The organism is Rhodovibrio salinarum DSM 9154 (genome assembly GCF_000515255.1).
In the GTDB taxonomy this organism is placed as follows: Bacteria; Pseudomonadota; Alphaproteobacteria; order Kiloniellales; family Rhodovibrionaceae; genus Rhodovibrio; species Rhodovibrio salinarum.
In genome coordinates, this window is the sequence record NZ_KI911559.1 from 4,077,435 (window position 1) to 4,135,105 (window position 57,671).

At 66.4% G+C, this 57,671-nt stretch carries 44 protein-coding genes (2 of these 44 cut by a window edge); 15 read left to right on the forward strand and 29 right to left on the reverse strand.

The features are described 5' to 3' along the window. Positions 1–607, forward strand: partial view of a polysaccharide deacetylase family protein gene (locus tag RHOSA_RS23715; RefSeq protein WP_156092846.1) — the 3' portion only. Its footprint begins 449 nt before the window's first position; 607 of the gene's 1,056 nt are visible here — the last part of the coding sequence; its start codon lies off the left edge, out of view; the stop codon is at positions 605–607. A gap of 37 nt (positions 608–644) precedes the next feature. Here the strand turns inward: RHOSA_RS23715 and RHOSA_RS0118975 are convergent, their stop codons facing one another. Beyond that, positions 645–1,040: a hypothetical protein gene (locus RHOSA_RS0118975; protein ID WP_027289898.1), complete on the reverse strand. Its 396-nt coding sequence runs from the start codon at positions 1,038–1,040 to the stop codon at positions 645–647. Between the two features lie 167 nt (positions 1,041–1,207). Between RHOSA_RS0118975 and RHOSA_RS23720 the strand changes: the two genes are divergently transcribed. Then, positions 1,208–1,966, forward strand: a complete 759-nt coding sequence (locus tag RHOSA_RS23720) for a YdcF family protein (protein ID WP_051432347.1) — start codon at positions 1,208–1,210, stop codon at positions 1,964–1,966. 119 nt (positions 1,967–2,085) lie between these two features. Here RHOSA_RS23720 and RHOSA_RS0118985 read toward each other — a convergent pair whose 3' ends face one another. The 4 genes from RHOSA_RS0118985 to RHOSA_RS23730 form a co-directional block, all read right to left on the reverse strand. Further along, positions 2,086–3,351: a pyridoxal-dependent decarboxylase, exosortase A system-associated gene (locus RHOSA_RS0118985; RefSeq protein ID WP_081728853.1), complete on the reverse strand. Its 1,266-nt coding sequence runs from the start codon at positions 3,349–3,351 to the stop codon at positions 2,086–2,088. Next, positions 3,348–4,931 carry an acyl-CoA ligase (AMP-forming), exosortase A system-associated gene (locus RHOSA_RS0118990; RefSeq protein ID WP_156092848.1) on the reverse strand — a complete coding sequence of 528 codons (1,584 nt, stop codon included), beginning with the start codon at positions 4,929–4,931 and terminating at the stop codon, positions 3,348–3,350. Before RHOSA_RS0118990 ends, RHOSA_RS0118985 begins: the two co-directional genes overlap by 4 nt. Further along, positions 4,928–6,886 (reverse strand): asparagine synthetase B family protein, encoded by a 1,959-nt coding sequence (locus tag RHOSA_RS23725; protein ID WP_051432348.1) that lies wholly within the window; start codon positions 6,884–6,886, stop codon positions 4,928–4,930. The genes RHOSA_RS0118990 and RHOSA_RS23725 overlap by 4 nt, the downstream gene beginning before the upstream one ends. Positions 6,887–7,050: 164 nt before the next feature. Next, the gene (locus RHOSA_RS23730) at positions 7,051–7,851 is read right to left on the reverse strand and encodes a GNAT family N-acetyltransferase (protein WP_051432349.1); all 801 of its coding nucleotides are present in this window, start codon (positions 7,849–7,851) and stop codon (positions 7,051–7,053) included. A 137-nt stretch (positions 7,852–7,988) separates the two neighbouring features. On the opposite strand from RHOSA_RS23730, the gene RHOSA_RS0119005 reads away from it, so the two are divergent. From RHOSA_RS0119005 to RHOSA_RS23745, 4 genes are read left to right on the forward strand one after another with little or no spacing between them, the layout of a single operon-like run. After that, on the forward strand, positions 7,989–8,249 hold the full coding sequence (locus tag RHOSA_RS0119005; protein WP_027289901.1) for an acyl carrier protein: 261 nt from the start codon (positions 7,989–7,991) through the stop codon (positions 8,247–8,249). A 21-nt stretch (positions 8,250–8,270) separates the two neighbouring features. After that, complete coding sequence (locus RHOSA_RS23735; RefSeq protein ID WP_051432350.1) at positions 8,271–9,101, forward strand: serine aminopeptidase domain-containing protein; 831 nt, start codon at positions 8,271–8,273, stop codon at positions 9,099–9,101. Then, positions 9,098–10,069, forward strand: a complete 972-nt coding sequence (locus RHOSA_RS23740) for a hydrolase 1, exosortase A system-associated (protein ID WP_051432351.1) — start codon at positions 9,098–9,100, stop codon at positions 10,067–10,069. Before RHOSA_RS23735 ends, RHOSA_RS23740 begins: the two co-directional genes overlap by 4 nt. Beyond that, a complete protein-coding gene (locus tag RHOSA_RS23745) occupies positions 10,066–11,343 on the forward strand; it encodes a TIGR03087 family PEP-CTERM/XrtA system glycosyltransferase (RefSeq protein WP_081728855.1) in 1,278 nt (425 codons plus the stop codon). Before RHOSA_RS23740 ends, RHOSA_RS23745 begins: the two co-directional genes overlap by 4 nt. On the opposite strand, the gene wecB is transcribed toward RHOSA_RS23745, so the two are convergent. The 6 genes from wecB to RHOSA_RS23750 form a co-directional block, all read right to left on the reverse strand. Then, the gene (wecB, locus tag RHOSA_RS0119030) at positions 11,340–12,464 is read right to left on the reverse strand and encodes a non-hydrolyzing UDP-N-acetylglucosamine 2-epimerase (protein WP_027289902.1); all 1,125 of its coding nucleotides are present in this window, start codon (positions 12,462–12,464) and stop codon (positions 11,340–11,342) included. The two genes, RHOSA_RS23745 and wecB, sit on opposite strands and share 4 nt — an antisense overlap. A gap of 8 nt (positions 12,465–12,472) precedes the next feature. Beyond that, on the reverse strand, positions 12,473–13,924 hold the full coding sequence (locus RHOSA_RS0119035) for a glycosyltransferase (RefSeq protein ID WP_081728856.1): 1,452 nt from the start codon (positions 13,922–13,924) through the stop codon (positions 12,473–12,475). Then, the gene (locus RHOSA_RS0119040) at positions 13,836–14,867 is read right to left on the reverse strand and encodes a sulfotransferase (protein ID WP_027289904.1); all 1,032 of its coding nucleotides are present in this window, start codon (positions 14,865–14,867) and stop codon (positions 13,836–13,838) included. The genes RHOSA_RS0119035 and RHOSA_RS0119040 overlap by 89 nt, the downstream gene beginning before the upstream one ends. Positions 14,868–14,871: 4 nt before the next feature. After that, positions 14,872–15,813: a sulfotransferase family protein gene (locus tag RHOSA_RS24965; protein ID WP_081728858.1), complete on the reverse strand. Its 942-nt coding sequence runs from the start codon at positions 15,811–15,813 to the stop codon at positions 14,872–14,874. 313 nt (positions 15,814–16,126) lie between these two features. Next, positions 16,127–21,091: an Ig-like domain-containing protein gene (locus RHOSA_RS0119050; RefSeq protein WP_169816665.1), complete on the reverse strand. Its 4,965-nt coding sequence runs from the start codon at positions 21,089–21,091 to the stop codon at positions 16,127–16,129. Positions 21,092–21,758: 667 nt separating this feature from the next. Then, a complete protein-coding gene (locus tag RHOSA_RS23750) occupies positions 21,759–23,000 on the reverse strand; it encodes a glycosyltransferase family 4 protein (protein WP_081728860.1) in 1,242 nt (413 codons plus the stop codon). Between the two features lie 205 nt (positions 23,001–23,205). Between RHOSA_RS23750 and RHOSA_RS24515 the strand changes: the two genes are divergently transcribed. The 7 genes from RHOSA_RS24515 to RHOSA_RS23765 all read left to right on the forward strand — a co-directional run bounded on the left by RHOSA_RS24515 (position 23,206) and on the right by RHOSA_RS23765 (position 32,269). Continuing rightward, positions 23,206–25,218, forward strand: coding sequence for a TIGR03016 family PEP-CTERM system-associated outer membrane protein (locus tag RHOSA_RS24515; protein WP_051432353.1), 2,013 nt, complete (start codon positions 23,206–23,208; stop codon positions 25,216–25,218). Positions 25,219–25,696: 478 nt separating this feature from the next. Beyond that, positions 25,697–27,877 carry a right-handed parallel beta-helix repeat-containing protein gene (locus RHOSA_RS0119065; protein ID WP_156092850.1) on the forward strand — a complete coding sequence of 727 codons (2,181 nt, stop codon included), beginning with the start codon at positions 25,697–25,699 and terminating at the stop codon, positions 27,875–27,877. Between the two features lie 46 nt (positions 27,878–27,923). After that, entirely contained in the window at positions 27,924–29,288 is a 1,365-nt protein-coding gene (locus RHOSA_RS23760; RefSeq protein ID WP_051432354.1) for a putative O-glycosylation ligase, exosortase A system-associated, read from the forward strand. Further along, positions 29,285–29,596 (forward strand): hypothetical protein, encoded by a 312-nt coding sequence (locus RHOSA_RS0119075; RefSeq protein WP_027289908.1) that lies wholly within the window; start codon positions 29,285–29,287, stop codon positions 29,594–29,596. Before RHOSA_RS23760 ends, RHOSA_RS0119075 begins: the two co-directional genes overlap by 4 nt. 49 nt (positions 29,597–29,645) lie before the next feature. Then, a complete protein-coding gene (locus tag RHOSA_RS0119080; protein ID WP_027289909.1) occupies positions 29,646–30,218 on the forward strand; it encodes a hypothetical protein in 573 nt (190 codons plus the stop codon). 156 nt (positions 30,219–30,374) lie between these two features. Beyond that, entirely contained in the window at positions 30,375–31,184 is an 810-nt protein-coding gene (locus tag RHOSA_RS0119085; protein ID WP_027289910.1) for a sulfotransferase domain-containing protein, read from the forward strand. Between the two features lie 56 nt (positions 31,185–31,240). Then, entirely contained in the window at positions 31,241–32,269 is a 1,029-nt protein-coding gene (locus RHOSA_RS23765) for an IS5 family transposase (protein ID WP_156092852.1), read from the forward strand. Between the two features lie 236 nt (positions 32,270–32,505). Here the strand turns inward: RHOSA_RS23765 and tnpB are convergent, their stop codons facing one another. The 18 genes from tnpB to RHOSA_RS0119175 form a co-directional block, all read right to left on the reverse strand. Beyond that, on the reverse strand, positions 32,506–32,706 hold the full coding sequence (gene tnpB / locus RHOSA_RS26015; protein ID WP_200371945.1) for an IS66 family insertion sequence element accessory protein TnpB: 201 nt from the start codon (positions 32,704–32,706) through the stop codon (positions 32,506–32,508). A gap of 70 nt (positions 32,707–32,776) precedes the next feature. Beyond that, positions 32,777–32,947, reverse strand: a complete 171-nt coding sequence (locus tag RHOSA_RS25330; RefSeq protein ID WP_156092854.1) for a hypothetical protein — start codon at positions 32,945–32,947, stop codon at positions 32,777–32,779. A gap of 253 nt (positions 32,948–33,200) precedes the next feature. Next, entirely contained in the window at positions 33,201–34,634 is a 1,434-nt protein-coding gene (locus RHOSA_RS0119100; protein ID WP_027289911.1) for an oligosaccharide flippase family protein, read from the reverse strand. 97 nt (positions 34,635–34,731) lie between these two features. Then, a complete protein-coding gene (locus RHOSA_RS0119105) occupies positions 34,732–35,760 on the reverse strand; it encodes a glycosyltransferase (protein ID WP_156092856.1) in 1,029 nt (342 codons plus the stop codon). 53 nt (positions 35,761–35,813) lie between these two features. After that, positions 35,814–36,845, reverse strand: coding sequence for a glycosyltransferase (locus tag RHOSA_RS0119110; protein WP_027289913.1), 1,032 nt, complete (start codon positions 36,843–36,845; stop codon positions 35,814–35,816). After that, complete coding sequence (locus RHOSA_RS23770; protein WP_081728864.1) at positions 36,842–38,110, reverse strand: glycosyltransferase family 4 protein; 1,269 nt, start codon at positions 38,108–38,110, stop codon at positions 36,842–36,844. The genes RHOSA_RS0119110 and RHOSA_RS23770 overlap by 4 nt, the downstream gene beginning before the upstream one ends. Further along, positions 38,107–39,273, reverse strand: a complete 1,167-nt coding sequence (locus tag RHOSA_RS23775) for a glycosyltransferase family 4 protein (protein WP_081728865.1) — start codon at positions 39,271–39,273, stop codon at positions 38,107–38,109. Before RHOSA_RS23775 ends, RHOSA_RS23770 begins: the two co-directional genes overlap by 4 nt. Before the next feature lie 11 nt (positions 39,274–39,284). Further along, entirely contained in the window at positions 39,285–40,658 is a 1,374-nt protein-coding gene (locus RHOSA_RS0119125; protein WP_169816667.1) for a TIGR03013 family XrtA/PEP-CTERM system glycosyltransferase, read from the reverse strand. A 48-nt stretch (positions 40,659–40,706) separates the two neighbouring features. Next, positions 40,707–42,650, reverse strand: a complete 1,944-nt coding sequence (locus RHOSA_RS0119130) for an XrtA/PEP-CTERM system amidotransferase (protein ID WP_027289915.1) — start codon at positions 42,648–42,650, stop codon at positions 40,707–40,709. Positions 42,651–42,670: 20 nt separating this feature from the next. Continuing rightward, on the reverse strand, positions 42,671–44,272 hold the full coding sequence (gene xrtA, locus RHOSA_RS24520) for an exosortase A (protein ID WP_051432358.1): 1,602 nt from the start codon (positions 44,270–44,272) through the stop codon (positions 42,671–42,673). Between the two features lie 39 nt (positions 44,273–44,311). Next, positions 44,312–45,370 carry a FemAB family XrtA/PEP-CTERM system-associated protein gene (locus RHOSA_RS0119140; protein WP_027289916.1) on the reverse strand — a complete coding sequence of 353 codons (1,059 nt, stop codon included), beginning with the start codon at positions 45,368–45,370 and terminating at the stop codon, positions 44,312–44,314. Next, positions 45,367–46,305 (reverse strand): XrtA system polysaccharide deacetylase, encoded by a 939-nt coding sequence (locus RHOSA_RS23785; protein ID WP_051432359.1) that lies wholly within the window; start codon positions 46,303–46,305, stop codon positions 45,367–45,369. Before RHOSA_RS23785 ends, RHOSA_RS0119140 begins: the two co-directional genes overlap by 4 nt. After that, on the reverse strand, positions 46,305–47,630 hold the full coding sequence (locus tag RHOSA_RS24525) for an ExeA family protein (RefSeq protein ID WP_051432360.1): 1,326 nt from the start codon (positions 47,628–47,630) through the stop codon (positions 46,305–46,307). Before RHOSA_RS24525 ends, RHOSA_RS23785 begins: the two co-directional genes overlap by 1 nt. Before the next feature lie 46 nt (positions 47,631–47,676). Further along, entirely contained in the window at positions 47,677–48,621 is a 945-nt protein-coding gene (locus RHOSA_RS23795; protein WP_051432361.1) for an AAA family ATPase, read from the reverse strand. A gap of 52 nt (positions 48,622–48,673) precedes the next feature. Continuing rightward, positions 48,674–50,326, reverse strand: a complete 1,653-nt coding sequence (locus tag RHOSA_RS0119160; RefSeq protein WP_027289917.1) for an XrtA system polysaccharide chain length determinant — start codon at positions 50,324–50,326, stop codon at positions 48,674–48,676. Between the two features lie 118 nt (positions 50,327–50,444). Next, positions 50,445–51,071: an XrtA/PEP-CTERM system exopolysaccharide export protein gene (locus RHOSA_RS0119165; protein ID WP_027289918.1), complete on the reverse strand. Its 627-nt coding sequence runs from the start codon at positions 51,069–51,071 to the stop codon at positions 50,445–50,447. Between the two features lie 211 nt (positions 51,072–51,282). Continuing rightward, a complete protein-coding gene (locus RHOSA_RS0119170; protein ID WP_169816668.1) occupies positions 51,283–53,988 on the reverse strand; it encodes a tetratricopeptide repeat protein in 2,706 nt (901 codons plus the stop codon). 111 nt (positions 53,989–54,099) lie between these two features. After that, entirely contained in the window at positions 54,100–55,005 is a 906-nt protein-coding gene (locus RHOSA_RS0119175) for a hypothetical protein (RefSeq protein WP_156092858.1), read from the reverse strand. A gap of 152 nt (positions 55,006–55,157) precedes the next feature. Here RHOSA_RS0119175 and prsK point away from each other — a divergent pair, with 152 nt between their 5' ends. Further along, positions 55,158–57,278: an XrtA/PEP-CTERM system histidine kinase PrsK gene (prsK, locus tag RHOSA_RS0119180; protein WP_027289921.1), complete on the forward strand. Its 2,121-nt coding sequence runs from the start codon at positions 55,158–55,160 to the stop codon at positions 57,276–57,278. Further along, positions 57,275–57,671, forward strand: partial view of a PEP-CTERM-box response regulator transcription factor gene (prsR, locus tag RHOSA_RS0119185; RefSeq protein WP_027289922.1) — the 5' portion only. 950 nt of this gene lie beyond the right edge of the window; the window shows 397 of its 1,347 coding nt (coding positions 1–397); the start codon lies at positions 57,275–57,277; the stop codon falls past the right edge of the window. The genes prsK and prsR overlap by 4 nt, the downstream gene beginning before the upstream one ends.

Consider the following 57,671-nt stretch of genomic DNA (forward strand, 5'->3'; position numbering starts at 1 on the left):
GGCCACCGGCGTGCAGCCACAGGTCTACAAGGCCGGGCGCTACGGCTTCGGCCCGCACACCGCTGGCCTGTTGCGCGAGCTGGGCTACACGGTCGACAGCAGCATGGTCGCGCACACGGCCTTCACGGCCGACGGCGGGCCGGACTACACCGATCTACCGGCGGACCCGGCGTGGCTCAATACTGGCGCCGGTATCCTGGAACTGCCGCTGACCGCCGGCTTCGCCGGGGTCGCCCGCGCCACCGGCCCGCGCAGCTTCCCGCGCCTGAGCGCACCGTGGGCCAAACGCCTGCGGGTACCCGGCGTGCTGGCACGCACCCGGATGCTGGAACGCGTCCGGCTCAGCCCCGAGGGCACGACACTTTCGGAGATGAAACGCCTGACCCGGGCGTTGCTGGCGGACGGGCAGCGGGTGTTCTGCCTCGCCTACCACAGCTCGACGCTGCTGCCGGGTGGCAGTCCCTATGCCGACACGTCCGAAGCGGTCGCCAGCTTCCTTGTCCGGCTTGAGGGGTACCTGGACTTCTTCCTCGAGGAGATCGGGGGGCAGCCCGCCACGCCCCTAGACATCCGCGCGCGGCTGCTGGCCGCAGACAAGACACGCTAACCCTCCAAAGGCGCCGCGGACGCGGCACTCCCCAAGTTCAAGCGTGGCTGCGGCCGGCGCCGTTCACCGCCGGACGCTCCGCCTGATCGAGCACGCGCAGCACATCGTCGACCGCGTCCTCCAGGCGCTGGAAGTCCCCCATCATCGCCTCGAACTCATGGCGCAATTCCTGCGTCGACCGGCCGCTGTCGCTCTGCGCGGCGATGAACGCGGCGAGCGCGTAGCGCGCCGGTCCGGCCGCCTGCATCTGCGTCTGCAAATCGCGCAGGCGCAGATGGACGGAGTTGTCGAAGGTAAACACACTCCCCCGCAGACGCTTCAGCTCGACGATCACCAACACCAAAGCCGCGACCACGGCCAGCAGCAGCAGGGCGAGGATCGGCGGGCCCCACAGGATCAACAGGTTGAGTGCGCCCGGCATCTGTTCCGTCATGACACGAGTATCCTTTGCTTCCGGGCTCAAAAAGTTGCCCACACGCGATAGGATAGGAGTCCCCGTGCGTGCCCTGCCTGGCAAACGCGCAGGCAGGGTACACCCTCCGTAGCGTCCCTCCCGGCACCAGATTCCTGGTAAGCTCCCCTCCTTCCTCGATGGATGCGATGGACTGGAAATCTCTGCTTCTGCCGCCCGGCGGCCTGTTCCTGTTCGCCGGCGCACTGTTTCTGGGCGCCCGGGTGCTCGGCGTGGGTGCCCGCTGGCCTGCAGCGATCAGCATCGCAATCGCCTACCTGACCTGCACGCCGATCGTGGGCGACACGGCCCTGTCCTGGCACCAGACCGCCCCACCCCTTTCGGCGGACTCGCTGCGCCCCGATCCAAACGGCCCCGGGGCCGTGGTCATCCTGAGCGCGGGCCTGCGCAGCTGGACCGACGGGCCGGCGCAACCACGCCTGGACAGCCTGTCGACCACCCGCCTGCTGTACGGCGCCGAGCTCGCCGAGCGCACCGGCTTGCCCGTGCTGGTCACCGGCGGCCCATGGGGGGACGACAATCGCCCGATCGCCCGGGAGATGGCGGCTTTCCTGCGCCACTGGTCCAACGCGGAGGTGCGCTGGGTCGAAGCGCAAGCCCGCAACACCTGGGAGAACGGACGCTACAGCGCCCGCCTGCTGGAACAGGCCGGAATCGAGCGGGTCTTCCTGGTCACCCACGCCTGGCACATGCCGCGTGCCGCCCACGCCTTCCGGGCACATGGGCTCGACATCGTGCCCGCACCGACCGGCTTCATCGCCCCGCCCGGACCCAGCTTCCACAGCCTGCTGCCCCAGCCCAGCGGCCTGCAAACCAGCTACTGGGCCCTGCATGAACTGCTCGGACGGATCTACTACCGCTGGGCGCGCGACGCGGACGGCGGCTAGGAGTTCGCAACGGCTGGCCCGTGAGGCTTCCTGGCCGCGCCCCCCGGGCACCGCCCCCGCGCGTCGTTAGAAGGGAAACAGCCGAATTTTCCTATGCGTTAGGGACAAGCCGGCCCCCGCTACACCAGCAACTGCGCTGGCTGCGGGTGACTCAGGAAATCGCGGGGGCTGGCAGAGAAGCCGTAGGCGCCGGACTGGAAGATCGCGATCAGGTCGCCCGGTTCGGCATACGGCAGGGTCACCTTGTCGGCCAACAGGTCGATCGGCGTGCACAGGCAGCCGACCACGCTCACCGTTTCCGTCGCCGGCGCGTCGAACCGGGTGGCCACCGCCACCGGAAAGTTCCGCCGGATGCCCTGCCCGAAGTTGCCGGTCGCGGCCAAATGGTGGTGCAAGCCGCCGTCGGTGACGAGGTAGGTCTGCCCGCGGCTGACCTTCCGGTCGATCACGCGCGTCAGGTACACGCCCGCCTCCGCGACCAGGTAACGGCCCAGTTCGATCACCAGGCGCGCCTCGGGCAACGCGTGGGCCACCCGCTCGGCCAGCGGGTGCAGCGCCTGGCCGACGGCCGCGAGGTCGAGCGACACATCCTTGGGGAAGTAGGGCACGCCGAAGCCGCCGCCGATGTTCAGATGGCGCACCGGGGCCGGTGCATGTTCGGCCAACCGGATCGCCAGATCGACGATCGCCGCTTCGGCCTGAACCAAACTTTCGGCGTTCAGGTTCTGCGAGCCGGCAAAGATGTGGAAGCCAACGAACGTGAGCGACAACCCCGCGAGTTCGGCCAGCAGGTCGGGCACCGCTTCCGCGTCGACGCCGAACGCGCTCGGTCCGCCCGCCATGTGCATACCCGCGCCCTTGAGGCGAAAGTCGGGATTCACCCGCACTGCCACGCTGGGCCGCACGCCCTGGGCGCGCGCGATCGCAGCGGCACGGCGCATCTCGCCCACGGATTCCAGCTCGATCACGATCCCGGCAGCGATCGCCTGCGTCAGTTCCGCGTCCGTCTTGCCGGGCCCGGCGAAACCGACGTGCGCCGGGTTCACACCGGCGTCGAGTGCGGCCTGCAACTCCAGGCCGGAGGCGACGTCGACCCCATCGACCAGCCGGGCAAGCTCGGCGATCACCGCCGGCATCGGATTGGCCTTGATCGCGTAGTGCAGATGGACCGACGGCGGCAGCGCGTTGCGCAGGTGCGCGACCCGCTGGGCGATCTTGGCCCGGTCGTAGGCGTAGAACGGCGTCCGCCCCGCCCGACGTGCCAGCGCGCTCACCGGCTGGCCGCCGATCCGCAGCTCACCCCCAGCAGCCTCCCAGGGCTGCAGAGCAGGGTGCACCGCCGCCGAAGCCGTCAGCGGACCCCGACGCGCCTCGAGTTCGCTCATGCCTCGATCTCCTGGGCGGGTTCGGTCATCTGCTGGGCCAGGCGCTTGCGATCGATCTTGCCGTTTGGAGAGCGCGGCAGTCCGGCGCGCAACGCGATCTGCTGCGGTACCATGAAGCGCGGCAGCGCCGCCCGGCAGTGCGCCAACACCCGATCCGGGGCGTCCGTCACATCCGGCTTGGCGACAACGGCGGCGACGATCGCCTGACCCAGCGCCCGGTCCGGCACGCCGAAGGCCGCCGCTTCCGCAACCACGCCACTGGCGAAGATCGCCTCCTCCACCTCCGTCGGGCTGACGCGGTAGCCGGAGGTCTTGATCATCTCGTCGCCGCGGCCGACGAAGTAGAGGAAGCCGTCAGCGTCCAGACGCACCAAATCGCCGGACCAGACCGCTGGTTCCGCCATCGGCAGTTCCGCCGGCTGGCCGGGCGCGGGCTTGAAACGCTCGGCGGTACGTTCGGGGTCGTTCCAGTAACCGAGCGCGACCAGCGGGCCCCGGTGCACCAGCTCGCCCTGTTCACCCGGCCCGGCCAAGCTCCCGTCGGGCCGGGCCACCAGGATCTCGGCGTTCGGGATCGCCTTGCCGATCGAGTCCGGACGACAATCGACCTCCTCCGGATCGAGGTAGGTCGACCGGAAGGCCTCCGTCAGGCCGTACATCAAATAGGGGGCGGCGTTCGGGAACAGCGCCCGCAAGGCGGCCAACACATCGCGCGGCATGTGCCCGCCGGTGTTGGCGAAATAGCGCAGCTGCTCGCGCGCGGCCTCCGACCAGGCGACCTGGGTTAGCTGGATCCACAGCGGCGGCACGCAGGTCAGGCCGGTGATCCCCTCGCGCGCACACACCTTGGGCACATCCGCCGGCAGCAGGAAGTTATGCAGCACCAGACAGGCGCCCGCCGTGAACCCGGTGGTCAGCTGGCTGAACCCGGCGTCGAAGCTGAGCGGCAGCAGCGCCAGAATACGGTCCTGCGCGTTGTTCTTCAGGTAACCTGCTACGCTCGCCCCGCCGACCGCCAGATTGCGATGGGAGACCACCACGCCCTTCGGTTTGCCCGTGCTGCCGGAGGTGTAGAAGATCGCCGCCGGATCGCTGTCGACCGGTGGACCGGCCGGCGCCGGGCCCCCACCCGCTGCATCGAGGAAGTCCGCCCAGGTCAGGACGGCGATGCCGGCTGGACCGTCCGGCGCCGCCGCATCCACGACCACCACGTGGGTGACCGCGCTGTCCGCGACGTCGGCCGAGAGAGTGGCCAGCCGGCTGGCGCTCGTGACCATTACGCGCGCGCCGCTGTCGCGCAGGATGTGACCGATCTGCGGGGCCTTCAGAACCGGGTTGCAGGGCACCGCGATCATGTTTGCGGCGAAGGCGCCGAAGACCGCCGCCACCGTCTCGATCCGCTTGTCCAGATAGACCGCGACCCGGTCCAAACGCGCCAGACCTAGCTGCGCGAAGGCGCGCGCGACCCCGTCCTGCAGGGCCGCGACCTCGCCATAGCTCAGCGCGCGCGCGCCGGCCTTGAGCGCCGGTGCGTCGGGCCGACAGGCGGCCTGCGCCCGCAGAGTCTGAAACAGCATCATAGGGAGGCCTCCGGCAAGGCGTCCACGGCGGACGCGGGATCGGACCGATGGTCAGGATGGCCGGGCGCTTGCGCGACACGGCGGTCGACCGGCGCTTCGCGCGCCTGCCACCAGATCTCCAGCATCAACAGGTCCCAGACGATCGCGGACAGCTCGGGATCACTGTCGTCTGCGTGGGCGCGCAGCACCTGGTCCAGGAAATCGGCGCGGAAGATCTTCCGGGTCTTGAGCGCGGCAAACGCGTCGACCACCAGGGCCCAAAGACCGGCGTCGCTGCGCGTCCACTCGCTGAACGGCATGCCGAAGCCATGCTTGGGCTTGGTCAGGATCGACTGCGGCAGGAAGCCAACCATCGCGTCCTTGAAGAAGGCCCGCAGGCGGAAGCGCTGGATCAGCAGGTTCGACGGCAGCCCGGCGGCGAACTCGACCAGCCCCGGATCGAGCATCGGGTAGGCGATCTCCACGCCCGCCAGCGCGCCCGCGCGCTGCACCTTGCGCAGATCGTTGTCCGAGAGCGTCACCCGCCAGTCGAGGCGCTGCATGGCATGCACCAGATCATCGGTCCCCGCCTCCGCATAGTGCCGGCGCCAGGTCGCCGCGGGTGCATCCACTTCGATCTCCGCCAGGGCATCGGCGGTGAAGATGTGATCCAGCACGTCGCGCCGGTAGATCCCGCTCTCAATCATGCGTTCCGGCATCGGCTGGGCGGCACGCGCGACGTAGCGCTGCGCCTTGCCCAGCCAGGAAACCGCCAGGCGCGACGGCAGCGCCGACAGCGTTGTGCTCAGTCCGGCGCGGACCGCTCCGGGCAGATGGCCGTACAGGCCCAGGATCTTCTGCTCGACATAACGCTTGTTGCCGGCGAACAGCTCGTCTCCGCCATCGCCGGCCAGCAACAGATCGACGCCCGCCTCCCGGGCCATCCGCGCGCAAACGTAGGCCGGCAGGAGTGAGGAGTTGCCGAACGGCTCGTCGCACGCCGCCGCCAGCGTCGGCACCAGGTCGGCGGCGTCCGACGGGCTCAGATGACGGGTGTTGTGCGCGAGGCCGAAGTGTGCCGCCGCGCAGGCCGCGTAGCTGCTTTCGTCGTAGCGCGGATCCTCGAACGCGATCGTGAACGCGGGCGTGCCCGCCCCGGCCGCCTGGCCGAGCAAGCCCGCGACCACCGAGCTGTCCAGCCCGCCGCTCAGAAAGGCGCCCGGATGCTGCGCGGGGTGCGTCGCCAGCGTGCCCCGCACCGCCCCGTCCAGCCGATCATGCAACTCCTCGGCAAGCGCGTCCCGGCGACCGGAAACGCTGCCCGGGGCCGGCGGATGCCAATAGGGCACCTGCTGAACTTGGCGCCCGGCACACCACTCAAGCGCATGGGCCGGCAGCAGCTTGGCCGCGCCGGCGTAGATCGTCTCCGGCGCCGGGGAGACGTAGTTCAACGCGTAGCGGTAAACCGCCTGCGGCGTGATCTCGGTATCGACGCGCGGATGGGCCGCCAAGATGTCGAGGTCGGTGGCGAAGACGAGCCCGCCGTCCGCCTCGGCGTAGAACAGCTGCTCCACGCCCATCCGGTCGATCGCCAGCACGGCGCGTCCCGCTACCGGGTCGAGCACGACAAGCGCAAAGGCACCGACCAACTGCGCCGCCAGCCCATCGCCACGGGCCAAGTAGGCCTGCAGCAGCGCCGCCGGCAGCCCGATCTCGCCTACACGGGCCTGCCAGGCTTGCGCGCGAAAGCGCGGCCGGCCAATGAAAGCGACCTGCCGGCCCGCTTCATCGCGACCATAGCCGACGGGCGCCCGATCGGCGGTGTCCGGAACGCCGCAAATGCCCAGTGCACACGCGCCGTTCGCCGCCGTATCGCCCGCGTTCCAGGACTCGCCCGGCCGCGTTGCCGCAAGGCGTAGTAACTGGTTAGAGCCGCCCAGCCGGACGGACCCAATCCAACCGAACAACGCCGGCATGACTTAGGCGCCGTGCGCATGCCGGCCCGGACGGCGGAGCCGACGGCCGACAAGAGCGGAATAATCGAGCATGCAGGACCGCACTCAAACTTGGCAGGGACGAAGGAAGCGCCGTGGGTCTCCCAAGGCTCCAGCAGCCTAGCAGCCGGGCGTGTGGGGCGAATTCACCCTTCCGGATGACCCCCGACTGGGTGCCGGGCCGACACCGCGGGCGACGGCGCAGGCACCTCCCGCGCGCCCACCGAAATCGGCCCCGCATCGACCCGCAGCGTCGGGACAGCCTGCGGTCCCCATCCGACCGACAGCCCCGGCGCACACGACGCGCGCATCACCTGCAGCGGCCCGAGGCATAGGAAGTCAGCCCGGCCCACGGGCACGGCCCCCAAGCTGGCGTGACCGCGCAGCGAAGCCGGATTGAACGCGGAAATCCGACTCAGACTCGCAACCACGCCGCGCCGGGCGAGCTCCGCGTCAGCGGCGTCCCAGAGCGCGGCGAACGCGCCGGTCATGCGGAAGGCCGGGTCGACATAAACGTCAAAGTCCCAGCTGCAACGCCCGCTTGGCAGCGGCACGAAGCGGCAACGCACCTCGTCTTCCAGATAGGCGCCGACGACGAACCATAGGGTGCCCACGAGCGTGTCGTCACGATAGAGCGCGAGGCACTCCGCCCCCTGCGCGAAGCGGCGCTTCACCACCGCCCGGTCGGACGGGAGCGCCTTCAGCGCGGGATCACCCGGCTGGAGCAACCGGCTGGTGAAACGCGCTGCCCGGCGGGCGGGCAGGCGCGGCGTCGCCGCCACCGGCTGCGCCACCAAACGATAGCTGTAGACGGAGATCGCCACCGGAAGGCGCGCGCAGACCCGGTGCAGAACGTAAAGCAGCGTACTCCAGGCGCCGAGCGCGCATACGGTTGCCACGACCCGACCAAGCCACGGCCAGCGGAAACGACGGAAGACGGTGGTCATCACGCAAGCCCCTGAAACCGGCTCTCTTTCGGGGGTGCCCGTTTGCCCCGCCGGGGTTGGCTGGACACCCATCGGTGCCTTGGATAGGTCAAACGGACCGGCATCCACCGTCTCCGTTACAAGTTGGGATGACAAGTATGACGACATTCGAGCAGGTGCGCGAGGTTCTGGCATCAACCCTTCAACTGGGCGATTCCGTCAAGACCTTCACGCCGGAAACCGGATTACTGGACGAGATTCCTGAATTCGATTCGATGGCCGTGGTCAACGTGGTCGCCGGTTTGGAAGAGCACTTCGACATCGTGATCGATGACGAGGAACTAACCGCAGAACACTTCGCCACCCTGGGCAGCCTGACCGTCTTCGTCGACGACAAGCTGACCGCCAACGCGGCCTGACGAACGCGACCCGTTCCGACCATGCCCCCGCCCCCCGGACTACAGCCCGCGTTCGTCGATGGCCCCGCCGGGGCGATCTTCACACTCCGCTTCCCGGCGGCCGGCGGCAGCCTGGGCACAGCAGCCCTGCTGGTGCCGCCGTTCGCGGAGGAGATGAACCGCGCCCGGCGTTTCCTGGCGGCAACCGGCCGTGGCCTCGCCGCACAGGGGCACACGGCCCTGCTGCCCGACCTGCACGGCACCGGCGACAGTGCCGGCGCCTTCGCAGCAGCGACCTGGGAAATCTGGCAGGCGGAACTCGACACCCTGACCGAACGCCTGGCGGCAGAGACCGGACATCCCGTGCACCTGATCGCGGTACGCACCGGCGCGCTGCTCGCCGCTGCGACCGCCCGCCAGCATCCGGGCGCCGTGGCCGGTCTGACGCTGGTGCAGCCGGTGACCGACGGCGGCCGTTTCCTGGACCAGCTGCTGCGCGTGCGCATTGCCGCGGCGATGGCGCAAGGCCAGCGGGAGAGCCGCGCGGACCTGCGCGCGGCCTGGCAGACGGGCGAGGCCGTGGAGGTCGGCGGTTACGCGATCGCACCGGCCCTGGCCGAGGGGCTGAGCGCATGCCGGCTGGGCGACCTGCCGCCGCCGGCCGGCCTGCCCATCGCCTGGCTGGATATCCGCGCACCCGGCAGCGACGCCCCGACCCAGTCCCCTGCCCTGCCGGCCGGTTGGCATTCGGCCGCAGACACGCGGCGTAGCATCGCCGCACCGGCCGTCTGGCAGCTTGCCGAACCGGAAACCGCCGACCCGTTGGTGGCGGAGCTGTGCAACACCCTGTCCCCGCAGCAGGTCGCGGCGTGAGCGCGCGGCACCAGAGCGCGACGACGACGGCGCGGGAAGTCGCGCTTACCTTCGACTGCGTCGGGAGCGAGGCCGTGGCGATCCTGCACAGGCCGGCCGTGCCCGCGCCCGTGGGGGTCGCGATCGTGGTGGGCGGGCCACAGTACCGGGTGGGCGGGCATCGGCAGTTCGTGGATCTGGCCCGCGACCTCGCCGCCGCCGGGATCGCCGTGTTCCGCTTCGATTATCGCGGGATCGGCGACAACGCGGCGAACCATCCCGGCTTCCCGAACATCGCCCCGGATATCGAGGCTGGGCTCGCCGCCTTCCGCGCGGCCATGCCGGAGGTCACGTGCATCGCGCTGTGGGCGCTGTGCGACGCGGTGCCCGCCGCCGCCGGGATCGCCGCCCGGACGCCGGACGTCGTGGGGATCGCCGCCGTGAACCCGTGGATCCGCGAGCCGGAGACGCACGACCGCGCGCTGCTGCGGCACTACTATCTGAAGCGCCCGCTGCAGCGGGATTTCTGGACCAACCTGCTACGCGGCCGGACGCACACCCGCGATTTTTCCCGGCTCGCCCAGCGGGCGCTGGCGCGCGCGGCAAGCCGGGTGACCCGGCGGAACCGGAGCGACGAGACATCGACCCCCACGGACGAAAGCCTGGCCGCACGCGTGGTCACCGACCTCGCCCGGGTTCGCGGGAACGTGCTCGTGCTGTTGAGCGAACAAGACCTGACCGCGCGCGAGTTCGATGACGCGGTGCAGCCGATGCCGGGCTGGCAGCGGCTCATGGAAACCTCCCGATTGCAACGCGTCCATTTGGCGGACGCGGACCACACCTGCGCGGGCTGGCGCGCGCACCGCGCCTCGGCGGACGCGACGGTGGCGTGGCTGCACGGCTTGCCGGAGATGGCATCGGCCCAGTCGGCGAGCCCAACGCATGCGCGCCCCACAAACACCCCCCACGCCAAGGTTCTGGGCCGATGACCGAAACGCTGCTGCCGCCCGTCGACGCCCGTCCGGGACCATGCACGGACACGCCGCCCACGCCCAGGCTCCAAGGCCAGCGCATCCTCTACGTCACCCACCGCTTTCCCTATCCCCCGAACGACGGGGCGCGGGTGCGGGCGTTTCACGCGATCCGCCATCTTGCCCGGGCGAACGCGGTTACGGTTGCAGCGCCGCTCCGCGGCGATGAGGCTGACCAGATTGCGGCACTGGAGGCGCTTGGCGTGCGCGTGATCGCCGCCCCGATCCCCCGCGCCGCCGGGCTGATGCGCACCTGCCTGAGTGCCGGCCTGGGCCGCTCCGCCTCGCGCGGGTACTTCGACCAGCCGAGCCTGCGCCGCCAGCTCCGAACGCTTGCGGAGAACGGAAACTTCGACCTCGCGGTCGTGCACTGCTCGGCCGTGGCGCCGTATGTCTGCGAGTTGCCGATTCCGTTCAAAGTTCTCGACTACGTCGACGTGGATTCGGCGAAGTGGCTGGACTATCGACCGTTCGCCACCCCAGCAAAGCGGCTATTGTACACACTGGAAGGCCGGTCGCTCGGCCGGCTGGAACGGGCGATGGCGCGGCGCTTCGACCTGTGCCTGTCCACCACCGCGTTCGAGGACGCCACGCTGCAGGCCCTTGCCGCGACCACGCGGGGCCGGCCGATCGCAAGCGCGGTGGTGCGCAACGGTGTCGACTTGGAGTTCTTCCACCCCTCCCCCGCGCCGTACGATCCCGACCGGATCTGCTTCCTGGGCCGGATGGACTATTTCCCGAACGAGCAGGCAATGGTGCGTTTCTGCGCCGACGTGCTGCCGCGCCTGCGCGCCGAGCGGCCGAACCTGCAGCTCACCATCGTCGGCGCCGATCCGGGGCCGGGCGTGCGGGCACTGGCGCAGCTTCCGGGCGTTGAGGTCACGGGGCGCGTACAGGACGTACGGCCGTACGTCTGGCGGTCGGCGGCGACCGTGGCGCCGTTGCTGATCGCCCGGGGCACGCAGAACAAGATCCTGGAATCGATGGCGATGGGCGTGCCGGTGGTGGCGAGCGAGCTGGCCGGCCGTGGTGTTCAGGCGGTGCCGGGCGAACATCTGCTGACCGCCGCCACCCCGGCGGATACCGCCGAGGCCGTGCTATCGCTGCTGCGCACACCGGGCGAACGCGCCCGCCTGGCCACCTCGGCGCGGGCGCTCGTCGAACGCGACTACAGCTGGACGACCACGCTGGCGGAGTTCGACGCTCGCCTGGCAACCCTCGTCAGCCGCTAGGACGCCGCAGACACCATCGGCGCCGTCACGCCCGCCGCGCGGGCCAGACTCGCAACCACCCGTTCTGCCGTATGGCCATCCCACAGCGGGATCGCCTGCGCGGGACCGCGCGCCCCGTCGAGCGCCGCGTCGCCCAACTGTGCGATCGACCCTGGTTCGATCAGGCGGTTGGTGCCGAGGTCGATCGTGACCGGCCGTTCCGTATTCGGTCGGACGGTCAGGCACGGGATACCGAGGTAGCTTGTCTCCTCCTGAATCCCGCCGGAATCGGTGACGATCAGGCCCGCCTGTGCAACCAGGCTCATAAACGCGATGTAGCCCTGCGGCTCCAGGAGATGCATCTGCGGGTGCGCCGCGAGCCGCGCCCAAAGCCCGGCGTCGTTCAGCCGCGCGCGGGTGCGCGGATGGACCGGGAAGACGACCGGCCGCCGCGCGGCGAGCGTCAGCAACTGTTCGCAGATCGTGGCGAGGCGCACGGGGTCGTCGACGTTCGCGGGTCGGTGGAAGGTCGCCAGCACATAGCCGCTGAGCCCAAGGCTTTCCGGCACGCCGGCGGCGGCGATCGCGGGCTGCAACATCACCAACGTGTCGATCATGATGTTGCCGACCAGCTCGATCCGCGCAGCCGGCACGTTCTCGGCCAGCAGGTTGTCGACGCCGTCCTGCGAGGGCGGCCAGAGCAGATCGCACGCCTGATCGGTCAGCAGGCGGTTAATCTCCTCCGGCATGCTGCGGTCGCGCGAACGCAGGCCCGCTTCCAGATGCGCGCAGGAGATGCCGCGCTTGGCCGCGACCAACGCACAGGCGATCGTCGAGTTGACGTCGCCGACCACGATCGTCCAATCCGGCACGGCGGTGTCGCACAGCGTATCGTAGCCCGCCATGATCCGCGCGGTCTGCTGGGCATGGTTGGCACTGCCGACCCCCAGGTGATGGTCCGGGACGGGCAGTTGCAGGTCGGTGAAGAAGGCATCCGACATCGCCGCGTCGTAGTGCTGGCCGGTATGCACCAGCACCGGCCGCGCCCAGTCCGTGGCCGCGAGGGCATGGTAGAGCGGCGCCACCTTCATGAAGTTGGGACGCGCGCCCGCGATCAGATGAACCTGCAACAGGGACGTCAAAGGGAACCTCACTCCGCCGGGCGCGGCGCTGTACGGCTGGCCGCAGGGGTCGGGGACACGGCCAGCACCTGCGTCAGGAAGTCAGGTAGCTGGGCGAACTGGTCGGCGTGGGAGAGGCCGCGGCTGGTGCTTTCGGGCAGCAGCGGCAAGCTGCCGTGCGCCTGCTTTTCGGCCATCCAGCCGGACAACAGCCGGGCAACCTGCTCGGCGCCCTGGGCCCGAGTGCCGGCCGCGCGCGCGGTCAGGATGCGGTCAGGCACCCCGCCTTCCAGGCCGATCAGCAGCACCGGCCGGCGCGCGCCCAGGTACTCGAACAGCTTGCCGGGAACGTTGCCCTGTTCGCGCGGGTCGTCCCACTGCATCAACAGCAGCACGTCGGCTTCCAACTGCTTCTGCACCGCCTCCGGCTGGCGCACCGGCGGGTGAACGCGCACGCACGCGCTGACACCGTACCGCTCGGCAATCGGCCACACGTGCCGCGGCGCGGTGCCGTAGAACTCCACCAGCACCTGCGCCGGATCGGCACCGAGGCGCTGGATCGCCTCGAACAGCACGGCGGGATCGCGCCGCCCGGGATAAATGCTGCCGGTGTAGACGACGCGCAGCGGCCCGCCCGATGTCCGCTCGGCCCGCGCGGGATCGACCAACTCGGGGTCGTAGCCGTTGTAGAGCGTCAGCACCGGCTTGGCGAAGCGTGCGCGATAGGTCTCCGCCCAAGGCTCGGAGACGGTCACGAGGGCGCGGGAGCCACGCACGATCCGCCCTTCCAGCCAGCGGTCGAGCGCCGCGCGCAGACGCCCCGGCGGATAGTAGGGATCGTCGCTCCAGCGGTCGCGGAACTCGGTCACCAGCGGCACGCCCAGCCCGCGCGCCAGCCGCCAGCCCAGCACCAACGCGCTGAATGGCGGGCCGGAGGCGTAGATCACGTCCGGCGTCCAATCTCGGGTCAGCGCCCGGCCCGCCTTGAGGCCCGGCGGAATCCATCCGACATAGTAGTCGGGAAACAACAGCAGTTCGCGAAGCTGTCGGCGCCACGTAGTTGCCGCCGATGCAGCATCGCCGGCCATTTCGGAGTAGCTAGGCACCAGATTTCCCGACTTGCCCCAGGGGCGCATTAAGACAAGCAGGCGCCGGAGCGCGCCTGACACCGGTCGGGTAATACGCGTTAGGTCGCACCAGGATGCAGCCACGACCCGCTCGGCCGGCAGTTTTCCTGAAAGGCCCATGCTAACAGGGATATTCCGAGCGGTTAGTACACGAACGTCGTGGCCGACGACAGATAGGTGGTTTGCCAGTTCATTAAGCCGCACGGCCGCGATGGTGTTGGTCGGCGGGAAGTACCAAGTGACTAGCAGCAAGCGCATGTTCGACCTATCCCGCCATATCAATAGTTGATCTCTGGTCGCCGTCATCCGGTTGTTCCGGCTCGAACGGCTTGGTGTCGAGGCCTGCCCGCGCATCAGCCAGCTCGGCAAGATCCGCTTCCAGGTCGAACAGACTGGCCGCGCGGGTACCCTGAACAGTTCGCATTACGGTCGCCGCGGCTGGGAAGATTGTGCGCCAACGTTCCGCGGCGACCTTCGGATTCCGCCGGGTCTCAAAGAATGCTCCGTCGCCGCTTGTGCTCCGCGCGATAAAGGTCTCGCTTTGCTGATTCCAAGCAAGGCCACAGTGCGCGAAAACGCGCCGGCTTACTCCAACCGGATCGGCACATAGGGATTCGTAAGTAATCACCAAGGGAGCGCGCATTTGCTCCAGCGCGCGGTCGTTTAGTACGGCCCAGCGCCACGCCGTTTGGATTTCTGGCGGCTGGGTCTCCAAAAAGTGCGGCGAGATGCCGTACTTGCGGCCGTGCTCGCAATCCGCGAAGGTGAGCGGGTGCCGGGGCGGCAAGTGCCCGCTGCGCTGGCCCGCCAACACAGATGCCGCGTGACCGCAGGGATGACGCACAATCAGCACAGCCGGCATCTCCGGCCAGGCGTGCGTCCACACCGGCGCACGGCCGAGATCGACCGACTTGATGACGACGCGCGGCCAGCCTCGATCGACCAAATCCGGCACGCGCAGACGCCGGAACGCTGGGTGCACGTAGTTTTCTGCTCCCTTGAAGCCGTAGATCAACCCAGCCCTTAAGACGCGCGCCACCAACGAACGATAGTACTTTCGAAAGATCGGGCGCGCTCCCGCAGCCTTCAGCATCCGGCAGTGACTTAGGCATTCCAGATGCCGGCGAGCCGCGGCGCAATTCATCTCGTCAGTCACAAAACCGTAGGAGAGATCCCGATCGATCGTGTCTGGTTCGTGACGGAGCAGCGTTGCCGGATGGCTATCCAGGATCGCACCAAGCCAGCTGGTGCCAGAACGCGGGGCGCCGATCACGAGAATGGGCGGGACAACAGTCATGGTGTCACACCCCGGCAGGCAGGCTCGCGGGCTCGCCATATGTCGGCGCCCCTGCGACCGCTGGCGGGAAAGCGATACCATATCGCTGGGTGAACCGTGCGACATCAGTCTGCAGCAGAGCAGCGATCGCGTCACGGTCCGCCGGCATCATCTCTGGGATGTCCCGGGTGACCATCGACTTAATCCGCGTATAGAGCGGTTCGGGGAGCAGCCGCCGGGCGCTATTGGCGATCGCTTGCGCGCCGCGGCGGGAGATTCCGCCACGGGGCAGGATGTGGGCGGCCCCACGAAGGCGGTAGCTCGCGTTCACGCGGTTGCTCGGCATCTCAAGCCCGGAGGCCTGTGGCAAGCCGATATGGCGGCACACCCGGTCGACGGTGCCCAGCGGGTCGGCGATCATCTCATCCATCCGCAGTACGAGGATAGCATCGTCGGGGAAAGCCCGCCGGTAGCATTCGAGTTGCCAAGCGTACCGGCTGGCATCGAGGTACCAGGGGTTGGTCAGGACAGCCTGCATGAACGGCCGAGATTCATCACCCGCCATCACTGCGTGCCAATAAGCGGAGTGCACTCGTTTCACGGGATCGCGGACCAGGTAAACGATCCTGGCATCTGGCCGGAGCGCGTGGATTCGCTCCGGAACCCCGACAAGCGGCCCCGCGGATCGCTCATCGCTGGGTGCAACGCTGTAGCTCACAGACGCGTCCAGTAGCACCTTTCCGATCTCGTCAGCCGGAAAGCAGTTTCGATACCAGGAAAGGCCGCGATCTTGATGACGGGTGAAAAAATCTGGTTCCTTCGGTTCAGCAACCGCGATTTGCGGATGCCGAGCAAGGCAGGTGGCAAAATAGGTGGTTGCACACTTTTGAGCCCCGATCAGGAAAAGGGCTGGCGGGAACGACGCAAATGACACGTCGCCACGCGATGATTGGTTGATCTGGGTCATAAGCGAGGCGTCCTAATATACGGTTCGCGGATGGCGATGCGTCGAGCGGCGGTTGACCCGAAAAAGGCCAAGCCAAGTTCAGGAGACGACAATCTTGTCGTCGCAACTTGGGTTCGATACGCCCATCGCCAACAACAGTGCCTAAGCGACCTTAGAGCGGCCATATCACGGTTGGCTGATCAGGCGTGCGCAAAAGGAGTAGTGCCGACGATTGCCAACTCGCGCCCTGAACAAAGCAAACCTCCCTCCAGCCGCCACTGGTTGGAGGGAGGTTGCCATCGCTTGGCCCGTCACTGCGACGGCGGGCTGCTAATCAGACATTGTCATAGACCAACATGTCGCTCGGGCTGGAGACGCCCAGCAACTGGAACTGGCCGTCCTCGTAGACGCCATCGTCAAACCGCAGCGCCTCGACATTGGCGAGCTTATCCTGGCCCTCGTCGCTCATAAGAGCCTTCACCCGAAATTCGCCGTTGCGCTCCTCGATCTGATAGTCCGCATAGGATTCTTCAAAATACGCGATGTCGTAACCCGCGCCCCCATCGAACCGGTCGGACCCGCTACGGCCAATGAAGTGATCGTCGCCCTGGCTACCGGTCACGATATCGTGGCCGCCGCCGCCGTCGATCAGCTCAATGTCGACCAACTCGGTATCCGAAAAGTCCAGTCGGTCTCGGCTGCCGGTGCTGCGGATCGCGTCGCTGCCGCCGCCGCCGTCGATCCGCTCCAGCGACGCGAAGCCCCGCAAGCCGAACAGATCATCTCCGTCCAGGCCTTGCAGTATATCGACGCCAGCGCCGCCATCGATGGTGTCCAGCCCCTCAGCGCCGAAGAAAATGTCGTCGCCGCTGCCCCCCGCGAGCTGGTCGTCGCCGCCGCCGCCGTAGATGTGGTCAGCGAAGACCGTTCCAGTAACGATGTCATGCCCCCCCAGCGTGTCGATGATGTAACCCTCGGCCGCGCCCGAAAGGTCGACCTTGTCGCGGTAGGCAATCCCGGTAAAGGTCTGAGTCGGGCTGATCACCGCGGCCGTGACATCGATCACCAGTTCGCCCGTGGCACCGCCGCCTTGGCCATCCTCGACTGTATAGCTCAGACGGTGGGTGCCGGCTGAGCCCGCTTCGGCGGTGTAGACGATCTGACCGTCTTCTTGGAAAGTCGTCTTGCCGCCCCCTTCGGCGGTGACCGACGCCAAGGTGAGCGTGTCCCCGTCGATGTCGGTGTCGTTGGCCAGTACGTCAACTACGGTCTTGTCGCCTTCCTCCATGCTAGCTTGGTCGTCCACCACAACCGGGGCATCGTTGACCGGCATCACCTCAATCCCGACCGTCGCAGTGGAGACATTGCCGGCGGCATCGAGAAGACTGTAGGCGAAACCGTCTGCCCCGTTGAAGTCAACATCGGGCGTATAGGTGACGCCCCCGTCCGCCTCCAGCACAGCCGTGCCGTGCTCGGGCACGGTGATATCCTGGACGGTCGTTCCGGACGGCACCATGTCATTCGCTAGAACATCCAGCGACAGCGATCCGTCCTCGGCCAGGCTGCCGGTATCATCGACCGCCTCCACGAACTCTGGCTCCGTGTCGGAGGGTGTGGTTTCACCTCCGCCGTCCGGCAGACCGTTGGCGCCAGCGGTGAAGGTACCGTTCTGCCACTGACCGTCCTTGAACTGCAGCACCTCGATCCCGTTCAGCTTGTCAGTGCTCTCGTCGCTGACGAGCGCGGCTACGTCCAGATTGCCGCCTTTCTGAGTGACGGTGTAGTCGGCGTAGTTCCCGTCGAACACGGCCATATCGACACCAGCCCCGCCTGCGATCTGATCGGCGCCGGCGCCACCCCGAAAGAAATCGTTGCCTGCGCTGCCGGTCAGGATGTCGTGGCCGCCCGCCCCGTCGATCACGGCGATGTTTCTGATCTCGGTAGTCGATAAGTCCAGGCGGTCGCGAGTGGAGGTTCCCATGATCCGGTTGGTCCCCGCGCCGCCATCGATGATTTCGATGCCGGCGAGGTCCCGCAGACCGATCAAGTCGTCGCCGGCGCCGCCCAGCAAACGGTCGACCCCCGCGCCGCCATCGACCTGGTCGAGGCCCGCGTCGCCGTCGACCCGGAAAACGTCATTGCCGGCGCCGCCACTCAGCTGATCGTCGCCGGTGCCGCCGGTGATATCGTCCGCGAACGCAGAGCCAGTCACGACGTCATGGCCACCGCGGGCATCGACGGCCTGCCCGTCGGTCTTGTTGCTGAGGTCGATGGTATCGCGGTAGTCCGTGCCTGCAACCGTGCCGGTTGACGCGAACTCGATCGAAACCCGCGCCGTCGCGCTGCCGCCATCGCCGTCGGATACATGGTAGACGAACGCGCCCTCCGTGGTCGAAGAACCATCGGGGGTGAAAGTGACGATCCCGTCAGACAGCCTGACCGTGCCGTTCTGAGCGCTCGAGACGCCGCTTACCTTCAGCGGATCGCCATCAGCGTCGCTATCGTTCGCAAACAGAGTGTCTACGCTGATCGACTGCATCTCGCCCGCCACGCCGGAGACGCTGTCGTCCGCGGCTAACGGTGGCGTGTTACCGTGGGTCCCACCGTCACCTTGCACCGTCACGATCACCTTGCCGGTAGCCGTGTTCCCGTCGGCGTCGGCAACCTTGTAGGTGAAGCTGTCTTCGCCGACAAACCCGTCAGCGGGCTGATAGGTGATCTTGCTATCACTCGTGATGCTACTGGTCCCAGCGCTCGGCATGGCGACGCTGACCAGTTGCAGCTGGCCGCCCTGCAGGTCGATGTCGTTCGCAAGCGGATCGATCACGACCGCAGTAGCCGCCTCAGCCGCGACCTCGTCGGCGCCGGCAATCGGGGCGTTCCGCGTTATTTGAGCGTTCCGCGTACCGTAATGCTCGCTCACGGCACCCTTCTCCAGCGCGCCGATGTCCGGGGCAGCACCGACGTAACCGTCCGTGACGCCGTGGATGACCGTTCCCGCATCGAGGGCGCTGGACACGTCCGCCAACACCAGGCTGGCGAGGTCGGCTTCGCGGAACTCGGAGAAGGCGGCCGTCGCCTCCGCCAGGCTCAACCCAGCGAAGATCGCTTCACCTTCCAACAGCTGGTCGTTGTCGCCCTGCGATCCGGCCTGCCAGGCGGCGAAGTCACCGAAAGTGCCGACGCCACCGACCTGGAAGCGCCCATCGTAAGACCATGCGTTGAAGTCCATCGTCAGGTCGTCGAAAATCGTCGTATCCGCACGCACCGTGTCCGCGCTCTGACCATCGCCCACGAACAGGTTATTCACGATGTGCGTATCGACGGGGTTACCGCTGAAGTCCTTCCACGCCTCGCCGCTCTTGATGCTGGTGTTGTTATAGAGACGGACGCCTTCGTTCGTGTCCGCTTCCGGCTTGATTTTGAACGGGCCGCGCTCGACGTTGTAGATCAGGTTTTTGTAAGCGGTCGCCGGACCGTTATCGACGTACTGGAAACTGATCCCGTTCGCCGTGTTCATCAGCAGGTTGTCGTGGGCGATGACGTTTCGGTCGGTGAAGTCGAGCTCGATGCCGTCGTCGCCGCCCCACAGCACCTTGTTGTGGTGGATCGCTATCGCCCGGTTCGCCAGATCGGTGTTGTGGTTCAGGCCCAGGGAATCCCCGAAGCCGGCGATCGTGTTGTAGGCGACCTCGATGCCCTCGCCGGTGACCACGATGCCTTCGTCGCCCCAGGTGTCGCTGCTGGTGTCGCCAATGGCGTTACGGCCAACCAGGTAATTGTCGGTGATCGTGATGTCCCGGTGGCCCTCGTTCGCGTCGATCCCGCGGTCAACGTCGAGGATGCTGTTGTTCCGGATGACTGCCCCTTCGACGTGATCGCCGCGGCCGTCACGCAGCTGAATGCCATGGGAGGCATTGCGGATGGTCAACCCCTCAAGGTGAACGAAGTCGCCTTCGATCCGCACGGCCGCACCGTTGCCGCCAGCGTCGATGATGCTGTCAGCACCTTCCGCCGCGCGGATCACGATCGGCTGATCGCTGGTGCCGCTGGACTTGACGTTCAGGTTGCCCACATAGGTGCCATCTTCCAACACGATGTTGTCACCGCCCTGAGCGCCATCGACCGCGGCCTGCAGGTCGGCCATTGAATTGACGCGGATCTCGTTGCCCTCGGTCATGGCCGCCGGGCGCGAAGAGGTCGTGACCGTGAAGGTGCCGCCGGCGAAGGAGTCGGTCACCAGACCGTCCGGATCGAGGACGTCCAGCTTGACCTCATAGTCGCTGCCCGACTGGAGGTTCAAGACCGAGCCAGAGTACTCACCCGCCGAGTTGCGCACCAGAGCGCCAGCTGGCTGCCAGTCGGCAGTGCCGGTCAAGCGATAGCTGACCTCAACGCTGCCATCGCCGTTGACGTCAAAGTTGCTGCCGTCGACGTGGAGATGGATCGCGTGATTGGTCGGCGCGTCGAAGGTCACACCGGCCAGGTTGGTCTGGTACGCCTGATCGCCGTTTTCCCCCGGCTTGTATAACCAAACCCCGCCTTCGTCCCCCTCGACGTTCTGAATACCAGCGAAGGCATTCAGTTCTTCCAGGTAGACGAACTTATCGAAGATCTTGCTGCTGCCATCGCCCGACGGCGCGTCGCCAGCCACGTTGTAGAGCGTCTCGAAGGTGTCGTCGGACAGGTCCGCCTCGTCGCCGACATCCCAGCGAATGATCTCGCGGTCGCCGTTCCAGATGTAGAAGTTGCCGTCATCGGTGTTGAAGGCGAAGCCGGCTTGGTGGAGATCGGTCGGGGCATTCTCGACGGAGGCTCCGGAGATCGCGACCGTATCGCCATTTGCGTCCGTGGTCGTCTCGAGCTGGGTGATACCGTTCTTGCGCGCCTGATAAAGCGTACCGGTCAGCGGGTTCTCGAACAGCGAGGCGTCGATCCGACCGCTGTGGCCTGAGAAGGTTTCCAATTCGGTCGTGTCGCCGTGCGTAGTCCCGCCATCCGAGTCGATCACGGTCGGCGAAACCTCGCCATACTTGTTGTTCGACAGAACCAGGACTTCGTCCGTGCTCTCGATGAAAACGCTCGAGGACCGATAAAACGTCTTGTCGGACGCATGCGCCGTCCAATCGCCCGTCGCCGGGTCGAACTCCCAAATGTTGCTTTCCGTCGGCGCGTGCGGGCTCCCAAGGTCGGAGGCAAAGCCGATCCCCGTGTTCGTGAGCCACAGGGTCTGTGTCGTCGAATTCCACACCAACCCGTCGTAGGTATGCGGCGCCAGCGGCGAATTTTCTGGGATCATGTGACCGTCCGGCCCGTCTTCCCCTGTCAACGGTGCTGGGTCACTCAACCGCGACCATTCCAGGGTATCAAAGTCAAAGCTGTAGACTTCGTTGCCCCCGTAATTGGCATGCCCGCCGCCGAAGAAGAACATCCGATTTCCGTCGGCGTCGTAGGCGGAACTGTTCCACGCATCAAAAACCGCTTGCGGGCCGTTGGTACCCCAGAAGTTTGCGCCGCCACTGCTGTCGACGATTTGGTCGTGTAGGGTCGTCCTCACCATCACGTCTTGAAAACTGTTTTTGGATGACAGTTGCATCCACTGCTGGCTATCCATGCCATCCAAACTCGTTGCTAACTCACTAAACGACATCGTCGCCTCCTGATCGGGAATATCGGCTGACTATCCGAATAGGCCCGAACGGACTAACACTTTATGAACAGGATTTTCCTTTTGGGTAGAGATTGGAAATATCTTTCGTGGTACTTCTGCCAATTGATATCCGGAAATGAAATTTCGATTTTTATAGAAATCACGGAGAAGACACGAAAACTGCCGGAGAAGGGAGCACGAAACCACACTTAGCGTAGCCGAGGCCGAACAGCTGGCCCGCCAGACCCCAAAATTGTCACGCGCGTGACCGTTTTGGTTGCGCGGGCAACTGGTCATGGCCCAGTTGCCCATAATCTCACTGGCCAATGCCGCCGGCTGGTGTATCCAGCACGGCCGACGCGCCGCCTCCTGTTCGGCGCGCGCACAGGCGCCCCAGTTCGATCACCCGCCGGGCGTTGCTTTCCCAGGTCCGGCCGTCCCTTTTGACCGCCACGGCGGCGGCGCGGCCCAGGCGCCGGCGCAGTCCAGTATCCGCTGCCAAGCGGGAGAGCACGGCCGCAAAGGCAGCGTCGTCGCTCGGATCGACCAGAACCGCCGTCTCGCCGTCGGTCACGATCTCTCGAATGTTCGGCCGGTCCGGTGCCACGATCGCGCAGCCGGCCGCCATGTACTCGAACAGCTTGAGCGGCGACGCGTACGCGGTCACATCCGGCTGAAGGGCGACGTCGAAAGCCCGCAGATACGCAGGCACGCGAGCGTGCGGCACCGCGCCCGTGATGGTCACCCGGTCGGCCAAACCCAGCGCATTGGCACGCTGTTCGATCAGCGGCCGGGCCGGCCCTTCGCCGACCACCAACAAATGCGGGCGATCATCTAAACCGGCAATCACGTCCAGGACCCGTTCCAGGCCGTGCCACGGGCGAATGAAGCCCACGAAGCCGAACACCACACGACCGTCGTCGAGGCCTAGATCGGCGCGCACGTCGCCGTCCCTGGCCGCGTAAACTTCCGGGCGCACGCCATTCGGGATCACCGCAATCCGCGAGTCCGGCACGCCCGCGGCGCGTACATACGCCGCCAGGGCGTGGCTGACCGGCAGCACCACATCGGCGCGCCGCCAGACGAATCGCTCCGACCAACGAGCCAGCGCGGTCAAGCTCAGGCGACCATGGGCGGCGCGCTCCTCGGCCAGCGGCGCGTTGACCTCCAGCAGCAGCGGCACGCCCAGGGACCTTTTCAGCCACACACCGGCGAGCAGGAACAAGTTGTAACGCTCATAGATCACATCGGGCGTCCGGGCGCGCGCGGCCCGGCGCAACCGCAAATAGGCCGGCACGCTGTAGCCGAGCTCCAGCAGCTCCGCCATCCAAGCCGGCAGGCGATGGCGCAAGGCCCCAAAGCGCGCGACGATCCCGGCCGCCGCGCGCCGCCCGCCCGACGCAGTCTCGCGGGCGCCATCGCACGCATTCGTGTCATCGACCCCGGGCGCGACCACACGCACGGCATGTCCTTGACGTTGCATAGCCGCGAGGAGCTCTGCAACGTGAACTTGCATGCCATCTTGCGCCAGGATTCGGTAATGAAATAGAACTTGCATCTTTGCTTTTTGAGTTGTGCCAAGCTATTACTGAACTATCTTCATCGTGTTGAGGACTCCATTGCAAGCTCACCGCTTCCGCGCGTACCTCGCGGCGTCGACGGCGCTCCAGTCTTCTCCAGCGTCTCGGCGTGTTCCCTCCACGAGCCCTCGTCATTCCCGGACCGTCCTCACCCTCCTGGGTGCCGTGGCGCTGGTATGTGCCATGACCGCCGGCGGTCCCACGGCCGCCAAGGCACAGGACGCGACGCCCGACAGCACCGATCGCGCCGCCGCTTCCGGCGAGGAGGCGTTCTACGAAATCGGTACGGACGATCTGCTGTCGATCGACGTGCGCGGTGAGCCGGAGCTGTCCAACGAGTACCTCGTCCGGCCGGACGGGCGGATCAGCATGCCGCTAATCGGCGACGTAGAGGCGGTGGGCCAAATGCCGGAAGCGCTCGCCGACACGATCGAGGAGCGCCTGGCACGCTATCTGACCGACCCGCAGGCGACCGTCACGGTCGCGCGAGCGACCGGCACGATCGCCAATCGGATCCGGATCATCGGCGGCGCACTCGTCCCCCGCAGCCTGCCCTACAACAAGGGGATGACCGCGCTGGACGCGGTGCTGGCGATCGGCGGCCTGCCGGAGACGGCCGACGGCAACGACGCCTACATCCTGCGCCGGACGGAAGACGGCAACACGCGTCAAGTTCCGATCAAGTTGGAAGACCTGGAGGAAGGCCGCGACCCGGGCGCGAACCGCACGCTCAAGCCGGGCGACACGATCGTCGTGCCGGAAAGCTTCCTGGCCGGCGACTGGCGTGTTCAGCCGTTCGCCACCAGCCGGATCACCTATACCGACAACGTCGACCTGGACCCCGACGATCAGAAGGAAGACGCGCTGATCACCGAAGTCGGCCCGGGAGTGTCGTTCGAGGCTGACACCGCGCGCCTGCAGGCCGCGCTGGAAGGCAGCTTGCTCTACGAGCGCACCAGCCTGAACCAGGAAGAAGACGACATCCGCGCCGAACTGGCCGGCACCGCAACGGCGGAATGGGTGGAAAACCTGTTCTGGACCGATGCGGCGGCCAGCGTGTCGCAGCAGACGATCGACAGCTCCCGCGGCACCTCCTCCAACGTCAGCAACGACGCCAGCACGGAGATGGTGCAGACCTACCGGCTGAGCCCGTACCTGACCAACCGGCTCGGCCGGTACGTGTTCACCGAGCTGCGCTACGCCGGCACGGTGACGCTGGTCGAGGACGACGAGGACACCAACGACACCCGCCTGCGCCCCGGCAGCGATGCATCCAACAGCATCGAACACCAGGTGTCCTTCACCGCGCGCAGCGGACCGCGGTTCGACCGCTACAGCTGGACGGCGACCGCGCTGGCCTCGGAACTGAATTTCGAGGGCGATGGCGGCGACAGCGGCTTCGGCAACGACTCCGATCAGTCGCGGCGCGAAGCCGTGCTGCGCAACCGCTACGCCCTCACCCGCTCGTTCGCGTTGATCGGCGACATCGGCTATCAGAAGCTGGAAAGCGACGATCCGACCGACAGCTTCGAAGCGCCCCTCTACGCCGCCGGCTTTCAGTGGACCCCGTCGCCCGATACCGACGTGTTGGCAACCTACGGCCAGCGCAACAACAACCTGACGCTGGAACTGGATGCCCGCCACGACGTCAGCGCCCGCACCACCCTGACGGCGAGCTACGAGCAGGAAGTCGCGACCGGCCAGCAACGCCTGGCCAACCGCCTGCCCGGCACGATCCAGGACGTCCAGACCCGCGACCCCGAGACCGGGCGCTTTTCGATCAGCGACGAAACCACCCTGACGGACACGGCGGAAGTCGGCGCCGAAACCCGCATCGGCCGCAACACCTTCAGGCTCACCGGCACCTACCGCACGGTTCAGGAAGACGTCGAGGACGGCGAGACCAACGAGGAAAGCATCGGCGGCCGGTTCACCTTCGTCCGGCCGCTCAGCCGGGTGGTCGAGTTTTCCAGCTTCGTCGGCTACGAGTACGTCGAGTTCGACGACCTGCGCGGGATCAACAGCGGCGAAACGGTCGAGGACGACAACTACCGCGGCGGCCTCAACCTAAGCTACACCGGCTTCCAGGACATCACGCTCTCGGCCGGCTACACCTACTCCCGCCGCGATTCCACGGCCCCCAACGATGACTATGTGGAAAACGCCTTCACGGTCAGCGGCCGGATCGATTTCTAATTCTGAGATGCCAGATGGCGGGTACGCCGCCCGGCCGCTCGCGCGTTCTGACTTCTGCCCGTTGTGTCCACCCGCCCGAAGTTTCACTGCGACCGTCGGGAACCGCGGGCTTGGCACCAACGGTTCAAACAAATGACTACGCAAACGGCCGACCTCCAGACCGGAATCGCCACGATCAGCCAGTCGGGGTGACCGCAGCCCCGACCGATCGTGGGAGCGATCGGAATAAAGGGCGGGCGGCAACGCCTACTTTGGATGTACCCACTATCCACCGCACGCTTGGGCGGAGGATCGCTGGTGCTCGATCCACGGTGCCTCATAATCAGGTAAGCTCGACGATCACAAATCGCAAGTTTCCCGCATGCCATCGTCTGGTTTCGAAAACTGGCAAAGCCGGCGCACTCTTAGCCGGACTTTCAATGCCCGCGCCCTGCCCCGCGCAAGTCGTAGCAGCTGGCACGTCGCCGTACTTGTGACCATGCTGGCGGCCACGCTGTTCACACCCGGAGCAGTCAAGGCCAACGGTTCAGACAGTCAGCTGCCGCAATACCTGCTAGACGAAGACAACTGGTCGCATCCGATCGCCGATAAACCCGCCGCGCTGCCACCAACTAGCCCGGCATCACCACCCACATCGTCCGCGCCCGCCCCGGATCGCAGGGCCGAGCATAAGGCTGCACCGCAACCACACTCTGCAACCCCGCCCCCCTCCATCGACGAGGCGGTGCGAGACACCGCGCTGGCACGCTGTCTCAACAGCCACGATTGGTCGCAAAGCCCGTGGACGACCTGCGGTACCGACCCGATACCGCTTACAGACCGGGCGGAGGTTCCAAACGTCCTGCTCGGTCGTCCACGCGCGTTAATCTACTCTTGGAACGGGGCGGCGCTGGACCCCGATCGGATGTACTTCCACGGGGGCGGCCACAACGATTACGGCGGCAACGAGGTCATCGGGTTCAATTACCATGACCTCGCGTGGGACTTCCGGATCCCGCTCAATATCACGCCCGAAGATAGACCTGTCGCGGCCTACCCGCCCGAGGCGTTCGCCGAGGACATCTATCCGGGCGGCGGACCGGGGGCCACTCATACCTACGATGGGCTGGTCTACGCGCCCACCACCGGCGAGGTTTTCCGTTTCGGCGGGGTTGGCTATTGGCCGCACGCCAGCCGGGTCCAGAACCAGTCGAACAGCACCGTCTTTGTCTTCAATCCGCGGGAAACGCACCCGCGCTGGCAGCATATCGGTGAGGTCCTGCCCGCGATCGCCGCGGACGGCCCATCGGTCAAGTCACGGTTCGATCCCCAATCGGGAAAGATCGTCGTGCGCGGACGGAATGGCGAAGCGCAATTCGATCCGGCGACGCGCACCTGGAGCCGCCCCACCCTCTGGTCGCAATTCGAAAGCCAGGGATCGCTCGGCAACGACCCGACGGGCCAGATCGTATGGTACGCTGACAACAAGCGTATGTGGGTCGCAACGAACGGTTTGAGAGCGGTTGCCGCCGGTCCTTACGACGGCCGCAAGCCGTTCTGCCCTAAGCAGGGGATGGACTGGCACCCTGGCGCGCAACTGCTGGTGGTCTGGTGCGGCAGCGCAGAAGTGCGCACTTGGGACCCGACCAACGATCTCTGGCAAAGCTACATCCCTGCCAACGAGGCTGCGCCCCAGCCGCGCCCCGGCCGATCGCAGGGAGTGTTTTCCAAGTGGGCGTATCTCGACGCCTACGACGTCTTCATAGGCTACAACAACATCAAGCAGGGCGTATGGTTCTTCCGGCTGCCGAGCAAATCGAGCGTCGACCCGCGGCGCGCCCGCCTGGCGGCGCAAGGTTTCGACTGCGCGGACGGCGTGCTCAACTGGCAGTGTCCTGACCTACAGGCTGCGCTCATCGACAGCGGCGCACTGCCGACGGGCATCTATCGAAGCGGTGCGGTGATCAACCGTACAGGCACGTACGATTTCGCCGGCAGCCGGCTGGTGCGTGCGATCCGGGGCAAGGCCGCTTTGATCGTGCGAAGCGACGGAGTGACGCTGCGCAACCTCGCCTGTCGGGAGATCGCCACCGGCAGCGGCAACGGCGCGTGCGTGCGTCAGCAAGCGCGAACGCTGCGGATCGAGAACGCGCGCATGACGGATGGCCAGAGCTTCCTACTTGGGAACCCGGACATGCAGGCGCTGGTAATCGACGGCCTCGAGATCGAAAACGTCGGCGGCGACTGCAGCCGGAAGTGCGGTCGGGCCCACGGTGTCTACTACAACGCTAACCAGGGTGACCTAACGGTGCGCAACGCGCGTCTGAGCCGCGCGCGTGATGGTGCGCACCTGATCAAATCTGGCGCTGCCGTGACCCGGGTAGAGCACAGCGTTCTCGACGAGCGCGACGGCGCGGGATCACGGGCGATTGACGCCTACAACGGCGGTCACCTGATCCTGCACGACGTGACCATCTACGCCCGCGCTGACGACGGCAACCGCGAGGTCATCGGATGGGACCACGAACAGCGCGTCGAGCATCCGGACAACCGGATCACCTTCGATAACGTGACGATTTACTGCGACGGCAGTTCGCGCCTCATTGGGTTCCGGGCGGGCAATGCGCCCACCCTGGAAAACGCGGAGGCGATCAAGTGGCCGAACGGGCGGTGCATGTGATGGCGCATTCCCTCAACACGACGCCCGGGCCTGCGGACCAGCCATCATGCTGAACATCTTCATCCTGCTCGCCGTGCTTTGCATGGCACCGCTGGCGTTGCTGTCGCCGTTCGTCGGTTTGCTAGGCTGGCACTGGATCGCGTTCATGAACCCGCACCGGCTTGGTTGGGGCGCCGTCGAGACGGTACCCGCCGCGATGATCGTCGGCGCCTTCGCGCTCGGCGCCTGGATGATCTCACGCGAGCCCAAGCGCCCACCGCGTGACTGGATCGTGTTCGTGCTATTCATGCTGGCGGTTTGGATCAGCATTACGACGGTATTCGCACTGGTCCCCGAGGGCGCGTTCAGGATCTGGGACCGCTCGATCAAGATCCTGCTGTTCACCTACGTCACGCTCTGTCTGACGACCAACGTGCACAGGCTGCACGCGCTGATCTGGATCACGGTACTGTCGATCGGATTCTTCAGCATGAAAGGGGGGCTATTCACGATCACCACGGGCGGCCAATACCTCGTCTGGGGTCCGAAGGGATCGTTCATCCAAGACAACAACCAGCTGGCCATGGCAGTGCTGATGACACTGCCGCTGTTCTTTTACCTGTCGCAGAACGCGGCAAACCGGTACGTTCGCTGGGGCTTGCTTGCCGGTCTCGTCCTGTCGGTCTTCTCGGTCGTCGGCAGCCAGTCACGCGGGGCCTTCGTTTCGCTCGTCATTGTGTCCGGCTACTTGGCGCTGAAGTCACGCCACAGACTCGTCTTCGCGGGTCTGGGGGCCAGTCTGCTGGTCGCGCTGATCTTCTTCCTGCCCGAATCGTGGATCGAGCGGATGCAATCGATCCAGGAGTACGAGCAGGACAAGTCGGTGCAGGGCCGCTTCGACGCTTGGACGTATGCCTGGCGCATCTTCGAAGAACGCCCTCTGGTTGGCGGCGGCTTCCGGGCCTACTACGACGGCGATTACTTCATGGCTTTGGTGCCGGATGCCCTTATGCCGCGCGCCTGGCACAGCGTGTACTTCGAGGTCCTTGGCGAACACGGCGGCGTCGGAATCGCGATCTTCCTGACCCTGCTGCTGATGACGTGGCTTCGTGCCAGCCAGCTGGAGTGGCTGGGCCGACGCCACGCGTTGGCCTGGGCCAGCGATCTCGGCCGTATGTGCAAGGCCAGCCTCGTCGCGTTCGCCACCGCAGGTATGTTCCTGAACATGGCGTTCTTCGACCTGTACTACGTGATCATCGCGGTCGTGGTCTGCGGCTACAGCATCGCCGCGCAAGAGTCTGGCGAGACGCGCGTGAGCCTGCGCGAATCCAGGCGAGCCCGCTCCCAAGCGCGCACCGCGCTCGCCCCCCGAACAGCGGCAGCGGTGCCGGTCCCACGATCCGCGCGCCCCACGACAGGAGGCCCGCGGTGATCGAATCCCTGCTGCTCGTCATCTACACCGCGACGATCTTCCTGGTCTTCCGCTGGCTGATAAAGAATGATGACAAACCGGCCCTGTCGGATCAGACCGGTGTATTCAGCATCTCCGCCACCTCGCGTACGGGCATGAAGGACGACAGCCGCATGCGGTCATCACGCCAATGCCGCCGTCAGACCACCCCCGGCAAAGCTTCCGGCGCACCCCAGAGCGATAGCGAAAGCACCGATCCGAGGGAACCTGGAACGATGGTGAACACGCGCTTCCGCCGAACGCGGCGACGCAGACGCGACTCCTTATAGGAGTGACCGAAAATCCCTGCATGCTGTTACACCGAGAGGCATAACAACGATGGTTCGGACGTTCGCCGCTCTGGCCTTGGCCGGGCTGGTCGCGCTGCTTGCGCCCCTTTCAATCGTCACGCCCGCGCGGGCTGCGCAGCTGGTCGGCGACGTCGTGTACCACGCCCCGTCGGGATCCTATTTCGGTCTCGCCTACGATCTAGCCGGGCGGGACGGCATCGGCTGGTCGGATGCGAGAGGGCGTGCTGAGGCGTTGAGCTACAAGGGGCGTCCCGGACGACTCGCCGTGATCGACGACGTGAGCAAACACAACCTGGTGCGCGACAATTTCAAACACCGCCGCCCCGCGTGGTTTGGGCTGCGCTACTGGTGCGCGCCCAAAATGCTGGCCTGGGTCAATTTGGAGCCGCACATGAACGAAGACTTCCAGGTGTGGATGCCGGCTTGGCATCGATCCAATGTCCGATGCGGGGTCAGCCGAATCCGCTACATGGGTGTCTACTACACGCCAGATACCCAGATGTGGCAAGCCGCTGGGGAAAACAAACACTTTCCCTATTTCTTTGTTGAATTCGCCCCGCTTCAGCAAAACCAATCGACGACCGGGAATCCGGACGAGTAGCGCATGGCCAAGAATGACCTCGGAGCAAATAACACGCCTTCCGATCTTTCCCACCCGCCGGACACAGGCCCGCTCTGGACCACTTGCCCATTCGGACCGACACGTGGTTGCGCAACTTTCGTGACCCGCACGATATTCTGAGAGGACACGGCGACAATGCTCCCTTCGGCCAAAATCGACCGGGTATGGAAATGGCAAAAGACCGGCCTGCACCAGGCCCTCCGACTTCTCGCCCGCCCCAGTGATAAGCGGATTCTGCTGGTCTCCGGCGTTCAGCGGTCTGGAACCAACCTCGTCCTCGGCACTCTAGACGCTAGCCTGGACACATCCGTGTTCTTCGAAGGTGATCCGCGCGCATTTGATCGTTTCGCGCTTCGCGACGTCGAGTGCATACTGAACTTGACCGAACAGGCCAACACGTCGCTCGTCGTGTTCAAATCACTGCTCGAAGCGGGGGAACTCGCGGATTGGATGGACGCGACGGGCGCCTCCGCGATCTGGGTGTTCCGCAGCTACACCGACATGGTGAATTCGTACCTGCGGAAATGGCCGGGCGGGCGCAACCGCCTGGACGAGATCGCCGACGGGCGGGCGTTGGAGGACTGGCGGGCCCGCGGGATTCGTGACGAAACGCTGGACATGATTCGCCAGCACTACGATCCAGCTATGAGCGATGCGGACGCAATAGCTTTGTTCTGGGCTTATCGCAATCAGATGTTCTTCGATCAAGGGCTTGCCGACAAAACAAACGTGCTGCTCCTGTTCTACGATGACTTCGTGCGCCGCCCGGCCGTGGTCGGCCGACAGGTCTGCCGGTTCGCTCAAATCCCGTACACGCCAAGCCTGACCCGCGCCGTCAAAACTAGCTCGCTGAAGAAGAACGATCCGCCGAGACTTCGGCCAGATATCACCGAATTGTGCGAAGAGATGATGGCCCGTCTGAAAGCAGTTTACGAACCTAGCTAAGGCCAAACGCAGCTAGCAGGTTGCTGAAAATCCCGGCAGACGTGGCCCATCCGGGCATGATTCGGTGTTTTCAGCATGGTCATGGAGGTGCCAAGTTGCGCGGGGATGACGGCCGTTCCGGAAGCCTGTTCAGCTACGTGGACCTGGAGCAGCGTGTGCCGTCAGATAATCCGCTGCGGGTGATCCGGACAGTCGTCGACGACGCGCTTCAGGAGCTGTCGCCGACCTTTTCGGAGATCTACAGCACGCACGGCCGCCCGAGCATTCCCCCCGAACGACTCTTGCGCGCGCTGCTGCTGCAGATTTTGCACAGCCTACGTTCCGAGCGGCAGATGATGGAGCGGCTCGAGTTTGACCTGCTGTTTCGCTGGTTCGTCGGGCTGGGGATCGATGACCCGGTGTGGCATTCGACGGTGTACGCCAAGAACCGGAACCGGCTTTTCGAGAGCGATGTCGCCGAGCGCCTGCTCAACGCGGTGCTCGACCACCCCAAGGTCAAGCCGCTGTTGAGCGGCGAGCACTTCTCGGTCGACGGCAGCCTGATCGATGCATGGGCCTCAATGAAAAGCTTCCACCCGCGCGAGGGTCAGGGTGGCAGCAGCGGCGATGACGATGACCAAAGCTCTGGAGGTTCCAACCGGGACCAGGTCCGAAACCCGTCGCACAACTTCCGTGGCGAACGGCGGTCCAACCAGACCCACGCATCGACCACGGACCCGGACGCCCGGTTGTTCCGCAAGGGACCGGGCAAGGAGGCGCGGCTCGCCTACATGGGGCACGTGCTCATGGAGAACCGCAATGGCCTGGTCGTCAGCGCGCGAAAGACCCGGGCTCACGGATCGGCCGAGCGGATGGCGGCCCTGGAGATGCTCGCCGACCTGCCGAGGCGTCCCGGTCGGACGCTGGGTGCCGACAAGGGCTTCGACACCGGCGACTTCGTCATGGAGCTGTGCGAGATGAGTGTGACCCCGCACATCGCGCATAACAGCTACGTCACCGACAAGGCGCGACGACGCTCCGCGATCGACCGACGAACGTCTCGCCGCCAGCATTTGACTCGGCGAACAACGCGTTATTGCGCGTGAGGACCATGGGCCGCAGGGCGCACTCGACGAGGATGATCGCCTTGAGTTCCGCCGGGTCGTCGGGGCGCATGTCAAGTGCCTGAATCATGCCGGATTTTACTCCAACCTACCCCCTCGCATCAGCGTTATCACCCTGATTTCAGTGACTCAATTAGACCACGCGCGCCGACGGCGCAGTCGACGCCGGCCGCCGCCAGTCGATCCCCTTCCACAGCATATCGCGAGCTGCGCTAAAGTCAGGCGCGGACGCTGCGGTCCGCCGGTGATGGCGAGGGAAACCGCCGTGCTCCAGGAGCTTGTAGTACAGGCAGCCCCCTCTGGCCGTCCCAGTACAGCAGTTTCTGTCTGTCGCCCCATCTTCCCCGGAACGCAAACACCGCGCCGAAGGTCAGGTTTTGACAGAGTTCGCGCTGCGCCAGCGCGGCCAGCCCGGTAATCCCCTTCGCATGTTGGTGATGCCTGCGGCCAGGTAGACCCGAACACCGTCCCGGGGCCGATCATGCGCTCTCAACCGATCGAATGAGCCGCTGCTGAACGATCACCGGCACGTCCATCTTTGACGGCCAGCATCCGCACCTTGGCCAGCCCAAGTTCGACAGTGTGGATGCTACCATTCGCGTGGGCGTCTTCGTTCTTGCTCGCCTCAGCGATGACGAGCAGGAAAACGATCGGTTCCACCGAGATCAGGCTCTTGCAAACCAGTTCCCGGCGCCACTGGTAGAGCTGCTACTGGCTGAGGTCATAGCGGCGCGCCACCTCTCGACGGACCACTCGTTTTGTCGCCAATCTCCGACAGGATCGCCAGCTTCTACCCGTCGGTCCACCGCCGTCGACGTTCCGCGACCCTCAAGGTCACCTGCCGCATCCGCCTCCCCGCTCACCAAGCGACGTCCGACAGGGCTTTCGGAGCGTGTGGCACGTCACCGCCCGGTTATAGTCGTTGCGCAACTCGACCCCAAAGGTGGCGCACTTCCAACGAAAGCGGGTGACGCAACAGCATAATCCCACCGATCCAGCTCGCCGCACTCAAGGCCAACGCGCCCAAGACCCAGCTGACCGGCGGCCCATCGCCGTACTGCCAATACACCATGGCGGGCGGGCTGGCACAAACTACCGAGAGGCCAGCAGCATGGATGTAAGACGGCAGCAGTCGGGTTAATGAGGTTTCCATCAGATCCCCGATAAAGAAATAGACGATGCCCAGCAGCACAGCAGCAATCAAGATCTGAGAAACCGCGAACGCGACCAAGCCGTAGTACGCCCCGACGGTGCTCACAGCTATTGCGACGACAAGCTGACACAGGCGAAGAACGAATAGCCGCCGGACGGCTCCGTGGGAGATCAGGATCTGCTCCGGCTGCGGCAAGGCACTGGGGAGCCCTGCTGCCAGCAGCAGGAACGGAAGGATCTCGCCCGCCACCCGCCAGTTCTCGCCGAACAGCAGGACAATGACCGGCACCGCGAGGGCGCTCAAGGCCGCGAACGCCGGCCAAGTTACGATCGTCAGCGCGCCGACGTACGCCTCGACACTCGGCCCAATCGACCGGCCCTCGCGGATATCCTTCGAGAACGATGACAGAAGAACCCGCCCAATCGGCAGAAAGAGCGCTTCACGCGAGGTCCGCGGGATCTGCTCGGCACGTTCGACAAGGGCGATGGCAGCCGGGCTAATAAACGCGCCGAGAATGAATTTCCGACCGTCGCTCGCGGACGTACCGCATATGCCGGCAAGCGCGAGGAAGCCACCGAAGCTCAAAATCTCACGCCAATGGCTGAACCCAGGGACGAGCATAAGGTGGTCGCGTTGGACGCATAATGGCAAAACGCTACGCACGACGTTCCCCGCTAGGACTCCCCAGGCCAACGCCATGTAACTGAAGTCAAGGAACGCCAGCACGATGGTCGTCGTCGTCCCAACGACCACACCGAAGATCGAGATGTGATGCAGCAGGTCGAACCGCATCGCACGGCGCAGCAACCCGATCGCCGGCTGCCCAAACGGGCTGATGAAGAAGCCAAGGGCGACGACAGTCAGAACGTCGGCGATCCCGGGTTCGCCATAGAACTCCGCCAGGAACGACCGAACCGCCAACAGCAGGCCACCGAGGCTCCACTGGATCACGATCATGATGGCGAAGGCCGTGCGGATCTTGTCCGGCGTCAGATTCGGTTCCCGAATCAGATAGTTAACTGCCCCGAACTCACGGAATGAACCCAGCAAGTAATTCATCGCCATCGCGATGGAAAAAACACCCACCTCATCCGGGGTCAAAAGCCTAGCGACGAAGATCGAACCAACGAACTGTATGAGCTTCTGACCGGCGGATTGACTGAACGACCAGGCCAAGCTTTTCCGGATACTCACGACGGCAGTCCCCGAAGGGTTGAGTTGAAAGGAGACACGAGCGGCTGGAACAGGCCCGTCACGCGACCGCTTCCAGGATATAAACCGAAAAGCCGCGTCACTGCGGGCTCAACGGAGGTACACTTGACGGCGCTCCTTCGCGCGACACTGCGTCCGACCTCCCGCGCCAGCGCCGGGGCCAGAAACGCGACACGCGCACCGTGAGCGGCCAAATGAGCGCACGCAGCCAGCCGCCCGCGTTCAGGCCGCGCAGCCAGCTCTGCTCGGCTCTTAAGCATTTAAAACCGGCCCGACGCGCAAGCGACAGGATCCGGCCCGCGCAGACCTGACGCACCGAAGCGAGCGCCTGAATCTGAGACCGCGTCAGCTTGAGTTGATCCGAATCTGCCAAGATCGCGACGATGGATCTGAGCGCGTTCTTCTGCAGTTCCACAGTCTCGGTGACCGCCATTGTGCTCGCGGCATGGACACGATATCGAGTCACGAGGTTGGGCGTATACGCCACCGGCCCAAGCGCAGCCATCCGGAAAAAGAACTCGCGATCCTCGCTCGATTTCAGACGCGGATTGAACAGGCCGGCCGCGTAGGCCGAAGCCCGACGGCATACCGAGCCACTTGGGGATATGAAGTTACCAGCCGCCAAGGCTTCGAGGAGCCCCTCGGTCAACCGGAACACTGTGGGCGTTACCGCGTCGCGATACACGAACCGCAGGCCGCTCTTGGCGAGCGCGGGCCCCAGGTCGCCCGTCCGTTCGTCGAACAGCATCCGATCGCCGAAGAACAGATCTATATCTGACATCAGGCGGAAGGCCTCCACCGAGGTCTCGAGAAAATCCGCCATGTAGCAATCGTCCGCATCGAGTAGAGCGACCAACGTGGTTGTCGCAAGGCTACAACCGACATTCCTGGCGTTCGAGACGTTCCCGTAGTCGAGACTGACAAGGCGCACCTGAAGATCATGGGCGGCGATCCAATCCGCGCAGGCGTCCCGGGTCCCGTCGGAAGATCCATTCTCAACGATGATCACCTCTTCTGGAAGGCGCGTTTGCCCCGCGACGCTGTCCAGACAGGTCCGGACATACTGCGCCGCGTTGTGTGCGGGAATGACTACGGTCACGTCGGTCATCTTGAGCGTCTCCAAATGCGCGTCCCACCGTACGCAGCGTACGTGAGCATTGTTTAGTTGAACGACTGCCAACGGCCCGCGCCATACATGACCGCCTTAAGCAGCGCCTTCGCGAGCACATAGAAATCTCGCACGCGTAATCGTCCATACCGCCGCGCCTGCCAGAATAGTCGCAATGCGGATCGGAATCTGCCTTTCCTGGCACAGTAAATACTATCCGTAACGTAAAACTCGTTCAGTCGCTCGGAGATCGCGTCATGATCGACGCCCAAGCACTTGTCATCGCATAAGGCATGAAACGCGGCCCTTGCTCCGATACGGGGCGGCATCCCAGAGTTCGTCTTGCTTCCTGCGCGCTGACGGTACCGGAAGACCTTTTCGGGTACGAAATGAAACGGCGCAAGATGCGCAAGCCGTATCCAGAGATGATAGTCCTGCGCCTGTCTCAGCGATTCATCGAACCCCCCAGCCTGACAGAAGAAGTCCCGCCGCACGGCCAAAGCGCCGACCGCGGTTAAGGACACTCGAATGAATTTTGGCCCGGAATCTTCGAGCCGCAGAGGTCTCCGATCCTCGAACGCTTCCCCGAGGAGTTCGCGGACCTTCTGCCGGTCGGCCAGGGAGGGGATAATCTCAGCCCTGTCATCTTCGTCGACGACGGAAAAGTCGCCGCCAATCCATTGCGCGTCGGGAAAAGTGTGGAGCGGGGTTGCGAATGCCGCGAGGGCGTTCGGCTCCAGAACGTCGTCAGAATCCAGGAACACGATCCACTCGCCCACCGCCGCTGCGACGCCCGCATTTCTTGCGGCGCCGGCGCCCTGGTTGCGCTGTCGGAGCAACAAGATCGGGACGGCGAACCGCTCTTGATAAGCCTCCACCGCCGCCGCGGTCTCGTCGGTTGAGCCATCGTCCACAATGACGAGTTCGACCGGCTGGTAATGCTGCCGTGCGACACTCAGGATCGCGTCGCCGATGAAGCGTTCGGTATTGTAGGACGGCATGACGATGCTGAAAGTCGGTTGCACCGCGTGATCGTCGATCACGTTGATGGTCTCCAGTTCGACGTCGTCGGTCCCCGGTCTCATCCGCGCCTCCGGCTTCGGCAGGCACTTAGCGCCACGTCGTTTGCGTAGCCACTCCCGGCAAAACCAAGAGCTGCCGTAGCGCTCGCCGCCTGCGCCAGGCCTTCGAAAATCTCGATCTGCCCCCGGCTGGTCGCCGCCCAGGAGAAGCTCTCGGCGTAGGCGCGTATGGTCATAGGGTCGGAGGGTGCGGCAAGGATCGTTGCCAGAGCACCCGTGAGCGCCTCGGGCGTACGCTCGGCGACGACGCGCCCGGCGACCGGGTCGCGCACCACTTCGGGCGTGCCGTTGACGGACGTGGCGACCACCGGCGTCCCACACGCTAGGCTTTCCAGTAAAACGTTCGGCCAGCCTTCCCGGCTGGAGGCGAGTACCAACGCGTCCGCGGCGGAATAGACCGCGCGCAGCTGGTCGTGCGGCACCGCGCCCAGGAAGTGCACCCGGTCGCTGACGCCCAGTTGTCCGGCAAGCGTCCGCAACGCGGTCTCTTCCGGGCCGGTTCCGGCGATCAGGAGGTGTGTATCCGGCGCCAGCCCGGCGAGGGCACGGATCGCCAGATCGTGTCCCTTGCGCGCGATCAGATGCCCGACCGAGGCGACGACCGGCGCCTCGCCCAGCCCAAGTTCCGTTCGCCAGCGCGCCCGGCCCGCCGCATCGCGCCAAAAGGTCGCCAGATCGACGCCGTTACGCAGCACCTGAACACGGCCCGGATCGACTCCCAGGCCAGCCAGGTCCTGACGCAACGCATCGCACACCGTGATCAGTCCCGCCGCCCGCGCGGCCGTCCAGCGGATCATCCGGCGCGGTGCGGTATAGCGGGGGATCAGGTTCAGATCGGTGCCACGCCCGGTCACGGTGAACGGCAGGCCCAGCTCGCGCGCCAGCAACGCCGCGGCGACGCCATCCGGGTAGAAATAGTGCGCGTCGATCAGATCAAAGCGGTCACCCGCCCGCATCAAGGCCCGCGCCTGCCGGCGCGCGGCGGCATACAGCAGCGCGGGCGCCGCCGTCATGCCGACCTTGGGAATCACCGGATAGCGCGGGTGCCAGACGTCGAGCTCGTGACGCACCTCGTGCACCGGCACACGCGTCAACGCCTGATACCGGGGATGACCGCGCAGCCCCGGCGGCACCCAGGGCACCGGCGCGATCACGCTGGCGCGGTAGCCGCTCGTCGCCAGCAGGTGGCGCAACCGGTTCTCGACGAATACGCCGTGATGCGGCTGCCCGGGGTTGGGATAGAGGGTGGTGAAAACCAGCAGGTTCACGGGCTCGGGCGCTCCAGCGCGTTGCGGTACAGGCGGTCGTAAGCCGCCACCATCGCGGTCATGTCGTAAGCGGTTTCCGCGCGCGCCCGGTTCGCAGCCCCGAGGCGCGCGCGCAGCTCGCCGTCTTTTAGCAGCCGGCTCAACGCCGCCTCGAAACCGCCGGCATCCTCTTGGCCGAACGCCTGGGCCGGCGCGGTTTGGGGCAGGATGCGGGCCACGTCGCCAGCGTCGAATGCCACCACCGGCCGGGCCATCGCCATCGCCTGCAAAAGCGCGTTGGGCATCTGCTCGGTCACGCTGGTCAGCGCGAAGATGCTGTTCCCCGTCAGCGCCGCGCGCACATCGGCGACCTGTCCGGCGAAGGCGATCCGGTCGCCCAGGCCGCTCGCCGCCGCCTGTGCGCGCAGATCGGCTTCGCACGGGCCCATGCCGCAGATCACGAGCCGGGCGTCGGTGTCCGCGGCTGCCCGCGCGAACAACGCGATCAGCCGATCGAGCCGCTTCTCCGCGCGCAGCGGCGCCACCGCCACGACGGTCGGCACGGTCGCGGCCATCGCCGGCAACGGCGGAACCGGCGCGGCCGGCGTGTAATGGGCAAGGTCGACCCCGTTCACCAGATGACGCAGCCGTCCCGATGGCGCCCAGCGGTGGCGCCGGGCAATCTCCAGCAAGCCATGCGAGGGCACCACCAGCGCGTCGACCCCGGCCAGCGCGAGCCGGCGATAGAGGCTGCGCCGCCGCAGGGGCCGGACCGCTTCCTCCGGCCCGAAGCCGCTCTCGAAATGCAGGTGCGGCCATCGCGGGCCGAGCCGGTTGGCAAGCGCCCAGTCCATGGCGCCGAAGTTGTAGGTGCACAGGATATCGGCCTCCGAGCGGGCGAGCGCCCGGCGGATCGCCGGCAAACGTTTCACCCCGGTCAAGCCGTCCGCTGGCAAAAGGGTCCAGGGGTTGTTGGGGTCCACCCGGTCAAGCGCCTCGTGCCGCCCGTCCAACGCGATCAGCGTGTGCGCGTAACGCGTGCCCAGACGCCGCGCCACGTCGGCGATGCGGACCTGCACCCCGCCAACCGCGAAGGTCGGAAACACGTGCAAGAGCTGAACCGGACGCACCTCGGACAAGGTGGGGGGCGGCGTCGAAGGCTGCTGGGTCTTTAGGGGATACACGGTTGCCGCCTTCAGCGCGCGCCGGCGTTCCAGAGGACGACGCGCACCGTCTGCAGCCCGATCGCGATGTCCAGCATGATGGTGTAGTACTTGATGTAGAACAGGTCGTACTGAAGCTTCTGGCGCGCGTCCTCGACGCTGGCGCCGTAGGGATAGTTGAGCTGTGCCCAGCCGGTGATCCCGGGCTTCACGCTATGCCGCTCGCGGTAGAAGGGGATCTGCGCGCCCAATTCGTCGACGAAGAAGGGGCGTTCCGGGCGCGGCCCGACGAAGCTCATATCCCCGCGCAGGACGTTGATCGCCTGCGGGATCTCGTCGATCCGGGTCTTGCGGATGAACGCGCCCACCCGGGTGATTCGCGGGTCCGCCTGCTGCGCCCACTGCGGCCGTCCGTCAGCCTCCGCGTCCTGACGCATGGAGCGGAACTTGAACAGCATGAACGGCTGGCCGCCCTGCCCGACCCGCGCCTGCCGGTAGAACACCGGCCCGGGACTCTCCAGCTTGATCGCGAGCGCGGTCACGATCAGCAGCGGCAGCGTCACCGTCAAAAGACCCAGGCTGGCGACCAGGTCAATCGCGCGCTTGGCCATCAGATGCACGCGGGTCGTACGGAACCCCGCCCGGTCGAAGAACCAGCTTGGCGACAGCGCATCCAGATCGACCGCGCCCAGCGCCTGCTCGGCGAACATGTGATAATCGGTGACCCGCACCCCCTCCAGCCGCGCGGCGACCAGATCGTTCAACGGCAGTTGACCCCGCCGGTCCTCCAACGCGACCACGATCTCGTCGATCGCGTGCGAGGCGACATAGGCGCGAAGGTCGTTGGGCATGGCAACAAGCTTCGCACCCGAGACGGCACAGGCTACCGGCTCCAGCTCGACGTACCCAACCACCATGAAGCGGCTGCGCCGGCCACGGTGGGCAAGCGCCCCCACCTTGGCAGCCCTGTCCCCCGTGCCGAGCACCAGCACACGGCTCTTCAGGTGCGCGAGGTCCGCGACCCGCAAAAACGCGAGGTGCAACGCGAACACAAGCGCAAAGGCCAACAGCAGGCCGGGGATCAGGGCGCTAATCGTGATCCGCACGGGCGGGAACACGTAAGTCAGGATCGCGTGCAGCACGAACGCCAGGCAAACGGCCACGCACACGCGCGCGGCGAGATCGGGCAGGCTCTCGGCAACATGGAAGGAATACAGCCCGACCGCGAACAGCATCGTCAGCACGAGCGCGCCCAGCAGCAAAGCGCGCTCGACGAAGTACCAGAAGCCGACCGCCTCGCCCGCGACCGTGAAAGCGGTGTACTGGACCGTGATGAACAGGACGACCAACGCCACCGCTTCCACCACTGCCAGAATGTAGAGGGGCCAGACGACCCGCGCACTCACGCCCACGATTGTCTCCTCGATAAAGACAGCGCCGGAGATCCGGTCGGCTCAGGCCACCACCGCGTCGTACGCGTCCACCGCCGCCGTAGCCGGCAGGGTTGGCGCGACATGCACCTGCTCCAGAAAGCCCGCGAACATCAAAAGCGCCCAGATCGGCTGGGTATGGTCACTCAGTCCGCTCATATGGCGATCGACCAGGTTGTCGATCGCCGCGACGTCGAACAGCCCGCAGCCGCGCAGCGCCTCGCCCTTCAGGCTGGCCAGCACGCGGGCGCGCGCCGGCCCGCGGAACCAGCCTGCCAGCGGCACGCCGAAGCCCATCTTCGGCCGGTACAGCACCTCCTCGGGCAGCAGCGGCTCCAGAGATTTTTTGAAGACCGCCTTGCCCTCGCGCCCGCGCAGCTTGGCGGATGCGGGGATCGACCCGGTCCACTCGGCGAACTTGTGATCCAGGATCGGCACGCGCACTTCCAGCGCATGCGCCATGCTGGCGCGGTCGACCTTGGTCAGGATGTCGCCCGGCAGATAGGTCTTGAGATCGGCGTACTGCACGCGGCTGATCGGATCGTCGGTCGGGGCAGCGGCCATCACCTCGCGGATGCGCTCGACCGCGCGGTAGCCCTGCAGCTCGCGCTTGAAGCTGGGCGCGTAAAGCGCCTCGCGGTGGCTGTCGGCGACGACGCAGACGCTGTGGAAATAGCCATCCGCCGTATCGCGGGCGAGCGCCTGGAAGGTGGTCTTGGCCCGCAGCGGCTTGGGCGCCCAGTCGGCCTTGGGATAGCTGCGGCCCAGAGCGCCGAACAGCGGCCCGCGCACGCTCTGCGGCAGACGGGCGCGCACCAGTTCCTCGTAGCGGTGCCAACGGTAGCGGCGGTAGCCAGCAAACAGCTCGTCGCCACCATCGCCGGAGAGCGCGACAGTGACATGCCGGCGCGCCTCCTGGCACACCCGATAGGTCGGGATCGCGCTGGAATCCGCGAACGGCTCGTCATAGACGCGCGGCAGCAGATCCAACAGGCCAACGTCATCCGCCGCCACGCGCTTGGCGTGGTGATCGGTCTTGTAACGCCGGGCGACCTGGTCAGCGTAGCTGGTCTCGTCGTAGTCCGCCTCGCCGAAGCCGATCGCGCAGGTGGTGACCGGCGTCTCCCGCGACTTTGCCATGCAGGCGACGACCGCGCTGGAATCCACCCCGCCGGACAGGAAAGCCCCCAGCGGCACATCGGCGATCATGCGAATGCCGACCGCTTCCATCAGCCTTTCCGGCAACTCGGCAGCAACAGCAGCCTCGTCCGTCTGGTCAGGCTGGAAGGTCATGTCCCAATAGCAGCGCGGCTCGGGCATCGCCTGGCCACGGCGGATCGTCAGCACATGGCCCGGCGGCAGCTTGCGCACGGTCCGGTAGATCGAGCGCGGCTCCGGCACGTAGCCAAGCGCGAAGAACTCCTCGACCGCGATCGGGTCCAGCTCGCGCGCCACCTCCGGCAGCACCAGCAGCGTCTTGAGTTCGGAGCCAAAGGCGACTCGGCCATCGGGCAACGCGCTGTAGTACAGCGGCTTGATGCCCATTCGGTCACGCGCCAGGAACAGCGTCTCGCAGTTCGCGTCATAGAGGGCGAAAGCGAACATGCCCCGGAAACGATCGACGCAGTCCGGTCCCCAGGCTTCCCAGGCGTGGACGATCACCTCGGTATCGCAGCGGGTGGCGAAGACGTGGCCGAGGGCACTCAGTTCCGCCATCAATTCCGCGAAGTTATAGATCTCGCCGTTGTAGGCGACGGCAACCGTGCCGTCTTCGTTGAACAACGGCTGGTGACCGCTCGCCAGGTCGATGATCGACAGACGCCGATGGCCCAGTCCGATGCCCGCGGCCTGGAAATAGCCGGCATCGTCGGGACCACGGTGGCTGATCGCATCCGTCATGGCGGTCAGGCGGCGCGCATCCACCGGGCGACGCGCACGACTGTCGAACAGGCCGGCCAGTCCGCACATGGCGTATCCTTCTCGCAGAGTTAGTCGGAACCGGACAACACCGCTTGGGCCGCGGCCCCGGGCGCATCGGATGTCGGCGTCAGCTGGATGCGGGTCAGCCCGTCCAATTCGCTCACGAAGTCCGCCAAGAGTTCCTCGGCCGCAGGCGTTGCCGTCGTCGCGACGGCGACCGCCAAACTTGGCACGGCGGTGCCGAGCAACTTGGCCTTCAGTGTCTCCAGTTTTGCCACGGCCGGGCGGCCAGTGACTGCCGCGCCAACGCGGTACCACGACCAGACGAGGCGCCCCTCCCGGTCCATCGGCCCCCGCAAACGCAGGTACTGCGGCGCCGGGAGGCCGGCGACGATGCCGTCACTGGCCTGACCGCGCTTCTGCACACTCGTTTCCGGATCGCCCAGGAGGCTGTTGCGCGAGGAGACGAGTTCGGCCCCGGGGCGGTCATAGGCGTAGTAGGCGACGAACAAGGTCACCTGCCGGGCCCCATCCCGGTAGACCCAAGCGGCCTGCTGATCGGCGCCACGGAAGTCGCCGCGCCAGTCCACCGGTGCATCATCAACGCGCTGCCAGGACCCGAGGCGGTCGGGCACGTCCAGCGCCCGCGCTTCGGCCACCGGGGGCGAGGACGCCCAGCCGGCATAGGCGCGCAACACGACCAGGATCGCAATGCCGGCCACGCCTACGGCGGACAGTCCGCGCCAGGCGGAAGCGGACGCGGGTGCACCGGCGTCGGCATTCTTCGACGTAGGCACGAGCTGTCCAAGCCCCATGGCGCCGTCATCACGCAGCCAGACGGCGAGCGCGATCAGGATCAGCGTCACCAGACTCAGAAAAATGCCGCCATAGATCAGGTGGTCGACATCGACGGCGATCTCGAAATCGCTGAGGTAGGCCAGCATGATGATGCCATAGGCGCGGAGCACGTTGGCGCCGATCGGCACCGCGATCGACAACGCGACGAACAGCACCCGCTTCCACCAGGCCGTAAACAACAGGTCGCAGACCAGCAGGCCAAGCGCGATGCACGCCAAGAGGTAGCGCGCGCCCGCGCACGCCTCCGCAACCAGGAACGCGCCGCCAGGTACCTGAATCCGCCAGTTCTCCAGATAGACCGGCACACCGCTCATCCGCACCAGCGGCACGGTGTACTCCGCCGTCAGGGTCTGCAGCGGGGCGACCGCGAAGTCGCCGAACGGCACAGCCAGCAGCAGATAGGCCAACGGAAAAGCGACCGCCCAGGTGATCCGCCAGCCGAACACCGCCAGCACGCTCGCCTGCAGCAGCCCCACCAGGGCGAAGTGCTGCAGCAGATTGACATTGGCGAGCGTACCGACCAGCCATACCAGCCCCGCGCCCAACATGAGCGCGAGCCCGGAGGCGGCCGGCTGGACCGGCAGGCACGTCAGCAGCGGCCAACGCCGCCAGACGAGATAGCCCACGATCGGCACGATCAGAAAACCGTGCCCGTAGGTCGCCGAGTTGCTCCACACGCCAACGATGCTGGCCGTGGTCTCGTGCAGCGCCAGCAGGATGATCGCAGCCAGCGCCAGCCAGACCAGCCCGGCCCGGCGGAGCGGGGAGATCGGCGCAGCGGCGAGGCCGTGGGTCGGACCAAGGGTGGTCATCGTGCTGGAACCTTCGAGAACGGCCGGAACGAACGGGAGCTAGCCGAGTTCGCGCGCGATCGGCGGACCCAGGGTATTGGCGAGCGCACACGGCAGGCGTTGCCAGGTGCGGATCCGGCGCGCGTACTTCGGGTTCAGCGGGTTCACCTCCGCGACTTCCGTGCCACGCACCAGATGCGTGTCGTAGGTCAGCGGCTCCGGCGTGAAGCCCCAGTTTTTCTTGAAGGCATACGCGCCGGTGCCGGTCTTGCTGCGGCCGAAGTCGAAGGAGGTACAGCCCTGGTCGGCGGCCCGGCGCATGACTTCCCAGTACATGAAGTCGTTTGCCGCCAGCCCGCGTGCGTCGGCCGTGCCGCCGCCGTAGTACGGCAACACCTCGCCCTTGTAGTAGAACGACATCACCGCACTGACCGGCCGGCCTTCATGGGTGATCAGCAGCGTCTCGCAGGCCGGTCCGAACGCCTCCTGCAAAAGCCGGGGATAGCGGCGCGTGAACACCGGGGTGCCCAGATTCCGCACGCTTTCGGCGTAAACTTGGAAGAAGGCCTCGGTGTCGGCGGCAACTTCGGACGCAAGGCCGAAGCCGATCGCCTTGCGCACCATCGCCCGCTGCTTGCGCGGGATCGCCTTCATGTTGGCGTCGTGGTCGGCCGTGATCGGCTTGCGGAAGGTGACGTAGAGGTCGTCACGGCGGTGCCAGCCGGCCGCCGGCGGCGTCTCCGCCGCCCCCGCCCCCAATCGGTATTCCAGGTGGTGCACGCCCAGACGGTCGGCCAACGACAGCGCGGCCGCGTCGAGCTGCCGGCGCACCTCCCCATCAGTGGCAAGCGGTCCGCCGGTGACGCAGAAGGCGTTGGCCACCAGCGCGCTCGGGAACAGGCGGTTCTTGAGATGCGTCAGCGGCAGAACGCCGACCAACTCACCGCCGCGCCAGGCGGCCAGCCGATGCCCGCGCTGGCGGAAAGCGCGCTCGATCACCGGCTTCCAGGCGGACAGATGGAAGAAGGTGCCCTGCGGATGCGCCCTGACGAAGGCGTCCCAGGTCGCCTCCTCTCCGGGCGCCAGCTCCGCGACCGTAACCGACCGACGCTCGCTCACGACGCTGCCTCCAGCGCCGGCGCCAATGCTGCGCGCGCGGTTGTCGCCGAAGCCCGATCGACCGGGAACACCCGGTCCATCCGGTCCCAGGCGAAGCTCCGGCACAGCACTTCCAGGCGAGGCTGCATGCGCTTGAGGTTGAGGTAGTGACGGAAGCGCGCGCGGGCGCTCAGTCCGGTCACGCGCGGCTGGTCGGGATCGACCTCCCAGGGATGGAAGTAGAAGACGCAGGCCTCCCGGTCCCGGTCCGTGACCCGGCGCATCGCGCGGGTCGACAGGCCGACCGGCAGCAGCCGGAAGTAGCCGCCGCCGGCGCACGGCACACGTCGGCCGGCGACCTCCGCCGTGGTCAGCGGAATCTCCAGGAAACCGTCGTCGTCGAACGGACGGTAGGCGAAGCGCGGCGCTTCCGGCATGCCGTAGTGGTCGGTGCTGAGCGGAAACACGCTGGAGGAATAGCGGTAACCTTCCGCCCGCAACACCTCATGCGCCCAGGGCGTGCGCGCATCGATCGAAAAGCTGGGCGCGCGGTAGCCGGTTACGGCGACGCCGGCGACATCCTCCAGCAGCCGTTTGCTGTCCCCCACGTCGGCGCGGAATTCGGCCGGGCTCAAGGTGTGGACGCGCTGGTGCAAGCTGCCATGGCTGGCCAACTCATGGCCCGCAGCCACGATATCGCGCACCAGGTTCGGATGCCGCGCAGCAACCCAACCCAGGGTGAAGAAGGTCGCGCGCACGCCGTGGCGGTCGAACAGCTCCAGCACCCGGCGCGTGTTCGCGGCGACGCGCGAGGGATGGCGGTCCCAGTCGGTGCGCTTGACCACCGGCGCCATGGCGGACACCTGGAAATGCTCCTCGACGTCGACGCTCATCGCATGGGCACGGGGGCCGGCAAGGGCAGTGGCATCAACGGCCCAGCTGGCGCGGCGGGACATCAGTGCCGCTCCCGTTCACGGCCATCAAGACCGCCATCGTGCGACAGCACGTCGACGATCCGGGCAATCTTGGCCTTGCACGCCGCCAACTCGGTGCGCAGTTGCGCCACGGTCGCGCTCAGCGTCGCCGGATCGCTTGGTGGCGACGCGGCGATTTCGCTCGACAGACCTGCACGGTCGTCAATCGCCGATCCGCCATGCCCGTGGCCGTTCTGCGCAGCCGGCGCGCCATCGAAAGCAAGATCGGGGTGCGCGTGACCGTTCACGGCGACCACGACGGGTCGCTGCGGCTGTGCGCGAGGGGCCTCGGCCGGAGCGGTGTCGGCGTCGAGCCCAGTTTCCTCAGGCCCGACTTCTTCAGGCCCGACGCCTTCGGGCGCCGCGTCCTCGACCGCATCGACCAGTTCCAGTGGCTCCAATGCGGCCTCGGACAGCTCCACCGCCGCCGCGCGCACCCGCTGCGCGGCCGAGGTCGCCTGGGACTCTGCCTGCGCACCGGGCGCGTCGGCCTGCAGGCATTCCGCGCGCATTTCCTGGATCACCTCGGCCAGTGCCGGACCATCCAGCTCGTGACGGTCTTCCAGGAAGCCATAGAGCAGCGCGCGGTCGCACAGACGGTTGATCTTGCGCGGCACACCGCCGGTTTCAGCCGCGATCTCCGCCAGCGCCTCCGGCGTGAACAGCGGCAGGCCGGCGTAGCCCGCGTGCTTCAGGCGATAGCCGATGTAGGCGGGCACGTCCTCCGGCGCGAGCGGCGCCAAATGATAGGACGCGATCACGCGCTGACGGATCTGCTCGGTATCCGGCTGGGCCAAGCGCTCGCGGAATTCCGGCTGACCGACCAGCAGGGTCTGCAGCAGTGGATGCTCGGCGTCCTGGAAGTTGGAGAGCATACGCAGCTCTTCCAGCGATTCCTGGGAGAGATTCTGCACCTCGTCGACGATCAGTAGCGTGCGCCTGCCCTCTGCCCGGGTGGCCAGCAGGAAGCGCTCCAGGTCGCGCAGCAGTCCCGCCTTGGTCGGCGCATTTTCCGGCAGCCCCAGACGGTAGGCGATCAGCCCCAGCAGGTTCTCGGCGCCCAGCTGGGTGGTATTGATCCGGGCCACCACCGCATCCGCGAAGCGGCCGCCGGCCAGCAGATGCTCCAACAGGGTCGTCTTGCCCGCACCGACCGCGCCGGTGACAACGACGAACCCCTCACTCTTCGACAGGCCGTAGATGATCGTCGCGCGCGCGCGGCTGTGGCCGTGGCTTTCGAAGAAGAAGCGCACGTCCGGGGTGATCTGGAAGGGCAGATGCGTCAGGCCATAATGTTCGAGGTACATCCGCAATCGGTCCAGCGGTTGGGAACGGGACGGCGGGCCGTGAGGCTCAGGGCGCGGCGTACTTGTAGTAGGGCGTGCGCACCCGCCCGCGGCCGCGGTTCTTGTTGAGCACGATCTGCGGTTCCAGATCGGCCGGCATCTGCTCGAGCGCGTCGTCGATCGTGGCCCGGTCGGTGCGGTCCGCCTCGACGACGAACACGACCTGACCGGCGTACTCGCTCAAAATCGCCGTACCGGAATCGGCCAGCACCGGGGCGGAATCGATGATCACCAAGCGGTCGGGATAGCGGGTCGATAGTTCGTCGACGATCTGCCCCATGCGCTGACTGCCCACCAACTCGCTCGCAAGCTCGCGGTTCTGGCCGGAGGGGATCAGCGACAGCCGCTCGAGGTCCGTGCGCAACAACACCTCGGAAAGATCGCGCGACGGATCGGCAACGATGTCCAGAAGGCCCGCCTGTTCGTGCACGCCCATGCGGGTCAACAGGTCCGGTCGCCCGAAATCGCCATCGATCAGTACGACCCGCAGGTCGTATTCGCACGCCAAGCTCATCGCCAGGTTCAGGGAAATGAAGCTCTTGCCCTCGCCCGGCTGCGAACTGGTGACCAGGATGACGTTGCTACGCGCCCGGGTGCCCTTGCGAAACCGATGCAGCAGGCTGCGCTTGACCATCCGCATCTGTTCGGCAAGCGCACTGGTCATGGTTGCCGGCGTCAGGTAGCCCTTGGCCTGTAGCCATGCGAAGTCCAGCGTGACGGTTTGCGACTTGCGTGGCGACATTTGCTGGTTCGACGCGGCGTCCCGCTGGCCGTCCACAGCCGGGTCGGTCGGTCGCTGCGCCGCGGCCTCCGCGCGCTCCGCCAAGGTCGGCTTGGGCGCGGCATGACCATTCGTCCGGGCCGCATCGAGGCGTTCGGCCGCCCGCTCGATCAACCACAGACGGTCAGCGGTTTTGTGCGCAACACGGTCGGTCGGCGTTTGCTCGGTCATTTTGCCATCTCGCTTGTCAGGCGCGCCGTGCGTACCGCGCGGCCGGGTCAAATCACTCACTGGAGGCCCCGATCGTTCCGGACTGAACACCATCGACCGTGCTGGCGAGCACGTTCTTGAGCGCCGCGGGTGTCATCTGGCTCTGCGTCAGGTTGCCGAGCCCGACCTTGGCCTCGACCAGCTGCAGCGCCCCGAACAGGCCGAGGAAACCGACCAGCGCCACGCAGAGTCCCAGGTTGCTGATCAGCCGGCGGACGGCGTAGCGGCGGTCGCGCAACTTGGTGACGACGCCAATCACCGGCAGGTCGAAGTCGCGCCGCAGATGGCTAGAGGTGGCGTAAGTCGTCCTGAAGAATCCGAGGAGGATGGTGAGCCCCACGCCTACGCCGACTGAAACCACCAGCACAGCCGTCATGAACAGGCTGCGCGGCGGGCCGGCCGCGATCGTCGGGATCTGCGGCGGCTCGATGATGCGGAACTGAACGCGGTCGCCCTGCTGCTCGCGGTCGGAGGAGATTTGCGCGGACTCGCGCCGGGTCAGCAGTTCCTCGTACTTGTGCTTCATCACGTCGTAGTCGCGCTTGAGCTTCTGAAGCTGGGCCTCGACCTCGGGCACCTGCTCCAGGCGCGAGGTAATCTGCTCGACCTTGGCGGCGGCATCCGTGACCTGGCGACGCAACGTCTCGACCGTGGCGCGCGTGTCCACCAGCCGGACCCGGAGTTCGCTATAGGTCGGGTTCGGGGTCTGGATCCCACCCGGGGTCAGGGGCGCCTCTCCCCCCGGGCCCGCGACTTGACGCGCCTGCGCATCCAACTCCTGCTGCAGCCCCTCCATCTGCCGCTGAGCGGCCTGTACGTCGGGGTGCTGATCGGTATAGCGGGAGCGCAACTCCTCCAGACGACCACGCAGGGCCATGATCCGGGCTTCTACGCCGGTTGGCGGGCCAGACCCGAATCCCCCCACCTGTTGGGTCAGGGTCTGCGGCGTGCCGGCCAGTTCCTCGGTCAGCAACTTCTCGCGGGCGATCGCGTCGTTGAGCTGGGACCGGCGCAGCGCGAGCTCCGACTGCGCGCTGCTCAACTGGTCTTGAAGCCCGCTCTGCCCCGGCAACAGCGTCATGTTCTGCTGCTTGAAAACGGCAAGCGTGTGTTCTGCGGTATCGAGCTTGTTTTCGTACTCGGCGATCTGCCGGTCCAGAAACGCCTGCGCCGAGTCCATATCCTCGCGATTCCGGCCCAGGTTATTCTGCACGAACATCGTCATCAGCGACTGCACGACTTCGTATGAGCGCTTTTGCTGCGTGTCCGTGTAGGCCAGCGTGAAGATATTGGTCTTGGTGGAATCGACCCGGATACGCTTGCCAAGGGAATTGATCACCGCCTCGAGTTCAGCGGGCGTCTCGGCGGTGAGATCCATATCGGTTTGACGCACCACCTCTGCGAGGTTGGGGCGGGCAAGTAACGTTTCGCGCATCACCGCAAGCTGATGGTCGACATCGTTCTCGACCGCCACACCGCGCAGCAGCGGGTTCAGCACACTCGCCGTATCGACGAAGATCTTGGTCCGTGCCTCATAGGTGTTGGGCAGCGTGGCCACCGCGGCCCAACCGACGAGCGACAGACCGACCGCCGCACCGAACGCGATCCAGCGCCGCTGCCAGACAGCATCGAGGTACTGGTAGATCTGATCCAAGATATCCTGCATTACGACCCTCCCACGGAGCCGCCTGGCGAGACGCCGGCGATCCGGGACGTGCATGAAACCGCGCCGCTGCGCGGACCGGAGCGTTGGTTGCGATCGCGTCTGCCGCGATCCGCGCGTGTTAGAGGTACGTCTCCGGAATGATCAGGATGTCGCCCGGGTAGACGGCGGCATTGGCGTCGATCTCCCCATCGCGCACCAGACTGTCCAGACGGACGCGGTAGGGGGTCTGCTGCCCGTCCGCCGTGCGCACCAGGGTCGCGCGATCGCCCGCCGCGAATTCGGTCAAGCCGCCGACGTTGATCACCACGTCCAGCAGGGTCATCCCGGCGCGGTATGGCATCGCCTGCGGATTGGCCGCCGCGCCGACGACGCGCACCTGCTGCTGGTAGGTGCCGACGAAGCCGGTCATGATCACCGTGACCAGCGGGTCCTGGATATAGGCCGCCAGTTCGGTCTCGATGTCCTTGCCAAGCTCGGTCGGCGTCTTGCCGGCCGCCTCCAGATCCTCGATCAGCGGCACTGTGATCCGCCCGTCGGGACGAACCGCGACCTGAGTCGTCAAGTCGGCATTGCGCCAGACGAAAATCTGCAGCGAGTCCCCCGGTCCAACCCGATAGAGTGGCGCCTCCACGCGCGCCGCCGCTTCTTCCTCGCTCAACGTCCCGACACTGCTGCAGGCGCCGAGCGCAACCGCGCCGACTCCCAGAACAACGCCCGCGAGCGCCCCTTTTCCAAAACGTCGCACGTTATTCACTCCGTAAATTGGAATTTTTCTGAAGGCCATCGTCTCACCACCCTCTATTCACAACAAGCAAGGCCAGCGTTTCATTTGGAGAAACCGTGAATGCTTTTGGGTGATCCGAAATTCGATTTGCGAAACAAGAGATACCCCGTTCGGGTGAGGCGCGACCATCGAGCCGCGTCTCCCCCCGACGACGCGCGTACCGCACACGCTCTCATTGCGGATCGGCACTACGCGCGCTCAGGGCGTCCAGGCGCGGGTGCAGCCGCTCCGGCACGCGGGCGCGGTCCATCCCGGCCAGAATCTCGCGGGCGGTCCCCCCGTTCTTGGCGGATAACAGGGCCTCCGCGTAATTCAGCTGGATTTCCGCATTCTCCGGGGCGGCCGCCGCGGCTTCCGCGAGTCGCTTGACCGCTGTAGAGAGATCGCCACGTGCCAGCGCGATCATGCCCGCCGTGTCGAGGACGTTGGCATTGTCCGGCGCCCGATCCAGCGCGGCTGTAACATGCTCCTGCGCGCCCTCAAGCTGGCCCTGCTCCTTCAGCAGCCAGGCCAGGTTGTTCCGGTAGGCGACAGTCTCCGGCGCCCGCGCGACCAAGCCCTGGTAGACCTCCACCGCAGCCGGCGCATCGCCGTTTGCAATGTAGAGTTCGCCCAGCGTGGCCTCGGTGCTCAGACCGGTCGAATGCGCCGCGCGCCAAGTCTCGATCGCGTCGATCGCGTCGTCGAACCGGCCGACGCGGGTCATCAGGGCCACCAGGTCCGTCAGCCGGGCTTCACTCGGATCGCGCTCGAAGGCTTGGCGGAACGCCTGCTCGGCGGCATCGACATCCTGTTCGACGCTGAGCGCATAGTTCCCGATCAGCACCAGCACGCGGGGGTCTTCGGCATGCGCGGTCTTGAGCTCGTCGATCAGCGCGCCAACCGCCGCCGTTTCCCCACTTTCCAGCAACGCCCTGCCGAGCCGCAGGCTTGGCGCCAGAGCCTCGTCGGACAGCAGGCGCGCCGTCTTGAGCGGCGCCACCGCCTCGGCCGGACGGCCCATGCCGAGCAGCAATTCGCCGATCTGTTGGTAGGCGACCGGATCTTCCGGCTGGATCTCGGTCAGGTGGCGCAACAGAGCGATCGTCTCCTCACGCCGGCCGAGGTTGAGGTTGGCCTGCGCTTGCAGACGCACCAGCTCGGGATCGTCCGCGGCCGCGGCCGGCGCCGTTTCCATGATATCCAGCACCGCCTGCGGGTCGCCCTGCTGCAGGTGGTACCGCGCGATCACCGCCCGGATCCGCAAGTTGTCAGGGTCCAGCGCCAAGGCGCCGCGGAACTCCTCGAACGCCCCCTGCGCATCATTCAACATGGCGTAGGCCCGCGCCGCCTCACGATGGAGGCGGAGGTCCTCCGCTCCAGCCGCCCGGGCCCGCTGGATGGTCTCCAGCGCGGCCTCGGGCGCATCCATCGCCCGCTGCATCTGGGATAGATTGGTGGTCCGGGCGACCGAAGCTGGGGTTTCTTTCTGCAGCGCCGTCATCGCAGCCACAGCCTCGGCACGCGCGCCAGCACCCCACATCACCAGCGCTTCGAGTTCGCGCGGCGTCGCATCGTCAGGCATCTGCGCCTTCAGCTCTTCGACCGCCGTCCGTGCGGCGTCGAACTCCTGGCGCTTGACCATCGCCAGGATTTCGGCGACCCGCGCCCGCAGGTCCTCCGCATCGGGGGCTTCCGGTTCCTGCAGACCGCCCGCCTCGAAATCGTCGTCCGCGATCGTCGCGACCTGCCGTTCGGTGGGATCGGGTTGCGCGTCGACGAACTGTTCGCTTTGCGCTTCGGGGTCGGTGGCCACATTGTCGCGCGCAGCCACCATCCGCTTGGCCGCTGCCTCGGCGCGGGCCAGCATTCCAGCCGCGCGCGCATCGTCCGGGGCAGTACGCACGAACCGCTCCAAGTAATCGCGCGCAAGCACGTAGTTGCCGAGTTCCAGGTTGGCGGCACCGGCCACGAAGACCGCACGCGGCACATTCGGATAGCGGCCGAGCAGGGTTTCCGCCGTCATGCGGGCCTTTTCGTACTGCTCGCGCTCCAGGGCCGCGATGGCGATATAGAGCTGCGCGTCGGGATTCTGCGCGGCGGTTTTCTCCAGCCTGTCCAGCACTTTCCACGCGTACTCCCGGTCACCGGCGTCGAGCGCCAAACTGACCGTCAGCAAGTCCGCCTTGACCGGCCACCACAGTTGCGTGCGCATCCGCTCCAGCGTGGCACGAGCAGCTGGCTTGTCGTTCGACCGCACCTGCCCGAGGGCAAGCAACCAAAGGGCTTGCAGGTCATCCGGCCGCAAATCGAGAACCGTGTGTGCCTGGGCCATCATGTTCTGAGTGTTGCCCCGCTGCGCGGCCACAACGGCCAGGGCGAGGCGCGCGTCCGGATGATCCTCGATCCGCAGGACCTTGAGCGCGAGATCGACCGCCGCGTCCAACTGGCCATCGCCGACGAGAGCCCGCGCCCGCATGGCATAGGGCCCCGGCGCCGCGTCCTCCGGCAGGGGCGCGTCCGCAGCCGGTGCCTTCACCAGATCGAGCACGGCGGCGTTGTCTTGCAGCAGCAGATGCGCACGGGCGCGGCCCATGATCACCTCGGGGGTGTCCAAACCAAGCGCGCTCGCGCGTTCCAACTCCTTCAACGCGGACACCGGGTCGCCCAGTTTCAGATACAGATTTCCGAGCTGATGCCGGACCTCCGCTGTGTCGGGGCGCACCTGCAGGGCGTTCTTCAACTCGATCACAGCGGACTGATACTTGCCGGCCGCGATATGCTCGGCCGCCGCCGCGCGCAGCGCTTCCACCTTCTGTTCGGGAGACTGGCTGTCGCAGGCCGTCAATGCGGCCGCCAACGACAAACACAAGGTGAGCTTTGAAAGTTTAGACGCCATGGTCCTGCCCGCTATTGTTGTAGAGCGCCAAGTTGGCAACATCTTCAGACCAGTTTCCGCGTCGTACGCAGTCGACCGCAAGGCGCTCGCAACACGGCTGCCCCAGAGCGTTTACGTGCCCTGGGCGCACTCCAGGGCGAAGGCGGGCTTTTTCAGCATCCGGCGCAGGCCGTTCGCCCATTCAATGAACGCGGCTTCGGTAAACTCCTTCCGGCCGTCGACGACGAACGTGCCGTCGGCTGCGCGGACGACCTGATAATCGCGGCTGCGCACGAAGTTCACGACGCTGTCGATCGTCTCGCTCGGGCGCTGGATGCGGTAAGCCGAGATGTCGATCGGCTCCACCCGACGCACGTCCGCGTGCCGAGGCCGGCGCCGGCCCTTGCGCTTCGTCTTGGTATGGAGGGTGCGGACGTCCGCTCCGCCTCCCTTCGCCGCAACCGGGCGGTTGGCGGGCTGGGGACGATATTCCGGCGCCACCTCGGAGCGCTTCGGCCGGCTCAGACCCAACCGACGCGCGCGCTCGCGGGTACTGCCCACGGTCCGGCCAATCTTGGCGGCAATCTCCTCTACCGGCCGCCCGGTGCCCCATTCCGCCCGCAGCACCTCTTCGGCGCCTTCGTCCCAGCGGGTCTTGGGGCCGGCACCGCGGCCAACACCGGTACCCCCGCGGGCCTCCTGTGACGACGGGCGCACGGCTGCGGCCCCAGGATCGGCCCGACCGCCCGCTTCTCCGGCCGCCCCGGACGCAGCCTTGGACGCGACCGGCGTCTCGTGATGAGTCGTTTGACGGCGGGTCGGGCCGGCCGGGCGCGGCGCCGTCTCCGTCATGACGACCTTCGGGCGTCCATTGGCCGAACTGACCGTCTTCGACAGGGGCGAGGCTGGCGCCTCCTCATCCTCGGCGACAAAGTCCACGATCCGGCGAGCCGCCTCGATCGCGGCGTCAACATCCCCCATTAGATGTAGACACTGCATAACCACATCGAGTCGAACCTGCTCAATCGGCGTACTCATTAGAACTCATCCCCTACCATCGAATTGAGCGCTGGCCAGATGGCCGACTGTCCAAAAACCTTACACGTGTATAATGGAGATGTGTCTGAAATTATTTACAACTTACTGGGTCATGAGGGGTAATCCATGGGCAGCCAAAGCGCGACGACCCGATGATCAGCGCACTGGCCTTTCTCGCTACCGGATTGGGATTCCTAGGTCTTGCCGCCCTCACGGCCGTACTCGGCTGGGCACGCGGACAGGCCCGGCTGTTGGCGGCGGCGCTGACACTGCACGGGCTCTGGGCCGTAAGCGTCGCCATCGCCAGCCCGGTGAGCTGGATCGCCGAGCCCTACCTCCATTTCGCGCGCGCGCTGGCTTGGATGGTCTTTTTCGCAGGCCTAACCACCACACGTGCGCACCGCACCGACAGCGCGTCCTCGACGCCTGAAGATACCGCCGGCACACACGCCGGCCGACGGACCTGGACCGTCGTCGGACTCCTGGCCGGTATCTTCCTGGGCCTGACGACGCTGGCCTGGGCGGGGGTGCCCGGGGTCTGGCAATTCGTCGCCGCCCTGCAGCTGGTCGCGGGGGTGTTCGTGCTGGCGTTGATCGCCGGGGTGCTGCGCAACTCCGACGAGGCGGCGCGCTGGCATCTGAAATTTCTCTGCTTCCCGCTGGCCGCACTGTTTGCTTACGAGCTGTTCCTGGACGCGCAACTGCTGGGCCTCGGCGTCTGGAGCCAGGAGTTGTTGGAGGTTCAGGCGTTGTTGAACCTGGTGGCCGTTCCGGTGATGGCGTTGGGGGTGCTGCGCGCCCGCTTGTGGCAGCGCCAGCTGCAAATCTCCCACCGGGGCGCGCTCTACTCCACCGCACTGATCGCGAGCGGCCTGTACCTGCTGGTCGTGGCGGCGGTCGCGGTGGCGTTGGGCGGACTGGCGCCCGCCTACCGGCTGCCAGTGCAGGTCGCCTTCCTGTTCCTGACCGTGCTGGCCTTGCTCGCGGTGCTGACGTCGGGCGCGGTCCGGGCTGGGGCGAAACACTTCATCGCGCGTAACTTCTTCACCCGGAAATACGACTATCTGCACGAATGGCAGCGCCTGCTCGCCACACTGGCCGATGACCGCAGCGGCGCTCCGCTGGAAACCCGCCTGATCGAGGCGATCGCGAACCTGGTGGAAGCGCCGGGCGGCGCGCTCTACACCTACGACCCCGGCGCGGGCACGGAGGCGCGCCCGCGTTTGGCGGGCAGCTGGAACTTCCGGCCGGCAAGCCCGCCCGCATTACACCCCGCCGATTTCGAGACCAGCATGCCGTCGCGGGAAGGTCCGGCCGCACCGCAGCCTTTGGACCAGGCCGCGCTTGAAACGCGTGCGCCCGAGGTTTGGCTGGCCGTGCCGTTGGTTCGGGGCGCCACGCTGGTCGGCTTCGTCGCCCTGCCCCGGCCCCGCGCGGCGCGGACGATCGACGCGGAAGACCGCGCCCTGATCGTCATGGCCGCGCAGCACTGCGCCGGCCAGCTGGCCGAGCAACGGATGGCGCAGGCAAGCGCGGAAACTCGACAATTCGAGCGTTTCTCAAGGCACTATGCCTTTGTGGTCCACGACATCAAAAACATCGTGAGTCAACTTGCCTTGCTGCTGAAGAACTTTGAACGCCACGGCCACGATCCGGAATTCCGCGCCGACATGACCGAGACGGTGGCCCATGCCGTGGGCCGGCTGGAAGCGCTAACGGCGCGCATCCAGGGCCTCAAGTCGGGGCTGGATGAAGAGGATCTGACGCCGACCCCGCTCGCCGAGTTGTTACAGACCCGGGTGCACAGCCTGAACCGGGAGGGCGGCTCATCGGTCGAGTTGCATGTCGACCCGGCCGCCAGCGAGCTCACCGCCCGACTGCCGCACGCGCGCTTCACCGCCGTGATCGACCACCTGATCGCCAACGCCCGGGAGGCGGTGGCCGATCCCGCCGCCGAGAGGTCCGGCGCGCCCGTGCGCGTGGAACTGGGGGCAAGCGAGACGGCGGCGGTGATCGATGTGGTCGACCGCGGCTGCGGCATGTCGCCAAGCTTCGTCGACCAGGAACTGTTCAAGCCGTTCCGGTCGACCAAGTCGGGCGGCCTTGGCATGGGCGCCTATCAGTGCCGCGAACTGGCGCGCGAACTGGGCGGTGACCTGGAAGCCCTCAGCACCCCCGGCGCCGGCACCACGATGCGTCTGAGCGTGCCGTACCTTCGCGCGGCGCCGAGCGCGCCGCCCTCGCATGACGAACCTCTGGAGACTGCGTCGTGAACGACCAAAAGCCCTGCCTTCTGATCGTCGATGACGACCCCGGCCTGCGCAAGCAGCTGCGCTGGGCGTTCGACGGGCACACGGTCGACCTGGCGGAAGACCGGCGCAGCGCGCTCGCCGCACACGCCCGCAACCCAAGCGATGTCGTCCTGCTCGACCTCGGCATGCCACCCGACGTGGACGGCCCGAGCGAGGGCCTGGCCACCCTGCAGGAAATCCTCGACCGTGCGCCGCACACCAAGGTCATCGTGATGACCGGCCAGCGCGAGCGGGCCTATGCGCTCAAGGCGATCGCGCTGGGCGCCTACGACTACTACGAAAAGCCGGTGCAGCTGGAGGAGATCGCGCTGATCGTCGACCGCGCCTTTCGCTTGGCTGCCCTGGAGGCGGAGA

Bases quoted from the DNA above. Each gene is read 5' to 3' on its own strand.
- RHOSA_RS0118975 (WP_027289898.1), bottom strand. From the start codon at position 1,040: ATGACGGAACAGATGCCGGGCGCACTCAACCTGTTGATCCTGTGGGGC.
- RHOSA_RS23720 (WP_051432347.1), top strand. From the start codon at position 1,208: ATGGACTGGAAATCTCTGCTTCTGCCGCCCGGCGGCCTGTTCCTGTTC.
- RHOSA_RS0118985 (WP_081728853.1), bottom strand. From the start codon at position 3,351: ATGAGCGAACTCGAGGCGCGTCGGGGTCCGCTGACGGCTTCGGCGGCG.
- RHOSA_RS0118990 (WP_156092848.1), bottom strand. From the start codon at position 4,931: ATGATGCTGTTTCAGACTCTGCGGGCGCAGGCCGCCTGTCGGCCCGAC.
- RHOSA_RS23725 (WP_051432348.1), bottom strand. From the start codon at position 6,886: ATGCCGGCGTTGTTCGGTTGGATTGGGTCCGTCCGGCTGGGCGGCTCT.
- RHOSA_RS23730 (WP_051432349.1), bottom strand. From the start codon at position 7,851: ATGACCACCGTCTTCCGTCGTTTCCGCTGGCCGTGGCTTGGTCGGGTC.
- RHOSA_RS0119005 (WP_027289901.1), top strand. From the start codon at position 7,989: ATGACGACATTCGAGCAGGTGCGCGAGGTTCTGGCATCAACCCTTCAA.
- RHOSA_RS23735 (WP_051432350.1), top strand. From the start codon at position 8,271: ATGCCCCCGCCCCCCGGACTACAGCCCGCGTTCGTCGATGGCCCCGCC.
- RHOSA_RS23745 (WP_081728855.1), top strand. From the start codon at position 10,066: ATGACCGAAACGCTGCTGCCGCCCGTCGACGCCCGTCCGGGACCATGC.
- RHOSA_RS0119035 (WP_081728856.1), bottom strand. From the start codon at position 13,924: ATGCGCGGGCAGGCCTCGACACCAAGCCGTTCGAGCCGGAACAACCGG.
- RHOSA_RS0119040 (WP_027289904.1), bottom strand. From the start codon at position 14,867: ATGACTGTTGTCCCGCCCATTCTCGTGATCGGCGCCCCGCGTTCTGGC.
- RHOSA_RS24965 (WP_081728858.1), bottom strand. From the start codon at position 15,813: ATGACCCAGATCAACCAATCATCGCGTGGCGACGTGTCATTTGCGTCG.
- RHOSA_RS0119050 (WP_169816665.1), bottom strand. From the start codon at position 21,091: ATGATCCCAGAAAATTCGCCGCTGGCGCCGCATACCTACGACGGGTTG.
- RHOSA_RS23750 (WP_081728860.1), bottom strand. From the start codon at position 23,000: ATGCAAGTTCTATTTCATTACCGAATCCTGGCGCAAGATGGCATGCAA.
- RHOSA_RS24515 (WP_051432353.1), top strand. From the start codon at position 23,206: ATGACCGCCGGCGGTCCCACGGCCGCCAAGGCACAGGACGCGACGCCC.
- RHOSA_RS0119065 (WP_156092850.1), top strand. From the start codon at position 25,697: ATGCTGGCGGCCACGCTGTTCACACCCGGAGCAGTCAAGGCCAACGGT.
- RHOSA_RS23760 (WP_051432354.1), top strand. From the start codon at position 27,924: ATGCTGAACATCTTCATCCTGCTCGCCGTGCTTTGCATGGCACCGCTG.
- RHOSA_RS0119080 (WP_027289909.1), top strand. From the start codon at position 29,646: ATGGTTCGGACGTTCGCCGCTCTGGCCTTGGCCGGGCTGGTCGCGCTG.
- RHOSA_RS0119085 (WP_027289910.1), top strand. From the start codon at position 30,375: ATGCTCCCTTCGGCCAAAATCGACCGGGTATGGAAATGGCAAAAGACC.
- RHOSA_RS23765 (WP_156092852.1), top strand. From the start codon at position 31,241: ATGATTCGGTGTTTTCAGCATGGTCATGGAGGTGCCAAGTTGCGCGGG.
- RHOSA_RS0119105 (WP_156092856.1), bottom strand. From the start codon at position 35,760: ATGACCGACGTGACCGTAGTCATTCCCGCACACAACGCGGCGCAGTAT.
- RHOSA_RS0119110 (WP_027289913.1), bottom strand. From the start codon at position 36,845: ATGAGACCGGGGACCGACGACGTCGAACTGGAGACCATCAACGTGATC.
- RHOSA_RS0119130 (WP_027289915.1), bottom strand. From the start codon at position 42,650: ATGTGCGGACTGGCCGGCCTGTTCGACAGTCGTGCGCGTCGCCCGGTG.
- xrtA (WP_051432358.1), bottom strand. From the start codon at position 44,272: ATGACCACCCTTGGTCCGACCCACGGCCTCGCCGCTGCGCCGATCTCC.
- RHOSA_RS23785 (WP_051432359.1), bottom strand. From the start codon at position 46,305: ATGTCCCGCCGCGCCAGCTGGGCCGTTGATGCCACTGCCCTTGCCGGC.
- RHOSA_RS24525 (WP_051432360.1), bottom strand. From the start codon at position 47,630: ATGTACCTCGAACATTATGGCCTGACGCATCTGCCCTTCCAGATCACC.
- RHOSA_RS23795 (WP_051432361.1), bottom strand. From the start codon at position 48,621: ATGACCGAGCAAACGCCGACCGACCGTGTTGCGCACAAAACCGCTGAC.
- RHOSA_RS0119160 (WP_027289917.1), bottom strand. From the start codon at position 50,326: ATGCAGGATATCTTGGATCAGATCTACCAGTACCTCGATGCTGTCTGG.
- RHOSA_RS0119170 (WP_169816668.1), bottom strand. From the start codon at position 53,988: ATGGCGTCTAAACTTTCAAAGCTCACCTTGTGTTTGTCGTTGGCGGCC.
- RHOSA_RS0119175 (WP_156092858.1), bottom strand. From the start codon at position 55,005: ATGAGTACGCCGATTGAGCAGGTTCGACTCGATGTGGTTATGCAGTGT.
- prsK (WP_027289921.1), top strand. From the start codon at position 55,158: ATGATCAGCGCACTGGCCTTTCTCGCTACCGGATTGGGATTCCTAGGT.